This is a genomic window from Nocardioides lentus (assembly GCF_039529515.1).
Classification (GTDB): Bacteria; Actinomycetota; Actinomycetes; order Propionibacteriales; family Nocardioidaceae; genus Nocardioides; species Nocardioides lentus.
Window position 1 is genome coordinate 393,807 of sequence record NZ_BAAAMY010000002.1, and the last position, 41,038, is coordinate 434,844.

A 41,038-nucleotide genomic window follows, 5' to 3' on the forward strand; every position below is an offset into this window, starting at 1 on the left:
CGCCTCCTCGAGCCGCGACTTCGTGGTGTAGGTGATCCACTTCGCCGACCGCGTCGCGGTCGCGTACTCGATCAACCGTGACTTGGTGGCCTCCACTGACTCCCCCGCATCCGCCTGCACGGCGAACGTCGAGACGGAGTAGTCGGGATCGGACTCCCCCTCGGCCACCTGCTCAGCCCTGTCGGCCTTCGCGTCCCTAGCCAGTCGTTCCGCGTCCCAACGCCAGAGTCGCGCAACCAGAAGGTCGCCTGGCGAGAGTTCGAGCATGGTGCGGATGAGGGTAGACGAACGTGCCCCCTACGCTTTGGCGGTGGCCGCCTCGGACTCTCCACAGTTGCTTGCGCCCGCCACTTCCCCCTCATGTCCCGAAGCCGACAGTCTCCCCAGATACGTCTGGCTCGTCGACGAGTCCACCAACAGCCGTAAGCCGCCCCTGATCGCGCTGTTCCTCGAGCTGCGGCGCATCGAGAACGACGGGCCGGCGCACTCCCGCGCAGCCGAGCCCCACTGGCGGGGCCTCGTCGCGGTCGCCTACCCGGGTGGCGGGATGCGCGTCTGGTGGGAGCGAACTGAGGTGCTGGTCCCGTTCGAGGCGTGGCCAGCGCCGGGTGACCGCATCACCACTCGATAGCTGGTGCCTCCGTCGCCCAAACCCTGCGCATCCGATCGATCCCGACCAAGGGTCGGCTCTCCACATACAACAACTTTGAGTGCAGGACGGTTGGCCGATCGCCGGAGGCGAAAAAAAGTCTTACGTCGACGATGAGGCTGTCCGCAGCAAGGAGCAGCGCTCGGTGCGCTTCCAGCGTCTCCTCTGTTGCTGGCGGCGCGCTCGTGGCACCCGACGCCTGCAAACTGAACTCGCCCACGCCGGTGGCAATGACGAAGCCCCCGGACACGTGCACGCCAAATCGAGGAGGCGGTGGTGCTGGTGAGTCACCGCGACGACCTGCGCTGGACATGACGTATGGCTCAAGGTCCCACGTCTCACCGTCGACCGTCCGGACCCGCACACGGATTGATCGGATCGGCGCGCTAACAGCACCGTCACCGACGAAGTTGATGAGAATCTTCAGGCGGGCAGAGATGCTCAGAACGGTACGCGGGGGCACCTCCGAACTCAGATCCCCAGCACCCGGTTCCCCCCCGAGGGCGGAAATAGATGCGCTCACCTCAGCATCCGATATTTCGCACGGAGGTGATGTCAGCGTCGGAGCCAGGATGCGCAACAGATCCTGGCGGTCGGAACTCTTCGTTCCAGTCGCGGTACGCAAAGGCACCTCGCGACGGTCAGGCGCACTCTTTACCGTCATGACGTAGGGGAACTCGTTAGTGTCAAACGCCAGAGCAGTCACACTGTCACCCGGGGTATCAGTTACCGCGACAGTCACGTGAAATAGGAGTCGTGGCGGCGGCGAGTTGAACTCACGACATATTTCGCGATACCACGATTCGGGATCGTGTCCGCTGCCGTCAGTAATAGCACCCGCCTCGTCGCAGCCAATGATGTAGACGAGGGGCTCGCCTCGCAGCGCATTGGCCGCGCCTGCCATCTGCCGAGCCGCCTTTGGCTCCGGCCAGCGCGACTTGACCTCGACGCGGTCGTCCTCCCGCTGGCGGCCAGCACGCATGTCTTCCACCGCGCGCAGCGCAAGAATCTCTAGTTCAATGCGTCGCATTCGCGCACTCTACGAGGCTCCAACTAGCGAGGAGCGCCGCGGCCGTTCCACGATAGGAGTGCCAGTTGAACTGCATCACCTACCGCGAGGCGGCGTGGGTGAGGCCACCATCCGCACTCTGCTGCGCCGCGGCGTCCTCGAGCAGACTCCCCCGCCGGCCGACGGGTCTCGACGAGTGAAGGCCCACGCCTCGATCCACGTCGACTCGCTCCACCAAGCTCGCGCCTGGCTCGTCCAGCGCGAGACCCAGCGCGCCGAGCGGGAACGCCGACGCCAGCAGCACGGCAACCCGCCCGACTACGACCACATCTGGCTGGACACCGCCACGGTTGCCGCGATGGCCGGACTGACCGTGAAGTGGGTGCAATGGATGATCCGCGAGGAGCGGATGCCGGCGACGTTCCACGGGAGTCAGTACTGGGTTAGGCGGGAGCACGCTGAGGTGATCGTGGCGGCGCGGGCGTTCGCGGCGCGGGCCGATGGACCTCAAGCCATCAGTCCCACTGCCAGGTGAAAGTTAGGGTTGACTGCGAGAGTTGAGCGTAGAGGTCTGTGTACCTCTCCATCACCGGCACAATGTCTGCCAGGTTCTTCTCGATCAGTTCAGCCGCGTCTGGTTCCTCGCACCGGAGGAACAAGTGCTTGCCGACGCAGTTCTTCTTGCGCCAGCGGGAGAACTCCTCATCGTGCGTGACTACTACAGCGTCTTGCTCGTGGCCGTAGACAGCGACCACCTCGTCGGGCACGGCACCCAACCCCGCGTTCTGAATGGTCCAGCCATCATGCCCGGCATCGAAAAGCACTCGGACCACTGACGCGTCCACGTCCTCATCGAGGACGAACCTCACGCCGACACCGCTCGAACCGCCTCAATGTCTTCCGTTGTGAGCGACGGGTAAGCCTCAAGGATTCGGTCCGTGCCGATGCCGCGCCGCAGGTAGCGCTCGACGGCTGCGACAGGCACCCGGGTGCCTGAGACAAGTGGGCGTGACCCCCGAGCCCCGCGCAGCTTCTCTACCTGGCCATGCTGATCCGCAGTTCGCTCAACCCCACGAGCAAGCGTCGCCCGCAGCGGGCGCAGATCGAGCGTTTCGCTGATCACGATCTGCATGGGGTCGCGCACGTCCTCCCATTCACCCTCGGGCGTCTGAAAGAACACCCTTGGTCCGACCAGAGCAAACCGCACGGATGGGACGTCGAAGTCGCGCTCGCGCAGGTGTCGCACCACCTGACGAATGTGTTGCAGGCTCACCTTTTCTCGCAGAGCCGCCAGGATCAGCGCCGTCAGCGCACCGTGGAAGTCGTACAGACGGACGTTCCGACCCCGCATCTCCATTGCGGAGGTGGGCCGAAGAAGGCCCTGCGATTCCCAGTACGAGAGGCGCCGCACACTGACGCCGGCAAGCTCAGCCAGCCTCGGATGCGTGTACATCGCCCGGTTCGTGTCCACGCCGGTCAGGGTAAGGGCTTCAACCGACCATGCGGGAGAGGACGGCCCGGCAGGTTCACGCATCGGTCGTCCCGAGCCACGGGTTTGGGTGCGACGAGGGCCGCCCCGCTCGACATGGGGTTCCAGCGGGACGGCCTGTCTCCATGGTAGGCATGCGCTCAGCCGCGGCCGTGGACGGCGTTGAAGTCGTGGTCGGCGAGTCGGTTGTCGTCGACGACCTGCTGCGCAGCGGCCTCGGCGATGCCTTCGATCTCGACGGGTCCGAGGTTGGAGCGCAGGGTCCCCTTCACCCGCAGCGGGCCTTCAAAGCGAACCGTGGTCGGGCCGCTGTAACCGCCCCCTCCGCCGGAGCGCATTGCCGCCTGGATGGCATCCCGTTCGCGGGCCCACAACTCACGCTGACGCGCCATGGGGTCGAGGTCGATCGCGGCCTGAACCCCTCTGCGCTCGGCAGCCTGCATCCCGCCCTGGGCGTACCACTCGACCTTCCGACCACCGAGGATGCGCACCGTCTGTTCAGCGATGCTGCGTGCGCCAGGACGGCGCCAGTCGTTCGCGTGAGGGATGTACGACTCACCCTTCGTCTCGGGCTCACCCCAGACGCGGGTCACCCCGCCGGACGCCATCTGGGGTCGGTGGGCGTTGGCGTAGTCGCCGTTCAGGATCCGGTCGTTGGCGATGGCCTGGGCGGTCCGTGGCATGACCCCAGCGGCCTCGGAGGCGTAGAGCCCACCGGCGGCGTTCGCTCGGACGTTGCGGGTCTGCACGGTGACGGTGACGGTCTTGGACTGGATCGAGGCCATCATGGCCCGGATGCCCGACAGGGGCCCGGATGCGTTGTCGTTGATCCCAACGGCGGGTGAGGGTCGCAGGCTGCCGAAGCGGTTGAGCTCGTCGCGGGCCTGACCGGTCTTGCGCATGGCCTCACCGATGTCGGCGCCGACCCCGGGGTTGGTCTTGGTGCGGTCGAGCTGACGCAGGCGGTTGTCCATGCCCTGCAACGTCGACATGCCGGGCCGTGAGTTCGCGCCCACCACCGGGGTAGGGCGTCGTCCGCCGATCTCCCGCATCCGTGAGTCGAACCGGGACAGCATCTGGTCACCACGGCGGGTCTGCGGCTCTACCCGGGGACGGGCGCGCTGGCGGTTGAGCTGCTCGACACGGCGGGTGGTGTTGTCGAGGCCCTGTCGGGTCTGCCGCTCACCCTCGAGCGCGAGGCGGGAGACGACCTTCTTGGGCATGTCGAGGTAGCGGCGGGCGAGGCGCTTGGCGGCCTGCTCGTTGCCCGTCATCTGCGTGGCGACGCGCACGAAGGCGTCACGAGCGGAGTAGTAGCGGTCGGTGTTCTGCTTGACCGCGTTGCTCATGCCGTTCCACGACGACGCCATGCCCGACAGCAGGGTGCGGTTCTCGCGGCCGGCCTCAGTGTGCGAGCTGATCCCCCGCGCACCCTTCGCCGCCGCCTCCTCAGCATCCGCCAGCGACTGACCCCAGGCCGTCTGAGCGTCGAACGCACCCAGGGCCGCTTCCTTCTGCCTCCACAGCGCCCGGGTCATCTCACCGATGCTCTGCCCCGCACCCGAGGCAGCGTCACCGGCCTCATTGACGGAGTCGGCGTACCTGCCGTTCCCACCGGCGGCGTTGTCCAGAGCGGTCTGATACGCCCCGAAGTTCGCCATGACCTCCTCGCGCGCCCACGGGGCGATGGAGGCGCCCTCGGGGGCTCCGGTGGCGGCCTCCAGGATGCGCTGCATGGCCTTCTCGGCCTTGTCCGCGTTCCCGGACTCGACCATCTGCGCCAGCGCCTGGTCGACGGCATCGATGTTGTCGACGGCGTTGTCCATCGGCGTGTTCCCGAACAGCCCGAACGCACTGAACACCTCGCGGATGGGCTCGGCGGCCTTGTTCTGCCACCCGGCCATGTACTCGAGCGAGTTGCCGGACCTGGTCGAGCAGCTTGGGGTCCGCGCCCTTGGTCAACGCGTCGAGGTCGCGGGTCAGGTTGCCGAGGTCGATCTTCGCGCCGGTCGCCTCGGCCAGCCCGTTGCCGAGGATTGTGGCCGCAGCACCAGCGGCAGCAAGGCTGCCCGCGAGACGCCCGACCCCGCCCGCGGAGCCGGCGATGGTCGAGTTCATCGCGGCGGCGTTGCCGCGGGTCTTCGCGAAGAACCCCGCAGCACCGGCACCGGCGGCGACGGCCTTGTTGAACAGGATCATCCCGGCCGCGGCCTGGATCAGCGGCGTCCCCACCGGGGAGTCGGCGATCGCGGAGACGGCCTTGGCGACCGCCTCGAGCGCGTCCAGCGCCGGACCACCCAGGGGTGCGGCGGCGGTGGCGATGTCGACCAGCGCCCCACCGATTGCGGAGGCGGCCTCAGCCACCTCGGGACCGTTCTGCTGCAAGTAGGCGACGAACTCGCGGAACCCCTCGGTCTTCGACAGCCCGGCGGCCCACTCGTCGAAGTCGCCGGCCTGGACCCGAAGCCACGAGGAGAAGTCCTGGTTCGTGGGATCACCGCGGTGACGCCGGGCCTTCCTCGCCGCACGATGTCGAGGAACCCGAGCTCTCGTGCCAGTTTGATTCGCTCGGTTATCCGCGACGGGTCAACACCGAACTCCTGCGCGAGTCGAGTCCTTGGCACCGACACGACGCCGCGCGCGTTCATGCTGTCGGCCATCCGCAGCAGCAGCACCCGACAGCCGTTGGTCATCCCCTCTCGCTCCGAGTAGACGGCGGCGCGGAACCGCGGCCGGCGATCCGGGGCGCTCATGGGCGCACCTCGTCACGGATCAGCGCCACCTGAGCCCTGGCCTCACACGCCTTCGCGATCTCCGTCAACCGGCACCACCGAGCCCGACGCTGCTCGATGGTGGAGTCGCCGAGGAAGTCGCCGGGCCGTGCGCGGGCGTCACGGAACGTCTGAGCGCGCCGGCGCCAGTAGCTCGCCGTGGCCTCGCGCATCGCGTCCTGGACCACCCGCGCCTGGAAGTGAGCGACGTAGGCGTCGACCTCGGCCGCGTCTGGCCCCTCCGTTACACCCGCGGGTGTAACGGGCGCCTCCTGCACCGCGGTCACCACAGGCCCTCCGACTCGGACGCCGATGGGAGGTCATACGAAGTTGCACCGCCTGATGTGACTTCGGTGGGAGCCGGCATCTGCTCGCGCTTCTGTCGAGTGGCCAGCGGACCCAGGACGACAATGTCGTAGCCGCGCTCCTCGGCGAGCGCCACGACGTCGCGGGCGGTGTGCTCCTGGACCGACCAGCCGTGCGCCAGCGTGCGCCACACGGGCGGTCGGCCCACGACCTCGGCGATCAGCTCGCGCGATCCGTGGCCACGCATCAGCGACCCGACACCGTCGAACTCGACCTCGAGCGTCCGGCGCCTCACGAGGCCACCGCCTCGGTGACGAGGTGCACGCAGACCGGCCCGAGCTCACGCTCGATCGACCGGGCGGCCGTCAACGACGCTCCGCACCTAGAACACCGGACGACGCCGGTCTCAGCGGTTACAGTCGGGATGTCGCCACGCAACGACATTTGGGACGCCTCGGTTCGCCGGCCGGGGCGTTCTGTTTGTTCAGGACGCAACGCGATCACCGCCGCCCTGCTCGAGCTCAACCTCGGCGGCATCAGCCTCGGCCGTCAGCTCACGAGCCCTGCGGCGCGCCTGAGCGGACTTCAGAGCGAGACGAGCGAAGTGCGCCTTACGCAGGTGGGCGGCACGGACAAGATCGCCACCAGCGGCGTCAATGAACTTCTGGTCGAGCGCGGCACGTGCGGGAGCTGTGCGGGCCGCGCGATCAGCCGTCGCGGCCCACGACGAGTGAGCTGCGATCCGTGCAGCAAGTTGCTTCTCAGACGACATGCGGAAGTCACCCCTCCAGGGATGTCACTTCCGGGTGCCAGTCCGGTGGTACGGCCAAGATGGCTCGGGCGATTCAGTTGCGCTGTGCTACTTGACTATCGCACAGTGCTCCATCTCGTGCCTGACACGACACTCCACAGACGGCGCCCCGGGAGCTGGGATCGCGCTCATGTGGACCTCGACACCCATCTGAAACGACCGGCGCCTGCATGAGTAGCGAGGCCAAGCAAAGTTGTCGTCGTCAAGCAGAGAGACCACCGCGTAGCTCGGCTCGGAGTCTTCCCCCAAGAACAACGGGCGCCCCTGAAGCCAGACCACCCATGCGATGACGCGCCCACCGCAGTCCTGGCAGCGAACGAGCAGACTCGCTCTCTTCCGCACCTCACGGGGGGACCGCCCTTCAAGCAAAGCCTCCGCAGCCTCAAACATCGCCAAGTTGGCCGCACTGATGGCGCGACCCTCAGGATCGTTCGCCAGTACCTCGAGAGCTCGACGCGCGGTCTCCCGATAGTTCCCCATGTGGTTCGGGGGTGGGTCCCAAAGGCGAGCCAGGGGGCGAATCCGAAGTCGGCGATCCTGAGTCACAAGTCCCCCAGGTTCAGCTTGCGGGCTTCCTCGGCGGCGCGGGCCGATGCCTGTGCCTTCGTGTAGCGCATGAGCATGTCGGGCCGGGTCCAGCCGGCGACGGCCATCAGCCCGGACTCTGAGCCTCCGGCGGCGAGCCAGCGGTGGGCTGCAGTGTGGCGCAGGCGGTGGGGGTGGAAGCCTTCGACGCCGGCCGCCAGCGCGCGCTGCTCAAGCGACTTGTGAAGGGCGTCGTAGGAGAACCGCTTGCCCCGGTCCCCCAACCAGAGTGCCGGAGACTCGGCGAGACGGTGGACTCTGCGCAGACGCAGATAGCGGTCGAGGGCGAGGGTGGCGTCGGGTCCGAACGGAACCACGCGGCCCTTGCCGCCCTTGCCTCGCCTGACGATCGCCTGGCCGTTGGCAAGGTCGACGTCGGCCACCTCGAGGGCGACGACTTCGCCGGCCCGGGTCCCCGTCTCGAGCATGAATCGGATGATCGCCTCGTCGCGGCGGTGGCGCATCGCGATCTTCGGCTCCGCGCCCTTCGGGACCGCGCAGGACTTGATGAGCGCCCGGAGCTGGTCGTCGGTGAGCGGTTCGATGACGCGTTCGTCGAGCTTGGGTGACTTCACTCCGAGGAACGGGTCGGCGGGGATCTCGCCTTCCTCGGCGAGCCAGGCCGAGAACCGGCGGACGGCGAGCTGGCGGGCGCGGGCCGTCGCGGCTGCGGCGCCGGCGTCGAGCAGATGGGCGGTCCAGCCGTTCAGGCTGCTGCGCACGAGCGGCTCGGCGCCGGTCTCCTCGCACCACGCGAGGTAGAACCGCAGGCCGTCGCCGTAGTTCTTCTGGGTCTGCACTGACTTGCGCTCGGCGCGCAGCGCGAGCTGCCAGGAGACGGCGAGCTGCTCGGCGTCTGCGATCCCCAGAGACGTCACCGGCTCTGACGCTCCCGACGCCACATGTCGACGGCCACGATGGCGACGACGAGGCTCAGAAGGGTGATGGCCGCGCCGATGATCCGCAGCAGTTGGAGGTCACGCACCTCACCCTGGAGGTAGTTCCATACGCCGAGCACGAGCAGCAGCGGCGCGACCAATCGTGGCACCAGAACGCGCCAGCGTGGTGGTGGCTCGGGCTTCGTCACAAGACCCAGTCTAGATGAATATCTGGACTACAAGCGCTGTGCGCGTCTATGGTGTGGATCAGATCCACGGCGATCCCCCGCCTCACCTGCAAAAACGCAGGCAAGGCGGGAGACGCGTCAGTCCAGGTAGTCGCGCAGCACCTGGGAGCGGCTCGGGTGGCGCAGCTTGGACATCGTCTTCGACTCGATCTGACGGATCCGCTCGCGCGTGACGCCGTAGACCTTGCCGATCTCGTCGAGCGTCTTGGGCTGGCCGTCGGTCAGGCCGAAGCGCATCGACACCACGCCCGCCTCGCGCTCGGAGAGCGTGTCCAGGACCGCGTGCAGCTGCTCCTGGAGCAGCGTGAACGACACGGCGTCGGCGGGGACGATGGCCTCGGAGTCCTCGATCAGGTCACCGAACTCGGAGTCGCCGTCCTCGCCCAGCGGGGTGTGCAGCGAGATGGGCTCGCGACCGTACTTCTGGACCTCGACGACCTTCTCGGGCGTCATGTCGAGCTCCTTGGCGAGCTCCTCCGGGGTGGGCTCGCGGCCCAGGTCCTGGAGCATCTGGCGCTGCACGCGGGCCAGCTTGTTGATGACCTCCACCATGTGGACCGGGATCCGGATGGTGCGGGCCTGGTCGGCCATGGCGCGGGTGATGGCCTGACGGATCCACCAGGTCGCGTAGGTCGAGAACTTGTAGCCCTTGGTGTAGTCGAACTTCTCGACCGCGCGGATCAGGCCCAGGTTGCCCTCCTGGATCAGGTCCAGGAAGAGCATGCCGCGACCGGTGTAGCGCTTGGCCAGCGAGACGACGAGACGGAGGTTGGCCTCGAGCAGGTGGTTCTTGGCGCGGCGCCCGTCCTCGCAGATCCACTCGAGCTCCTCGAGGGTCTTCGCGCTGATCTTGCCGCCCTTGGCGAGCTTCTCCTCGCTGAAGAGGCCGGCCTCGATCCGCTTGGCGAGCTCGACCTCCATCTCCGCGTTGAGCAGCGGGACCTTGCCGATCTGCTTGAGGTAGTCCTTGACCGGGTCCGCGGTCGCGCCGGCGACCATGACCTGCTGCTCGGGCTCGTCGGTGTCGTCGGCGGCGGAGACGACGAACGCCTTCTGCTCGTCCTCCTTGATGGTCGGGTCCGCCTTGACGTCGGCCTCGAACTTGGCGTCCGGGATGTCGGGCAGGACCTTCTTGCCGTCGGGGCCGATCTCGGCGACCGGCTCGACGACAGGCGCGGCGGCCTCGTCGACGGTGACCGGGGCTGCGGCGGCCTTCTTGGCCGGGGCCTTCTTGGCGGCGACCTTCTTCGCCGGGGCCTTCTTGGCGGCGGCCTTCTTCGCCGGGGCCTTCGCGGCCTCGCCGGTCGGCGCCTTCGCGGTCGCGGTCGCACCACGGCGGGCCGCCGTGGCGGCGACGGCGCGCAGCGACGACTGGACGCCGATCTCGACGGAGATGCCCGCGCCCGAGAGGTGGGCCAGCAGGGCCTTGAGGTGGCGGGGCTCGACCTCCGCCTGCTCGCTGGCCTCACGGAGGTCCTGCGGACTGATCACGCCGGTATCCGACCCGCTCTCGATGAGCGCGACGAGGGCCGGGTGCTGGAGCACCTGGTCGGGGAGCTGGGTGCGAGCGGTCGAGGACACACATACCTCTCGTGATGGGTTCGGGGCGCGGCGACCCCGGGAGGCGTCAAGAGCCGCAGCGACGATTGTGACACGGAAGCGCTGGAATCCCCCACCTGAGGCAGGGCTGAGACCAACCTGAGACCATCCTGAACGGGTCGATCAAGTCGCCGGGTTCGTCGCGGCCCTCGCGGCCGCCTTCTGCTCCTTCTTGAAGCTGCGCACGCGCTGCAGGCTGTCCCCGTCCACGACGTCCGCGACGGAGCGGTAGCCGTCCAGCGCGTAGTCGCCCGCAGCCCGCTCCCAGCCGTCCGGACGGACGTCGAGCTGCTTCGCGAGCAGCGCCACGAAGATCTTGGCCTTCTGCTGGCCGAAGCCGGGAAGGGCGGTGAGTCGCTTCATCAGGTCCTTCGCGTCGACCGCGCCGGTCCAGATCCGCGAGGCGTCCCCGTCGTAGGTCTCCTCGACGATGCGCGCCAGCTCCTGCAGCCGGGCCGCCATCGACCCCGGGAACCGGTGCACGGCCGGCGGGGTCGCGCAGAGCGCCTTGAACTCCTCGGGGTCCGCGGCGGCCACGGCCCCCGGGTCGATGGTCCCCAGACGCTCGGCGACCTTCGCCGGGCCGGCGAAGGCGGCCTCCATGGGGAACTGCTGGTCGAGCATCATGCCCGCCAGCAACGCGAAGGCGGAGTCCTGCAGCACCTGGTCGGCGGCGTCGTCGCCGGTGATGTGGATGGCCATGGACCCACGATGCCGGGCCCGGGCCGGTCGGGCCTCGGTCAGGGCTTGACGGCGAGGACCGGGCAGTGGGCGTCGAGGAGGACGCGCTGGGCGTTGCTGCCGAGGATCAGCTTGCCGACGGGCGAGCGGCGGCGCAGCCCGATCACGAGCAGCTCGGCCTTGTTGGCCTCGGCGATGCTGATGAGGTCCTCGGCGGGCTCGAAGCCGCGGATCAGCTGCCGCACGTCGTACTCCAGGCCGGAGGCGTCGAGCACCTCGCGTGCCGCGCCGATCGAGGCGTGGGCGGCGTCGGCGGCCTCGCCGTCGAAGTCGCTCCCCCCGCGGTGCGAGTTGACGACCACCAGGCGCGCTCCACGGAGCTGCGCCTCCTCGATCGCCTTGCGCAGTGCAGCCTCACCCTCGGGCTTGGGCACGTACCCGACGACCACGGTGCTCATCGTTCCTCCTCCTCGCAGGTCGGCGGGGCTGAGGAGCACCGCCGGTCATGGGCACCGTAACGGACGAGGCCGACCTTGGGGAGGCTGTGGAGGACCGGCTGCACCCGCGCGTCGCGTCGGCGACCCTCGTGGGGTGCCACCTCCCACCACGACTCCCCCGGTCGGCCCCCCGGTCGAGCAACCGCCCGAGGTCGCCGTCGACGGCCCGGTCGACCCGGTCGTCGCGTCCGCGTGGCGGCAGGCCGTGCTGCACCTGAGGTACGCCGAGCGCCGTCGCGTGTTCACCCCCACGGTCCACCTCGGCGATCCCCGACGCGACTGGGCGTCGTTCGCGGTGCCCTCCGTCGGGCCGCGGGACTCGCCGATGGACCACGCCCTGTGCTGCGACGTCGTCACCGCTCTGCTGGACCACTGGCGCCGGACGGTGCCCGAGCCGGCCGACGCGGAGGAGGGCGCCGGCGAGGCCGGGGCGCCGCCGTTCGTCTGGCTGGCCCGGTCGGGACCGTTCGAGCGCCACGACGAGGACGCGCGCTGGCTCTCCGCCGCCCGTGCGGCGCACGAGGAGGTGGGGCTGAGGCTCCAGCTGGCGGTGGTCACCCACGGGGGCTGGTACGACCCCCGGACCGGCGTGGGGCGCCGCTGGAAGCGGCTCCGCCGACGCTGACCGGTGAGCGGGAGGCTCAGTCCCAGAGGTGGACGGGCTCGTTGGTGTGCATGCGCTCGCGGTAGTCCAGGAGGGTGCGACGCAGGGCGGTCCGTCGGTCCTCGCCGCGGGCCTCGCGGGCGTCGACGCGGGTGACGAACCAGTCCGCGCCGTTGGTCTGGGCCAGGCAGCGCTGCTCCACGACGCCGAGGAGGCGGTCCCGCTCGGCGGGGTCGACGCCCCACTCGTCGAGGCCGCGGGCGGCGAGCGGCAGGAGCCGGCGCAGCACGAGCTCGGTCGCGGACACCTGGCCGACGCCGGGCCAGTACAGGCGCGCCTCGATGCCCTGCTCGGCGGCGACGTGGAAGTTCTCCTCCGCGGCGCTGAAGGACATCTGCGACCACAGCGGCCGCTCGGCCTCGGCCAGGGAGCGCACCAGCCCGAAGTAGAACGCCGCGTTGGCGATCATGTCGACGACGGTCGGACCGGCCGCGAGCAGACGGTTCTCCACGCGGAGGTGGGGCCGACCCTCCGCGACGTCGTAGATCGGGCGGTTCCACCGGTAGACCGTGCCGTTGTGCAGCCGGAGCTCCGCGAGGTCGGGGGTGCCGCCGGACTCGAGCACGTCGAGGGGGTCCTCCTCCTCGGTGATCGGCAGCAGGGCCGGGAAGTAGCGGACGTTCTCCTCGAAGAGGTCGAAGACCGAGGTGATCCACCGCTCGCCGAACCAGACCCGCGGCCGCACGCCCTGCACCTTCAGCTCCTCGCTGCGGGTGTCGGTGGCCTGCTCGAACAGCGGGATGCGGGTCTCGCGCCAGAGCTCCTTGCCGAGCAGGTACGGCGAGTTGGCACTGATCGCGAGCTGCACCCCCGCGATCGCCTGGGAGGCGTTCCAGTAGTCGGCGAACTGGTCGGGCGAGGTCTGCACGTGCAGCTGCATGCTCGTGCACGCCGCCTCGGGCACGATCGAGTCCGCCGTGGCGCTGAGCCGCTCCCGGGGGCCGGCGATGTCGATGAGGATGTCCTCGCCGCGGGCCGCGAGGATCTGCTCCGACAGCAGCCGGTAGCGCGGGTTGGGGCTCAGCGTCGACGGCGTCATGTGACCCTCGCCGAGCGTGGGCAGCACCCCGATCATGACGAGGTGGGCGCCGACCTCGGCGGCCTTGGTCTCCGCGGCGTTGAGGTCCTCGCGCAGGCTCGTCTCGAAGGACCCCAGACCCCCGTCGCGCAGCGCCGTGGGGGCCAGGTTGACCTCGATGTTGTACTGCCCGAGCTCGGTCTGGAAGTCGGGGTCGGCGAGGTTCTCGAGCACCTCCCCGTTCTTCAGCGCGGGGTCGCCGGCGGAGTCGATGAGGTTGAGCTCGACCTCGAGGCCGGTCTGCGGGTCGTCGGTGTCGAACGCCGACTCGCGCAGCATCCGCGCGAACACGTCGAGGCAGCGCCGCACCTTCTCGCGGTGGCGGGTCCGGTCGGCCCGGGAGAACTCCTGCGCCGCGACCTCTTCACCCATGCCGCGGACTATGCCAGCAACGGCCCGTCACCGGGGCCCGCCACCGTGGAGGGTGCCGGGGTGGGAGCCGGGGTGGGAGCGGTGGACGGGGGCACCCGGTGGCCGTCCGGCGGCTCCGCGCGCACCAGCAGCTCGGAGACGAAGCCGACCAGGTCGACGTCCTGGCCGCTCTCCAGGCCCCGCTCGACCGCGCACCACGCGAGCGCCCCGTCGCCCCGCAGCCAGGCGGCGTACGCCAGCACGCCGGCCGGCGGGCCGCAGAGCTCGGTCGGGGCCCGACGCACGACGTCGCGCCACAGCTCGACCTCTCGGGTCGCCGACGCCCGGTCCATCCGCTCCCAGGCGCGGTCGCGGAGGGCCACGACCCCGAGGTCGGCGAGCAGGCGGCCCAGCCGGAGGTCGTCGAGCCGCGTGTCATCCAGGAGGTGACGCCGCAGGGTGCGCCGCAGCCAGGTCGCCTCCCGGGCCAGCGACCCGGCGGCCGCGAGCCGGTGGTCGTGCGCGAGCGCGGCCTCGCGGACGCCGGGCCGGCGCGCGAGCGTCGCCGCGTCGGGGACCAGGGTCGCGGCCAGCTCCTCGCGGGAGGAGTGCACCACCCGGCCGTCGAGGACCGCCTGCGCGGCGAACCGGTGCGAGCCCACCGCGCAGGGGTGGCCGGCGCACGGCGCCCCGGGGCGGGGCGCCTCGTCGCAGTCCAGGCACCACACCGCGCCGAGGTCGGCGCGCAGCACGTCGACGACGCGCACGCCCGCCGAGAGGAGTGCGCGCAGGAGCGGTCGCGCCACCTGCTCGAACCGCGCCGGGCGCGGGGTGTGGACCACCACCGCCGCCGTCCGCACGCGGTGGCGCCGGGCGGGCTCGAGGAACGCCTCGACGAGCAGGAGGTCGTCGGCGGCGTCGTGCGGCAGGTCCACCCGGGCGTGGAAGACCCGGGCGGCGTCGAAAGTCAGGAGGGTCACCGACTCGGAGGGCACGAAGCCCAGCACGACGGGGACCATGGCCACGAGGTCGTCGCGGCTGCGCGCCACCAGGCGGGTGGGGCGGGGATCGGGGGTCGCGGGTGTGGAGGTCATGGCCCCGGTCTCCCCGGCACCGGCGGGCCACTCACCTCGGGACCCGCGCCCTGTGCACGGCGAGGCCACCGCCGGGCCCTGTGGACCGGATCCGGCCCGCGGGTACGTTGCGCCCGTGCGTGCCCACGCCAGCGTGCTCCACCTCGACCTCGACGCGTTCTTCGCGGCCGTCGAGCAGCGCGACAAGCCCTCGCTGCGCGGGCGCCCCGTCGTGGTCGGCGGCACCGGCGGCCGCGGCGTGGTCGCCACCGCCTCCTACGAGGCCCGCGTGTACGGCGTGCGCTCGGCCATGTCGACCCGCGAGGCGCGGTCGCGGTGCCCGCACGCGGCGTACCTGCGGGGCCGCTTCGAGGAGTACCGCCGCACCTCCGCCGTCGTCATGGCGATCCTGCGCGAGGTCTCCCCCCTGGTGGAGCCCCTCTCGCTCGACGAGGCGTTCGTCGACCTCGCCGCCGCCACCGTGCCCCTGCCCGACCTCGGGCCGGCGACCGTGCGCGCCCTCGGCGAGGACCTCCGCGCGCGGGTCCGGGAGGCCACGGGCGGGGTCACCGCGTCCGTGGGGATCGCGAGCAGCAAGTTCCTCGCCAAGGTCGCCAGCGAGCTCGACAAGCCCGACGGGCTGGTCGTGGTGGATCCGGGCACGGAGCGCGACCTGCTCCGGCCGCGCCACGTGTCGGTGATCCCGGGGGTCGGCCCCGCCACCGTGGAGCGGCTGCGCCGGCTCGGGGTCCACACGGTCGCCGACCTCGAGGGCCTCGGCGCCGACGAGCTGGTCCGCGAGCTCGGCCAGGCGCACGGCGCCGGCCTGTTCCGGCTCGCCCGCGCCGACGACGACCGACCGGTGGTCGCGGAGCGGGACGCGAAGTCCGTCAGCGTCGAGGACACCTACGAGACCGACCTGGTCGACCGCCGGCTCATGGAGGGCCTGCTCACGCGCCAGGCCGGGGGCGTCGCGACACGGCTGCGCGACCACGGGCTGTCGGGTCGCACCGTGAGCATCAAGGTCCGCCTCGCCGACTTCACGACGCTCTCCCGCTCCGCGACGCTGCCCTCCCCCACCGACGACCCGGCCACGCTCGCGCGCGTCGCCCGCGGGCTGCTGGCCGACCTCGACACGTCCACCGGCGTCCGGCTGCTCGGGGTGGGCGTCTCGGGTCTCGCGGACTGGGTGCAGGAGGACCTGTTCGCCGCCGCCGGGGCGGACCTGTCGGGCGCCCCGGGAGCCGACGGCACCGCGACGGCCGCCGAGCCCCCGGTCGAGCTCCCCCCGCCCCGCGGTGCCCCGGTCGGCTGGCCGCCGGGGACCGACGTCGTGCACGACGTCCACGGGCGCGGCTGGGTGTGGGGCTCGGGCCGCTCGGTGGTGACCGTCCGCTTCGAGACCGCCGACACCCCGCCCGGTCCGGTGCGCTCCTTCGCCGTCGACGACCCCGCCCTCCACCGAGTCGAGGCGGTGTCGCCGGCGCCCGCTACCGTCGCGGAGCATGACCCCTCCCGTCGCTGAACGACGCCCCGTCGAGACGACCCACCACGGCCGGGTCCGCGTCGACGACTACGACTGGCTGCGCGAGAAGGAGGACCCGGAGGTCGTCGCCCACCTGGAGGCGGAGAACGCCCACACCGAGGCCGCGACCGCCCACCTCGCCGACCTCCGCGCGACCCTCTTCGAAGAGATCCGCACCCGCACCCTGGAGACCGACCTGTCGGTCCCGACGCGCCGCGGCGGCCACTGGTACTACGGGCGCTCCTTCGCGGGCCGCGAGTACGGCGCCAGCTGCCGCGTGCCCGTCGCCGACCCCGACGACTGGACCCCGCCCCGCCCGGCCGGCTCCGACGGCGAGGACACCGACCCCGACCAGCCCGCCCTGCCCGGCGAGGAGGTCGTGCTCGACCTCGACGCGCTCGCCGAGGGCCACGACTTCTTCTCCCTCGGCGGCTCGGCCACCAGCCCCGACGAGCGGCTGCTCGCCTACGCCGTCGACACCGTCGGCGACGAGCGCTACACCGTCCGCTTCCGGGCGCTGGTCCCCCCGGCCGGCACCGACGCCGCCACCGCGCCCGCCGAGGAGCTGACCGGCGTCCTCGGCGGTGTCACCTGGGAGCCCTCGGGCGAGGCGGTCTACTACTCGACCGTCGACGACACCTGGCGCCCCGACAAGGTGTGGCGCCACCGTCTCGGCACCGACCAGTCCGACGACGAGCTCGTCCACCACGAGACCGACGGACGCTTCTGGACCGGGATCGGGCGCACCCGCAGCGACCGCTTCCTCATGATCGCGACCGGCTCGAAGACGACCTCCGAGTGGCGGTTCTGGGACGCCGAGCGGCCCGAGCTGGGCTTCCGCGTCTTCGCCGAGCGCCGCGAGGGCCTGGAGTACTCGCTCGAGCACGCCGTCCTCGACGGCGCCGACGTGCTGCTCGTCCTCCACGACGCCACGGGCCCCGACCACGAGCTCGGGGTGGCGCCGCCGGAGCCGACCGCGCCCGAGCAGTGGCGCGCCCTGCTGCCCCACGACCCCGCCGTGCGACTGGAGGACGTGGACGCCTTCGCCGGCCACCTGGTGGTGCACCAGCGCAGCGGTGGCGACACCCAGCTGCGGGTCCTCGAGCTGGGCGACACGGGCCCCGGCCTGCCCGCCGGGGTCGCCCGCGACCACCTGGTCGACTTCGAGCGCGAGATCCGCACCGTCGGGTCGGGGTCCAACCCCGACTGGCACCAGCCCACGGTCCGCGTCGGGGTGCTGTCCCTCGCCGTGCCGACGTCGGTCTACGACTACGACGTCCGCGCCGACGAGCTGCGCCTGCTCAAGCGGATGCCCGTGCTCGGCGGCCACGACCCCGACGACTACGCCGAGCGGCGGCTGTGGGCCACCGCCCCCGACGGCGAGCGCGTGCCGATCTCGCTGGTCTGCCGGGCCGACCGGCTCGGTGCGGACGGCGAGGTCCCCTCCGAGCCGCTGCCGCTGCTGCTCTACGGCTACGGCGCCTACGAGATCTCGATGGACCCGACCTTCTCCATCTCCCGGCTCTCGCTGCTCGACCGCGGCGGCGCCTTCGCGATCGCCCACGTGCGGGGCGGCGGCGAGATGGGACGGCGCTGGTACGACGACGGCAAGCTCGAGCACAAGCAGCACAGCTTCGACGACTTCGTCGCCTGCGCGCGCCACCTCGCGGAGACCGGGTGGACCACCCCGGCGCTCACCGTCGCCGAGGGCGGCAGCGCCGGCGGCCTGCTGATGGGCGCGGTCGCCAACCAGGCCCCCGAGCAGTTCGGCGGGATCGTCGCGCAGGTCCCGTTCGTCGACCCGCTCACCTCGATGCTCGACGCGACGCTGCCGCTGACCGTCACCGAGTACGACGAGTGGGGCGACCCGGCCGCGACGCCCGAGGTCTACGACCGGATCGCGGCGTACGCGCCCTACGACAACGTCGCGGCCGTCGACTACCCGCCGATCCTGGCCGAGACGTCGCTCAACGACACCCGCGTGCTGTACGTCGAGCCCGCCAAGTGGGTCGCCCGGCTGCGGGCGGTCGCCACCGGCCGTCGTGAGTTCCTCCTGCGCACGGAGATGTCGGCCGGCCACGGCGGCGTCTCGGGCCGCTACCGGGCCTGGCACGACCGGGCGTTCTCGCTGGCGTGGATCCTCGACCGCCTGGGGCTCGCGGGCTGACCCCCGGGCCGGGCCGGGCGACCGCCGCCGAGATGGTTCGTTCCGCACACGCGCCGGGTACCGGGGCTGAGAAGTCGCTGAGATTACGTCGATCGGGCAACTCCGCAGCCCGCCCGGTCGTCGGATGAGGTGACAGGCACGGACACGACATCCGGGAATGCCCCCGGTGACGAACCCGTTGTGACGAACGCCGAGGACGACGCGACCCACGAGCGTACGACCCGGCCACCAGGAGGAGGCGTCGCATGGCAACACGGACCGCAACCCGGCCCAGCGCGAACCGCGAGATCGAGGGACGCGACAGCGTCGGCCTCTACCTCGACGAGATCGCGCGGACGCCGCTGCTCGACGCCGTCACCGAGGTCGAGCTCTCGAAGACCATCGAGGCCGGCCTCATGGCCGAGCACCTCCTCAAGGAGGGCCGTGTGGGCCGCCGCAAGGGCGGCGCCCCGATGCGTGCCTCGCAGGAGGAGCTGGAGTGGATCGCCGCCGAGGGGCAGCGCGCCGTCCAGACCTTCATCAACGCCAACCTGCGCCTGGTCGTGTCGATCGCCCGCAAGTACGGGCGCTCGCAGATGCCGATGCTGGACCTGATCCAGGAGGGCAACACCGGCCTGATCCGCGCGGTCGAGAAGTTCGACTACGCCAAGGGGTACAAGTTCTCGACCTACGCCACTTGGTGGGTGCGTCAGGCCATCACGCGCGGCATCGCCCAGCAGGCCCGCGTCGTCCGGCTGCCGGTCCACGTCGTCGAGGAGCTCAACCAGGTCGGCGGCGCGCGCCGCACCCTCGAGCGCCAGCTCGGCCGTGAGCCGGAGCCGGTCGAGATCGCCGGCGAGCTCGGCATGGACGTCGAGCGGGTGCTCGACCTCCTTTCGTGGGGCCGCGAGCACGTCAGCCTCGACACCCCGGTCGACGAGGACGGCGACACCTCGCTCGGCGACCTGATGGCGCAGGAGACCGCCCCGGGCCCCGACCTCACGGTCCTGGACACCGAGTCGCGCGACCGGCTCAACGACCTGGTGGGCCTGCTCGACGACCGCGCCGCGGACATCATCCGCTCGCGCTACGGCCTGACCGACGGCCGCCAGCACAAGCTGGCCGACATCGGCACCAAGCACGGCATCTCCGCCGAGCGGGTCCGCCAGCTCGAGCGGGAGGCGCTGCAGAAGCTGCGCACCTTCGCCGACCCCGACCTGGCGGCCTGACCGCACCGCCGGACCCGGCGTCGCCGGACCCGGTGACGCTCAGCGCAGGGCGGCCTCGACCAGTGTCGAGGCCGCCCTCGTCGCGCGTGGGGTGGCGTCGGCCGGGACCGGTCGGTCGGCCGACCAGCGCTGCTGCCACAGCTGCAGCGCCACGACCCGGGTCGCGGCCTCCTCGACACGCTCGCGGTCGAGCTCGCCGCTCGCGAGGGCCTCGGTCACCACCCGGTGGGCGAGGCGGGTGTCGACAGGCATCAGCAGGAGGTCCGCGCCGGCGGCGAGCGCCTGGACGGCCGGTCGCTCGCGTCCCGCGACGGCGCCCATGCCGAGCGAGTCGGTGATCGCGACGCCCTCGAAGCCCAGCTCCTCGCGGAGCAGCTCGTACGCCGCGGGCGAGAGGCTGGCGGGCACGCCGGGATCGAGCGCGGGCACGTCGAGGTGGCCCATCATCACCGAGGGCGCCCCCTGGGCGACCGCCCGCGCGAAGGGCGGGAGCTCGCGCTCGGCAAGGGCGTCGAGGTCGGCGTCGAGCGTCGGCAGCACCTCGTGGCTGTCGGCGGTCACGGCCCCGTGGCCCGGGAAGTGCTTGGTCGTCGAGACGACCGCGGCCGCCCGGTAGCCCGTCACGGCGGTGGCCACCGCGACCCCCGCCACCGTCGGGTCCTGTGACGGTGACCGGGTGCCGATGGTCGGGTCGGCGTCGCCGATGGTCACGTCGGCGACCGGCGCGAAGACCCACGTGAAGCCGAGGTCGCGCAGCTCGAGCCCGGTGGCGCGGGCCGCCGACCGGACGGCGCGCCGGCCCCGGGTGCCGTCGTCGCCGTCGGCGGCGACCGCGTCGCCCGCGACCGAGAAGGCGGGGAAGGTCGTGCCGACGTCACCGAGGTGCGAGACCAGCCCGCCCTCCTGGTCGATGCCGACGACGGGCGGGTAGCCCCGGTCCCCCGCCGCCTGCGCGACGGCCTGCGTGGTCGCGCGCACCTGGTCGGCGTCGAGCACGTTGTCGCCGGTGACGCTGACCCCCGCCAGGTGGAGGTCCGCGACCAGGTCCGCGGCGACCGCGGGGTCGGTGCCGGCGTACCGGCCGACGATGACCTGGCCCGCCAGCTCGGCGTCGCCGAGCCCGGCGACCAGCGCCGCGGCGGTGTCGAGCTCGCCGACGGTGGGACCCCACGAGGTCTCCGTGTCCGCCGACGGACCCGGTGGGGCGGTCGCGGTCCCGGCGGGAGCCCCGGCGACGGGGGCGGAGCCCGTGCCGGTGCCGGTGTCGTCGTCCGCACCCCCGTCGCCGGTCGAGCACGCGGCCAGGAGCGTGCAGCCCGCGGTGGCGAGCGCCGCCCGCCGGAGCCGGCGCCTCACGGGCGCACGCCCCCGAGCCGCGCGGTCAGCTCGCGGTGGACGGCCGCGACGGCGTCGCGCAGCTGCTCGCGCGTGCCGTCGTTGTCGATGACGTGGGTGGCGGCGTCCAGGCGCTGCTCACGCGTCGCCTGCGCCTCGACGCGGGCGCGCGCGTCCGCCGGGTCCATCCCCCGGTCCGTCGTCATCCGCGCGAGCTGCACCTCCACGGGTACGTCCACGACGAGCACGGCGTCGAACTCCCGCGCCTGACCGGTCTCCACGAGCAGCGGGATGTCGTGCACGACGAGCACCCCCTCGGGGGCCGCGGACTCGAGCTCGGCCGCGCGCGCCCGCACCCGCGGGTGCACGACCGCCTCCAGGGCGCGACGCCGTTCCGGGTCGCCGAACACCAGGCGGCCGACGGCGGGCCGGTCGAGGTCGCCGTCGTCGGTGAGGACCTCGGCACCGAGGGCGTCCACGACCGCCGCCAACCCCTCCGTGCCGCGGGCGACGACCTCGCGCGCCAGGACGTCGGCGTCCACGACCACGGCCCCGAGGTCGGTCAGGATCGCCGCCACCGTGCTCTTGCCCGAGGCCACGCCGCCCGTCAGTCCCACTCGCACGGGCCCCACCGTACGGGGGTCCCTCAGGCCGCGCCGAAGCGGCGGCGGTAGGCCAGCGGCGCGATCCCGCGGACCCGGACGAAGTGGTGGCGCAGGGTGGCGGCGTTGCCGAAGCCGACCCGGTGGGCGACCTGCTCGACGGTGAGGTCGGTCTGCTCGAGCAGCTCCTCGGCGGCGTGGACGCGCTGGCGGACCACCCAGGCGGCCGGGGTGGTGCCGGTCTCGTCGCGGAAGCGACGGGCGAAGGTGCGGGGCGACATCGCCGCCCGCGACGCCAGCGTGGGCACGTCGAGGTCCTCCTCGAGGTGCTCCACGGCCCACAGCAGCACGGGGGCGAGGGTCTCGGCCTCGCACTCGGGCACCTGACGGGCGATGAACTGGGCCTGTCCTCCGTCGCGCTGCGGCGGCACGACCATCCGTCGTGCGACCCTGGCGGCCACCGCCGACCCGTGCTCGCGCCGCCAGACCTGCAGCCCGGCGTCGATCCCGGCGGCCGTGCCCGCGCTGGTGACGACCGGGCCGTCCTCGACGTAGAGGACGTCCGGTCGCACCTCGACACCCGGGAACCGGCTCGCGAGCTCCGCGCAGTGGCGCCAGTGCGTGGTGGCGGCCCGTCCGTCGAGCAGCCCGGCGTCGGCCAGGGTGAAGGCGCCGGTGCAGACCGACATCACCCGGGCGCCCCGGGCGACGGCGTCGCGCAGGGCCGCGGCGACCGCCGGCGTGGCGGCTCGGCTCGGCGCGCCCGCGGGGACCACGACCAGGTCCGCGCTCGCGGCGCGCCGCAGGTCGTGGCGCACCACGACGTCGAACCCGCCCGGGGTCGGCAGCGGACCGACCTGAGGGGCGCACACGGCGAAGTCGACGGCCGGGACGCCGTCGTCGGTCCGGTCGACCCCGAAGAGCTCGAAGACGACGCCGAGGTCGAACGGCTCGACCTCGTCGTGGACCAGGGCGACGACGTCGGTGAGCACCCGCGGATCCTGCCACGGCGGATGGCCGGATGTCGACGAGGGTTGTCTTTCCTGCCACTGTCGGCACGATGTCGACGGGCGCAGCATTGCTGCCATGATCCTCGTCCTGCTCGGCCTCGTGTCCCTCGTCGTCCTCGCCCGCGTCGTCCACCTCGTGCTCACCGACGACCCGGCCCGACACCGCCCGTCGTACCGGCCGCCGGCCAGCCACCACGACGACGGCTTCGCCCCCGACCGCCACCGCGCGGCCTGAGCGTCGCGGAACGCCGACGGCCCCACCGCTCCGAGGAGCGGTGGGGCCGTCGTGCGTGGTGCGAGAGGGTCAGCGACCCGGGGTGAGCGTCAGTTCCCGCCGCCGGTCAGCTTCTCGCGGAGCGCCTGCAGCGCCTCGTCGGAGGCGAGCGAGCCGCCCGAGGTCTCCTCGGAGGCGCCGGAGCGACCCGCGGGGACGGAGTCGCCGCCCGAGGAGTACGAGGTGGCCTCGCCGGCCTCGGCGTCGGCCGCCTTGGCCTCGGCCTGCTGCTTGACGTGGGCCTCCCAGCGGGCGTGCGCCTTGGCGTACTGCTCCTCCCAGGCGGCGCGCTGCTCGTCGTAGCCCTCGAGCCACTCGCCGGTCTCCGGGTCGAAGCCCTCGGGGTAGATGTAGTTGCCCTGGTCGTCGTACGACGCGGTCATGCCGTACAGCGTCGGGTCGAACTCCTCGGCGTCCGTCGCGGCCGCGGTCTCGTTGGCCTGCTTCAGCGACAGCGAGATCCGACGACGCTCGAGGTCGATGTCGATGATCTTGACCATGACGTCGTCGTTGACGGTGACGATCTGCTCCGGGATCTCCACGTGGCGCTCGGCCAGCTCGGAGATGTGGACCAGGCCCTCGATGCCCTCCTCGACGCGGACGAACGAGCCGAACGGCACCAGCTTGGTGACCTTGCCCGGCACGATCTGGCCGATCTGGTGGGTGCGGGCGAAGTGCTGCCAGGGGTCCTCCTGCGTCGCCTTGAGCGACAGCGAGACGCGCTCGCGGTCCATGTCGACGTCGAGGACCTCGACGGTGACCTCGTCGCCCACGGTGACGACCTCGGAGGGGTGGTCGATGTGCTTCCACGACAGCTCGGAGACGTGCACCAGGCCGTCGACGCCGCCGAGGTCCACGAACGCACCGAAGTTGACGATCGAGGAGACGACGCCCTTGCGGATCTGACCGCGCTGGAGCTGGGTGAGGAAGCTCTGCCGCACCTCGGACTGGGTCTGCTCGAGCCAGGCGCGCCGCGACAGCACGACGTTGTTGCGGTTCTTGTCGAGCTCGATGATCTTCGCCTCGAGCTGCTGGCCCACGTAGGGCTGCAGGTCGCGGACGCGACGCATCTCGACGAGCGAGGCGGGCAGGAACCCGCGCAGGCCGATGTCGAGGATCAGGCCGCCCTTGACGACCTCGATGACGGTGCCCTCGACGACGCCGTCCTCCTCCTTGACCTGCTCGATCGTGCCCCAGGCGCGCTCGTACTGCGCGCGCTTCTTGGACAGGATCAGACGACCCTCCTTGTCCTCCTTCTGGAGGACGAGCGCCTCGACGGCGTCGCCGACGGCGACGACCTCGCTCGGGTCGACGTCGTGCTTGATCGACAGCTCGCGGGAGGGGATGACGCCCTCGGTCTTGTAGCCGATGTCCAGCAGGACCTCGTCGCGGTCGACCTTGACGATGGTGCCCTCGACGATGTCGCCGTCGTTGAAGTACTTGATCGTCAGGTCGATGGCTGCCAGGAAGTCTTCTTCCGAGCCGATGTCGTTGATCGCGACCTGGGGGGCGTCGTCGTGCCCGTAGAGGTCGGGAGAGGTGGAGAGGGTGCTCGTCATGGAGTGGTGGGGTCCTCGAAGGTGGATGGAGTCGTACGGACGCGCGTGAGACAGTCTGGATCCAGAGAGTGGGCCTGGCACCGCATCGGTCCGCGGGCACAGCAGGCTCAGCGCACGTCAAGCCTACGCGCCCCTCAGGGGACCGTCCAACCTGAGGGTACGGCGTGGACGTCGCCGTGGCGGGCGATCGCGGCCAGCAGCTCCCGCGCCCCCGGCGCCCCGGGACCGTCCGCGGCGACGGCTGCTCGCAGCGCCGGCAGGTCGGCGGCCCGGGCCGCCGCGAGGTCGGCGTCCGGGTCGGCGCCCGGGGCGGTGCCCGGGCCGGTGCCGGGGTCCGTCCCGTCACCGGTGGGGGCGTCGGGCCCGCCCCGCACCGCGGCCCAGCCGGCCAGGACCCCCGCGACGTACGGCGATCCCCGGTCGCCCGCGCCCCGCAGCAGGCGTCCGAGGTCGGTGCGGGGGTGGCCGGCGTGGGCGTGCTCCCAGTCCACGACCCCGGTCACGGCGAGGGACCCGGGGTCCACCAGGACGTTGTCGAGGCCGAGGTCTCCGTGGACGAGGACGGCCCGCGGCTCGGCGTCGCGCACCCGCTCGGCGGCGACGGACCACGCGGGCGGCTCGTCGGCGGCCAAGGACGCGGTGCCCGCGTCGTCGACGTCGCTCGTGGACGCTCCCCCGTCGGGCCGCGGGCCGAGCGAGGCGTCACGGAACGCACCGCGGCGGGCGAAGGGGATCCCGGCGAGCGTGCCGGCGATCCGCCCGAGGCCCCGGCCCAGGCGTGCGCGGCCCGGGTCGTCGAGCTCGGCGAGGAGCCCGGCGGCCGGCACGCCGGGCAGGTGCTCGGTCAGCAGCAGGGCGGGCAGGTCGTCGCGCGGACCCCGCAGCTCGAGCACCCCCGGCACCGGGACGAGTCCCGAGACGAGGGCGAGCAGCGCGGCGTGGACCTCGTGGGCGGCCGGTCCGTGGTCGTCGGGCCCGACGTAGAGCCGCGCGACGACGCGGGTGCCGGCGGCCGTGCCGAGGAGGGTCCGCCCCGACCGCCCGCCGGGCAGCGGCTCGAGGGAGGTGAGGAGCTCGACGTCGACCACGGGAGGAGATCCTGGCACTACGCTCCGCGTCATGGCGCTCGCGGAGCTGGTGGCTCTCCCCGTCCGGCTGGGGGTGAGCGTCGTGCGCACGACGTTGACGCTCGGCACCCTCACGCACCCCGACGGCCCGGTACGGCGTCCCGGGGGCTACGCCGACATGCTCGAGGGCCTGATCGGGCACGGCGGCACCTCCGACCGGGTGCGGGAGCTGCTCGCGGAGGACGCAGCGCCGATGCGGATCGTCCACACCCTCGACTCGATCTTCGCCGCCGACCGTCCACTGGGCCGGATGCTGCGCCGCGGCGGCACCCTCGACCGCCTGCTCTCCCCCGAGGGCCCGGTGCTCCGGCTGGCGGAGCCGGGCGGGGTGCTCGACCGGCTCGCCGCCGAGGACGGCCCCCTCGACCGCCTGCTCGCCCCCGGCGGCGCCGTGGACCGCCTGACCTCCCCCGGCGGGACGCTCGAGAGGCTGCTGGAGGAGGGCGGTCCCGTGGACCGGCTGATCGCGGGCGACGGCGTGGTGGAGCGGCTGCTCGCGCCCGGTGGTCCCGTGGACCGGCTGACCCGCGACGACGGGGTCCTCGAGCGGGTGCTGGCGCCCGGTGGCCTTCTCGACCGCGTCCTGGCCGACGAGGGGTACGTCGACACGCTGGTCGCCGAGGGCGGGACCCTCGACCGCCTCGTGGCCCTCGGCCCGGCGCTGGAGGCCGTCGAGCCCCGGCTGCGCGAGCTGGCCGCGGTCATCCCGACGCTGAACCAGACCGCCGACAGCCTGCAGCGCGCCGTCGGGCCGCTGGGCGACCTCGCCGGTCGGCTGCCCACCGTGCGTCGCCGTGCGCTGGGCCCCGGCGGCGCCGAGTCCTGAGCGGCCGCGGGAGGATCGGACGGTGACCGAGCCCTCCCCCTTCCCCGTGCGGGTCGAGCGCCGCGCCGTCGACGAGGCCGAGTCCCGCCGGGCCAACGGTCCCGACTGGGACGCCTACGCCGACGAGTACCAGGCCACCCACGGCGACTACCTCGGCGACGCGGGCTTCCTGTGGGGACCCGAGGGCCTGACCGAGGACGAGGCCGGGCTCCTCGGCGACGTCGCCGGCCGTGACGTGCTCGAGGTCGGCAGCGGTGCCGGCCAGTGCTCGCGCTGGGTCGCGGAGCACGGTGGGCGACCGGTCGGACTCGACCTGTCCGAGCGGCAGCTGCAGCACTCGCGCCGCCTCGACGACGCGACGGGGGTCGCGGTGCCCGCCGTCCTCGGCACCGCCACCGCCCTCCCCTTCGCCGACGCCGCGTTCGACGCGGTGTTCTGCGCGTTCGGCGCGCTGCAGTTCGTCGCCGACCTGGACGCCGCGCTCGGCGAGGCGGCCCGGGTCCTGCGCCCGGAGGGCCGGCTGGTCTTCTCGATCACCCACCCGACGCGGTGGTCCTTCCCCGACGACCCGGGGCCGGACGGGCTGCGCGCCGCCACGTCGTACTGGGACCGGACGCCGTACGTCGAGGTCAACGACGACACGGGCCGGGTGGCGTACGTCGAGCACCACCGCACCCTCGGCGACTGGGTGCGGCTGCTGACCCGGCACGGGTTCGTGCTGGTCGACCTGGTCGAGCCGGAGTGGCCCGAGGGTCACGAGCGCACGTGGGGCGGCTGGTCCCGGCTGCGCGGCCGGCTGATCCCCGGGACCGCGATCTTCGTCGCGCGGGGACCGGGCCGCGGGTCGGCCTAGACCTTCTCGACGGCCGGCGCGTCGCGGTCCGCGGCGGGCCCGGCCGACGCGGTACGGCGACCGCGTCCGCCGCGGGCACCGCGCAGCAGCAGGAACCCGAGGACCAGGAGCACCGCGCCGCCGACCAGACCGACCACCGGGACGGTCCGGGTGATCGTGTCGATGGTCCCGATGCTGTCCTCGGCGCTCGCGACGTTGTCGGCGACCTGCTCGTCGGTGAAGGACAGCTCGAGGTCCAGCAGCGTGTCGCCGTCCTCCGTGGTGCGCTGCTCGCTCTGCTCCTGGTCGATGATCGAGCCGGTGCGGGGATCGACCCAGACCGTCTTCTGCGAGCTGTAGCGGCCCTCGATGTCGCCCACCACGGTCGCGGGCTCGTCGTCGACCTCGGTGGTGAACCGGTAGACCGGCAGGCCCTCGATCTCGTCCTCGCCGTCGTACGTGGCGGTCACCGCCTCGCCGAGCAGCCCGTCCCACAGCTGCTGGTCGGCCTGAGGGGTGTCGAAGGGGAACTTGTTGACCAGGCCCTCGTGCGGCACGGCGTCGGCGGGCAGCAGCTCCGCGCTGGCCTCGGCGGGCAGCGACTCGCCGGTGCGGCGGTCTGTGGCGAAGACGTCCGGCTCGGAGTTGTTGATGACCCGCTCGTCGTCGCCGCGCAGGCAGGCGGGCTCCTGGCCCTCGTCGACGTTGAGGCAGGTGTTGGCCACGAAGGCGACGACGTCGTCGTCGGAGATCTCGCTGTCGACCCGGTTGCGGCTGACGGCCAGCACGTCGGCGCCCTCGACGTCGCCGGTGGCCGGGTTGAGCCGCTGCGCCTGCCCGCTCAGCAGGGTCGTGGAGTCGGTGTCGAGCGGCGTCCGCTTGACCACCCCCGGAGCCCACAGCAGCGCGACCAGCCCTGCGACGAGGAGGAAGCCCCCCAGGCCCAGCGCCACGAACCCCAGCACCTTGCGCACCACGACGAACACCCCTCCCCAGGAGCAGGAAACTGCGCCCCGCACGGCCCTCCCGGCCCACGAAGTCGCCGAACGGTAGCGCAAGTGACTCGTGGGTAACAACGGCGGGTTGTGACGGACCTCACCGTGCAGGGGCGTGCCATGATCCCGGGCGTGTCGACCTCCACGCGCCCCGCGCCCGCACCCGCCGCGTCGCGGGCGCCCGCGCGGTGGCGCGAGGTCGAGCAGCGCCACCTCGTCGTCGGCTCCGCCGTGGTCCTGGTGCTGGTCCAGACCGGCTGGCGGGCGTGGGCGTCCGCGGGTGCCTGGTGGTACGCGGACGACTTCATCCTCCTCGAGGACGCCCGCCGCTCGGGCCTGTCCCTCGCGGCGCTCGTGCAGCCCCACGACAGCCAGCTGATGCCGCTGGGGCGCCTGCTGGCGTGGTCGGCGGGCCGGGCGGGCGACCTCGCGTGGTGGCCGGGGGCGCTCCAGCTCGTCGGCCTCCAGCTGGCCGCGGGGCTGGCGGCGGTCTGGATGCTGGTGCGCCTCGCCGGCCCGCGCCCGGCGATCCTGGCGCCGCTGGCGTTCTACCTCGTCTCCCCGCTGACCCTCACGGCCTACCTCTGGTGGGCCGCGGCGCTCAACCAGCTCCCGCTCCACCTGGCGTTCTTCCTCGCCGTCGGCTGCCACGTCACCTACCTGCGGACCGGCCGCCAGCGGTGGGCCCTGCTGGCCGCCCTCGCCGTCACGCTGGGGATGACGGCGTACGTGAAGGCGGCGCTCGTGCTGCCGGTGCTGCTCGTGCTGTCGCTCGGCCCGTTCGCGTCCGGCGGGATCCCCGCCCGGCTGCGGACCGTCGCCGGTCAGTGGCGCGCGTGGGCCGTCTACGGCGTGCTCGGCGCCTCGTACGCCGCGGCGTACACGCGCTGGGTGCCCTCGCCCGTCGCGGAGGGCGCCCCGACCGACTGGTCGGGGCTGGTGCGCGCCATGGTCGGCGAGTCCCTGGGCTCGGTCTCGCTGGGCGGGCCCTGGCGCTGGTCCACGGAGAACCCGCCGCTGCTGCAGGTCGACGTGCCCGGGCCGGTCGCGGTCCTCAGCTGGGTCGTGATCGTCGCGGCGCTGGGGGCCGCGCTCGTGGTCCTGCGCCGCCGCGGCGTGCGGACCGCCCCGGTGAGCGCAGCCCTGCTGGTGGTCGGGTGGGTCGGTGGCGCGCTCGTCCTGGTCGGCCTGGGACGGGCCCCCCAGCTCGGGGCCTTCGTGGGCTACGAGCTGCGCTACCTCGCCGACTCCGCCATGGTCGTCACCCTCGCCCTCGCCCTGTGGTGCCTCCCGGTCGCCGGGGCGGACGCGGCGACGGCGGCGACGGCGGCGCCGGGCTCGCGCCCCGTCGCCGCCCCGGCGCGTACCCGGGCCGGCCTCCCCGCGGCCCTGCGGCCCGTCGCGGCCGTCGCGGCGCTCGTGCTGCTCGCGGGCGCCGCGTGGTCCTCGAGCACCTACGCCGCCGCGTGGCACCGGCCGTACGCGACGCGCGCCTTTGTCGAGCGCGCGGCCCAGGCGGCCGACGAGCGACCGCGCACGGTGGCGGACGTGCCGGTCCCGGCGTCGGTGATGGCCGGCACCGCCTTCCCCGACAACCTGCCCTCCCGCCTGCTCGGCTCGCTGCCCCGCGTGCGCGCGGTCGCCGCGGGCACGGACCTCGAGACGCTCGACGCGGGCGGGACCCCGGTCCGCGCCGCCGTCGTGGCGGGCGCCGAGAGCCCTGCGGGGCCGCAGGACGGGTGCGGCTACCGGGTCGGCGCCGAGGCCGTGACCGTGCCGGTGGAGGGGGACGCCGAGTTCTTCTGGTGGGCGACCGTGTCGTACCTGGCCTCGGCCGACACCACCCTCACGCTCGGGCTCGGCGAGCGCGAGGAGCGGGTGGAGGTGCTGGCGGGCCTCCACACGCTGTTCCTGCGCGGTGAGGGCGGCTGGGGCCCGGTCCGCCTGCAGGGGTCCGACGAGGCCGTCGTGTGCGTCGACTCCGTGCGGGTCGGCGACCTGGTCCCGGCGGGGGTGCCGCGGTGACGAGTCCCGACCTCCCCCGCCACGACACCTACCCCGGCCTGGACGGGCTCCGCTTCCTCGGGGCGCTGGCCGTCCTGGTCACCCACGTCGCGTTCCAGACCGGCGCGTACGCCGGGACCCTGGCCGGCACCGCGCTGTCACGGCTCGACGTGGGCGTGGCGATCTTCTTCGTGCTGTCGGGCTTCCTGCTGTCCCGACCCTGGCTCCTCGCGGCCGAGCACGCCACGCCGCGGCCGCGCACCGGCCGCTACTGGTGGCACCGGGCGGTGCGCATCCTGCCCGCCTACCTGGTGACCGTCGTCGTGGCCCTGCTCGTGCTCGAGGAGAACGCCGGGGCCTCCCTGCGGACCTGGGTGGCCAACCTCGGGCTCGTCGCCCTCTACACGGAGGACCGGCTGCCCCCGGGGCTGACGCAGATGTGGAGCCTCGCCACCGAGGTCGCGTTCTACGCCGCCCTGCCGCTGGTGATGCTCGCCGCGCTGGGCCGACGCCCGCAGCGGGTCCCCGCGGGCCGCCTGCTCGTGGTGCTCACGGGGCTCTGCGCGCTCAACCTGGCCTGGAACGCCGGCGGGTCGCGCCTGGTCGCGACCTCCACGGCGCTGCTGCAGTGGCTGCCCGGCTACCTGACCTGGTTCAGCGCCGGGATCGCCCTCGCCGCGGTGACCGTGGTGCTGCGACGCGCCGAGCCGCCGGGCTGGGCGCGGACCGTCGCCGACGTCGGCTCGGCCCCCTGGACCTGCTGGGGCCTCGCCGCCGCGGTCTTCGTCGTCGCCTCGACCCCGCTCGCCGGGCCCTACGACTTCACCCAGATCGCCTCCGACGCCTCGGTGGTCACCAAGAACCTGCTCTACGTCGTGGTCGGCGTGCTCGTGGTCCTCCCCGGCGTCTTCGCCCCCGCGGGCTCGACCTTCCTCCGCCTGACCACCCGACCGCTGCTGCGGCACCTGGGCCGCACGTCGTACGCGCTGTTCTGCTGCCACCTGGTCGTGCTCGACCTGGTGCAGCAGTGGCTCGACCTCCCGGTGTTCGGTGGTCGCACCGTGCTGGTGCTCGCCCTCACCCTGGCGGGCAGCCTGCTCGTCAGCGAGGTGCTCTACCGGCTGGTCGAGGTGCCGGCGACGCGGCTGCGCAGCCTGCGCCCGAGCGACCTCGTCCGGTCGCGGCGCGGCGGGTCCAGCACCTCGAGCCCCGCCCAGACCAGCGAGACCACGACGGCGAGCTGAGCGGGCGCCGACTGGCCGGCCCAGCCCTCGATCGAGCCGAGCGGGCGCAGCCAGTACACGGCTCCCGCGAGGACGATCCCCGCCCCGACGGCGACGGCGCGGACGCCGTCGGGCAGCCGCCGCAGCGCCAGGTGCCCGAGGACGGCACCGGCCGCCACGAGCAGGCCCGGCGTCCCGGCGAGCAGGGCCACCGCCGCCGCGAGCCCGACCGCGCCGACCAGCCGGGGGATCCGGCGCTCGCCCAGCGCGGGCAGTCCCGCGCGCGGTCGCCGCCGCGCGGTCCCCACGACCACGACCCCCAGCAGCACGAGCGCGACCGCGCCCGCGGCCAGGCCGGCGGCGTAGACGGGCTGCGGGGAGAAGCGCAGGTCGAGCGTGCCGCCCTCCTCCACCCGCCACGCCTGCTGCCAGCCGTCGACGACGAGCGGCTCCGCCCCGGCGTCCGCGACCCAGCCGGGGTTCGCGTTCTCCCGCACCACCACCGTGGAGTCGGCCGGGACCTCCCCGAGGGTGCGACGCGCGGACCCCTCGGCCCCGAGCCCCACCGGGGTCGGCGAGGTCAGGTCCACACCGGGCCCGACCCGGTCGGTGCGGTCCAGGCGCACCGCCGCGGGGGCGAAGAGCTCCGAGGCGGCCACCGTCAGGGTGGTCCGGTCGGCGGGCACGTCCAGCGACGCCCCGTCGCGGCACGGGCGCGCCGTCGCCTGCTCACCGCGCACCAGCGCGGCCCGGCTGGCCACGACCTCGGTGCGCAGCACCCGCCCGTCGACCGCGACGGTCGGGCCACTGCCGCAGCCCAGCTCCTCGAGCGTGTCGGAGACCGCCTGCGGGAATCGTCGGGACCCGCGCAGCCGGACCTGGCCGACCCCGATCCCGACGTCGGCGGCGGAGCCGTCGAACTGCAGGCTGCGCACCAGGCGCGGCGCGCTGAGCTCGACCTGCACCCGGGAGGCGCGGAACGGCTCGAGCGGCGCGAAGCCGCCCTCGCGGAGGGTCACGGTCTGCCGTCCCCCGGGCCAGCGGACCACGGCCTCGCGGGCGGGGGTCGCGGGCGCGTCCGGCGCGAGCCCGAGTCGCAGCCCGGTGATCCGCTGCCGGCCGAGCCACCGCAGGTCCAGGGTCGGGGCGGGGTCGTCGGGGTCGGCGACCCAGGTCGTGCCCCGGTCGCCGTCGACGGCGGCGATCGCGGATCCGCCCGGCTCGTCGACCGCCGTCGACGACGCGGCGGCGACGAGGGGCAGACCCTCCTGGAGCCGCTCGACCAGCGCCGGGCCCCCGCGGGCGCGCACCCGCAGCGTCGGGGTGTACGACGCGCCCGCGCCGAGGTCCACGGTCCGTCGCAGCCCGGAGGGCTCCTCGGCCTCGCGGGCGCCGCCGTCGGCGCAGCGCAGGTCGTCCGCCACCGCGACGCAGGCGGCACGGTGACCGAGACCCTCCGTGAGCACCACGGCCGCCGGGGCGCCCCAGGCGTCGGGCAGCGACGGGAGGTCGACGACGCGGGTGACGTCGAGACCGGCGACCGCGACCTGTGCGAGGGCCAGCGGCGCGCCGGCCGCGCCCTCCACCCGGACCCGACCGGTCGGCCCGCCGTCCAGCGTCACGGTGGTCGTCTCGCCGGGGTCGAGCGTGCGCGCCTCGGCGGCCCCGGCGTCGGTGACGACGCGGACGACGGTGGGGGCCGGCACGGCGTCGCCGAGGGTCACCGTGACCGCGTCGACCGCCCGCGGCGCGCCGAGCCGGGCCTCGAGCCACGGCGCCGCTCCGGTGTCGCGGCCGGAGACCCACTGGGTGGCGGGGTCGTCGTCGAAGGCGGCGTACGGCGCGCGGCCGGGCAGGACGGGACCCGCGTTGTCGGCGTCCGAGGCCGAGCTCGACGCGGCGAGCGCCTCGACCCCCTCCAGCCGGGCGTCGGCGCGCCAGCGCTCCCACGCGTCACCGTCGTCGCCGAGCCGGTAGTCGGTGACGGGTCTCCCGGTGAGTCGCTCCTCGCCCGGCACGAGGGTCACCGAGGTGTTGTCGTGCACGGAGCCGAAGGACACCTCGCGCCGGCGCAGCCCGTCGGTGAGCACGACCGGACCCTCGGGCGCGGTCTCCTCGCTGCCGTCGGGGAGGTCGGTCGCCAGCACGGTGGGCGCGGAGCCGAGCACGCCGAGGTCGGACAGGTCGAGCAGGGACTCGGGGCCGCCGACCACGACCGGCGGCACCCCGGTCGCGACGGCCCGGGCCGCGCCCGGCACCTCCCAGACGCGGATCGCCGGGCGCCGGTCCTGCCAGCCCTGGTTGACGACCAGCCACGGCCCGTCGTCGACGCCCTCGAGGCGGGCGTCGCCGCCGACCTCCGGGCCGAACTCGGCCACCGGGCGCAGACCCGGCGAGTCGGCGAGCGCCTGCTCCACCAGCACCGGGTCGGGGAGGCTGCCGCCCGGCTGGAGGTCGTGGCGCACGACCAGGTGGGAGACCCCGGCGCGGCGCAGGTGGTCGACCAGGCCGGTCGACCCCTCACCGGCGGCCAGCCGGCGCTCGACCGCGTCCAGCATCCGCACGTTGCCGGGCGGCGCCAGGGGCACGGCGTTGCGCACCGCCCACGGCGAGGACGCCAGCACCTGGAGGGGCTCGTCGCGGGTGAAGCCCCACGCGTAGCTGCCGAAGGACGTGCCCGGCAGGAGCAGCGCGCGGCCGCCGTCGTCGTGCTCGCCGAGCCAGTCCGCGGCCTGGGACCAGTAGGTCGGCACGCCGAGGTAGGCGCCCGACGGCGCGACGCGGCCGAGGAACGCCGGTCCGGCGGCGGCGACGACCGCGACCAGGCACAGCGCCACCGCGGCGACCCGCGTCGAGGTGGGGTGGCGACCGTCCGCGGCCGGGGCCCCGTCCTGACGGTCCCGCCGGGCGACGCGGTCGACGAGGTGCGCGAGGCCGACGACCAGGACCAGGCGCACGACGAGGTCGAACTTGTGCACGTTGCGCAGCGGCGCCAACGGCCCGTCGAGCCAGTCCTGGCGCTCGGCGGCCCCCCATCCCTGGACGGCGCCGGTGTGGCCGAAGGTGACCATCAGCAGGCCGACGAGCAGGCCGAGGAGCAGGAACCGGCGGTGGGGCTGGTCGCGCCGCACGACGCCGGCGAGGCCGAGGACGAGCAGGACGGTGGCGCTGACCACCCAGAACCCCTGCGAGACGAGGTCGTTGCCCGCCCGCCAGGTCGGGTCGACGTACGCGACCCAGTCGGAGGTGCCCCGCAGCGCGTCGAGCAGCGGCGTGGCCAGCGTGGTGACCTCGGCGCTCTCGATGTAGTCGAGGAACGGCGGGCTGTAGGCACCGAGCACGAACAGGGGGACCAGCCACCACAGCGTGCCGAGGACGGTGAGCACCGGCCACCACGTCATGAGCGACCGGCGACGCGGACCGGGGGTGCGCGTCAGCAGCCACAGCGCCCCGAGCGGCAGCACCGCGGCCGTCGCCGCCGCGTTGACCCCGCCCACCATCGCGACCGCCGCCGCCGACGCCGCCGCCGCCGCGACCGGCGAGCCCCGCACCGAGCCGCGGACCAGGAAGGCCAGCACCCACGGCGCCAGCGCACTGGGCCAGACCTCGATCGAGATCTGCCCGAGCAGGCTGATCATGCGCGGCGACAGGGCGTACGCCGCGCCGGCGAGCAGGCAGGCGGCCTGCGACCGCACCCCGAGCAGGCGGCACAGCCAGACCACCCCGACGAACGCGGTCACCGTCACGAGGGCGATCCAGGCGCGCTGCACCGCCCAGCCCGGCACTCCGATGAGGTCGCCGGCCCAGAAGAACGGGCCCATCGGCCACAGGTAGCCGTAGCCCTGGTTCTGCAGCTGGCCGAAGGCGCCCTCCGGGTCCCACAGCGACAGTGCCCGGCCGAGGAACTGACCGGGGTCCAGGGCGAGGTCGAGCTTGGTGTCGGCGATCAGCAGGCCCGGCTGCTGCGCGAAGGCGAGGGCGACCAGGCCGACGGCGACGGCCAGCACCCGCAGCCGCCACCGGGTGCGCTCGGCGCGCCCGGCGTCGGTGGCCGGCTCGGTGGCGGTGGCCGGCTCGGTGGCGGTGGCCGGCTCGGTGGCCGGCTCGGTGGCCGGCTCGGCGGGGGTCAGCGGGGCCGCAGCACCAGCACGAGGTTCCACGTCACCACCTCGCGCAGCACCGGCACCCGGGTCAGCCAGTGCGTGCCGCGGGGGTTGTACCGCGGGTAGGCGGCGACGAGGTCGGCGTCCGGGCGGGACCGGGCCCACCGCAGCGCGTCCCCGACGCGCACGGCGTACAGGGACTCCCCGTAGACGTTCTTCGGCCGGTGGCCGTGGCGGCGGGTGTAGCGGTCGCGGGCCCGGCCGCCACCGAGGTAGTGCCACGGCGCGGTCTCGTGGCCCCCCCAGGGACCCCACCAGCAGGTGAAGGAGACGTACGTCGTGCCGCCGGGACGGGTCACGCGCACCATCTCCTCGGCCATCCGCCAGGGGCGGGGCACGTGCTCGAGCACGTTGGAGGAGTAGCAGACGTCGATGCTGTCGTCACGGAACGGCAGGTCCATGCCGCTGCCCAGGACGGTGCGCGGGCCGACCTCGCCGAGCCCGGAGAGCTCGCCGGCGTCGGCGTCGAGGGCGAGGTAGCAGGCCCCGCGGGCCTCGAAGGCGTCGCGGAAGTAACCCGGTCCCCCGCCGACGTCGAGCAGCAGGGCGCCGTCGAGGTCGGCGTGGGTCGTCAGCTGCGCGGCGGAGTCCGCCGCGAGGGCGCCGTAGAAGCGGGCCGGGTCGTCCTGCTCGTGGGTGAAGTCGGCGAGCAGACGCAGCGAGCGCCGCCACGTCGGCCGGGCCGACGCGCGGCGTGCTGCCGCGCGGGCGCGCTCGTCCGTCACCGGTCACCCTCCTCGTCACGCACCGGCGCGACCCCCTCCCGGGCGCGCACCGGGCGAGGGTAGACCACCGCTCCGGGGCGCACCGGAAGCCGGGAGACCGATGTCACACTTCCGGTTACCTGCTGGTAACGTCCCGGGGGTGCTGGGGCTGGGAGGGAGCCCCGTCACTCTGGCGGACCGACGCGTCGTGCTGTTCAACTGGCGCGACACGGCCAACGCGGAGGGCGGGGGCTCGGAGAGATACGTCGAGAACATCGCGCGCGGCCTCGTGGCCCGTGGCGCGCACGTCACCGTGTTCTGCGCCGAGCACCCGGGGGCACCCCGGGACGAGTGGGTCGAGGGCGTCCGCTTCGTGCGCCGCGGCACCAAGCTGGCGGTCTACGCCCGGGGGCTGCTGCACCTGGCGACCCGTCGCTTCGGTCGGGTCGACCTGGTCGTCGACGTCCAGAACGGCCTCCCCTTCTTCACCCGCCTGGGCACCCGCGCCCCCGTCGTGGTCCTCGTGCACCACGTCCACCGCGAGCAGTGGCCGGTCGTCTACCCGGGCCTCGCCGGACGCTTCGGCTGGTGGGTGGAGAGCCGGGTGGCGCCGCGCCTCTACCGCCGCAGCCAGTACGTCGCCGTCTCCCGCGCCACCCGTGAGGAGCTGGTCGGGCTCGGCGTCGACCGGTCCCGGATCGCCGTGGTGCACAACGGCACCGACGTCGAGACGCCGGAGGACCTGCCGCGCTCCGCGGTGCCGACCGTGTGCGTGGTCGGGCGCCTCGTGCCGCACAAGCGGGTCGAGCACGCCGTCGACGCGGTCGCCGAGCTGTCCGCGGACCTCCCCGACCTGCAGCTCGTGGTCGCGGGTGCGGGCTGGTGGGAGGAGGAGCTCCGCTCCTACGCCCGCAGCCGGGGCGTCGCGGACCGGGTCCACTTCGAGGGCTTCGTGGACGAGCACCGCAAGCACGAGATCTACGCCGCCTCGTGGGTGATGGCCCTGCCCTCGCTGAAGGAGGGGTGGGGTCTCGTGGTCGGCGAGGCCGGGCTGCACCGCACCCCGACGGTCGCGTACGCCGCGGCGGGCGGCACCCGCGAGTCCGTCGCGGACGGCTGCTCGGGCCTGCTGGTGGACGACGACCCCCGTCTCCTCACTGCGGCGCTGCGCCGGGTGCTGACCGACGAGCGGCTGCGCGCCTCGCTCGGGGACGGCGCTCACGACCTGGCGCACCGCTACAGCTGGGAGGCGTCGCGCGAGTCGTTCGCGGAGGTGGTCTCCGGCGCCCTGCAGGGCGTGCGGACCTCGGAGGTCGACCCCGACGACGAGCCGGCGCCGGTGCTGCTGGGCGACGCCGACCCCGGGGACGCCCCGGCGCTCAGCGCCTGAGGGCCCCGCGCCCGGGTGTCCCCGCGCGCGAGGGGCCGGGTCCCTCGACGGACGTCCCTCGACGGACGGACCCCCGACGGCGAGGCCGTCGGGGGTCCGGTACGTCGGGCGGGGCGGGTCAGCTCGAGGAGCCGTACTCCACGACGGGGCGCTCGACGTTGGCCGGCGACTGGTCCGGCGCGTCGGTCTGGGAGTTCACCAGGCCCACGACGGTCACCGCAGCGACCGCACCGCCGACGACGACGCTGGCCAGCAGCGCACCCACGGATCCGAGCAACGTGCCCACAACGCCTCCTCGACGTACCGGTTGACTTCTCGCGCGACCCTACCACCGGGTAACCCCGTCGCGCTCACCCCGACGACGGCGCCGCGCGCGTCGTCGGTCGCCGCCGCCGACGCCGCCGCCGACGCGAGGCCAGCGCGCCCGCGGGCCCGGCGAGCAGGCAGGCCCACCACGCCGCCCACGCGACACCGACGCCGACGGCCCGCGAGGCCGGGACCGAGCGCTCGAGGACTCCCGGGAGGGCGACGACCTCGAGGTCGGAGGAGGCGTGGACGACCTCGCCGGCGACCTCCGGGGCCGGTCCGGCCGCCGTCGGGTCGGTGACGACGAGGCCGATCCCGAGCTCGGCCAGGGCACCCGCCCGGCCCTGCGACCCGGGTGCCGCGAGGGCCGCGGCGACCTCGTCGACGCGGGGGTCCTCCCCCGGCACGACCTCCCCGGAGACCACGAGGTCGTCGGCGGTGACGTGGTCGCGGGGCAGGAACCGTCCGAGCGGGTCGAGGACCGGGCGCCCGTCGTTCCACGACGGGGCCCGGTAGGCGCTCAGCGGGAGCACGAGGACGTCGCCGACCACCGGTGACGCGAGGACCGCCTCCCGGGCCGACTCCCACGTCGGCGGGTAGTCGACAGCCTCCAGCCGGCCGCCGACCCCCCAGGCGGCACCGGGCAGCAGGGCGACCGGCGCCAGGGCGGCGGCCATCGTCCACCCCACCCGCTCGGCGCGGCGGCGTGTGCCGACCAGGACCGCGACCCCGGACGAGGTCACCGCGACCAGCAGCGGGGCGCACAGCGTCAGGCTGCGGGCACCGTCGCGGAGCAGCCCACCGCCGGGGAGCGCGGCGACCGCGGCGAGGACGCCGGGGGCCGCCCAGCCCACCAGGGCCACACCGAGCCCGACCACCCAGCACCCGGCGAGCGCCAGCCCCTCCCGACGGCCCGTCGTCCGCCACCAGGAGCGGGCGCCTGCCGCCGCCAGCACGGCGAGCACCGCCAGGGCGACCAGGACCGCGGAGGTCCCGCGGGGCGCGGCGGCGTCGACGTTCCAGACCCCGCCGAGGCCCAGCAGGACCACCGGCGCCGGCAGCCCGGCCGCGCCGGAGGCCGCGAAGGGGACGGTGCTCGCGGCTCCCCCCGTCGCCGCGGCCGCGGAGAGCAGGCCGGGCACGATCCACGGCAGGTTGGCCGCGCCGACCCCGAGGACGAGCCGGGCGTCGTCACGCCACCGCCCGCGGCGCAGCCGGAGCCCGAGGGCGAGCGCCAGCACACCGGTCACGACGCCGGCGGAGGCGCTCAGGCTGCCCAGGACGAGCAGCGGCCAGAGGCGTGGGGCCGACCCGCCCGCACGGCGTGCGCGGACGGCGAGCAGCACCCAGGGCGCCACGGCGTACCCGACGAGCACCGGCCAGTGACCGATCACGAGGCGCTCGACGACGAAGGGGTTCCAGGCCCACAGCGCCGCGGCCCACAGACGGGCCGCGAGGACGTCGGGGGCGAGGCGCGCCGCGCCGACCGCGCCCGCGACCAGCGACCCCGCGAGCGCGAGCTTCTGCAGCAGCACGCCCGGCACGACGAGGTCGAGGGCGGCCACGACCGCGTCCGAGGGCACGGCGCGCGGCAGCGCGGAGCCGAGGCCCAGGAAGTCGCCCCGCATCGTCAGCTGCGGGACCCAGACCATGTCGTAGGACAGGACGTACCCCGGACCGAGCGCGGGCCCCAGCAGCAGCGCGACCAGCAGCGCCGCGAGGAGGGCCGGGGGCAGGTCCCCCGGCAGGCGCGCGGGGCGGGCGGGACAGGCGGGGGCCACCTCGTGATCCAACCAGCCGGGACCGTGGGCGAGGGAGCTGACGCGAGTTTCCCGATTCCGCTGCAAAAGAAGGTTGCACCATCCATTCTCCTTGGCATGGCGATCTCCCTGCGCACGCGTCGAGCCCTCAGCGCCGCCCTTGGTCTCACCACGGGGGCCGCCCTCGTCCTCGCGGGACCGGCCGCAACGTCGGCGGGCGCCCCGCTGCCCGGCGCCGTGCGCGCTGCCCCGCTTCCGGCCGCCTACTCCGCCTCGGCGGACGCCGACAGCCTCCGGCTCCAGTCGACCGCGCTGGGCGGCGGCCTGACCGACGTGTACGTCGCGCGCTCCGAGGCGGTGACCGACAGCGAGGCGACGCCGCGGGTGCGGGCCACCAGCCGCGCGGCCGCCCTCGGCCTCGCCGGCGGCTCCCTCGACGTCGACTCCGTGACCGCCACCGCTCCACCGCCCAGCGACCCCGACGCCGTCGGGCTCGACGGTGTCGTGCTCGGGGTGGCGACGCTCGGCGCCGTGCAGGGTGACGTGGAGGCCGACTGGGCCGGCGACAGCCAGTGCGTACCGGCCACGGCCGGCGTCCGCCCGCTCGGCGAGTCCACGACCACGCTCGCCCGGACCACGCTCGCCGGCGTGCCCGGGTTGCTCTCGCTCGGGTCGGTGGAGGCCTCGAGCACGACGTCGCGGACCTTCCTCCAGGACGGGGCGGGCGCGGGCTCCTCGGTCGTCTCGGAGACCACCTCGACGCTGGGCGACATCAACCTCCTCGGTGTCGTCACCATCGGAGTGGCCGACCCCGTGGTCCTCCGGGCCACCTCCGACGGCACGACCGGCCGCACGTCGTTCGGCAACCCGACGGTCCGGTTGACGGCCCCCGGGGTCAACGAGGTGCTCACCCCGAACGGCGTGGCCCGCAACCTCACCATCAACCTGGCGGCCGTGCGCGCGACGCTCGCCGTCCGGGCCTTCACGCCGACAAACGCGAACGTCGGCCCCCGGGCCTCCAGCACCCTGCCCGCGGTGGTGTCGGTGGACCTCACGGTCCGCGACCTGTTCGGCAACGTGCTCACCAGCCTGTCGCTGGGCGTGGGTCGCGCCTCGGTGGCGGCGACCGCGCCCGCCGGCGGCGTCGAGTGCCCGGCTCCCCCGCCGGTCGACACCGACGGCGACGGCCTCACCGACGACGAGGAGGCCGGCCTGGGCACCGACCCGCTGGACCCCGACACCGACGACGGCGGCGTGCTCGACGGCGCCGAGGTCGCGGCCGGCACCGACCCCCTCGACGGCACCGACGACTTCCCCGGCCCCGTCGACACCGACGGCG

Annotated in this window: 37 protein-coding genes and 2 pseudogenes; 13 read left to right on the forward strand and 26 right to left on the reverse strand. The window is 73.8% G+C overall.

Translation table 11 applies throughout. The annotated features are described in order from the left end of the window. Both ABD158_RS05465 and ABD158_RS05470 read right to left on the reverse strand, forming a co-directional pair. A partial coding sequence (locus ABD158_RS05465) for a hypothetical protein (RefSeq protein ID WP_344004792.1) occupies positions 1 to 267 on the reverse strand: 267 nt, incomplete at its 3' end. 350 nt (positions 268 to 617) lie between these two features. Then, entirely contained in the window at positions 618 to 1,679 is a 1,062-nt protein-coding gene (locus tag ABD158_RS05470; protein ID WP_344004794.1) for a hypothetical protein, read from the reverse strand. Positions 1,680 to 1,773: 94 nt separating this feature from the next. Here ABD158_RS05470 and ABD158_RS05475 point away from each other — a divergent pair, with 94 nt between their 5' ends. Further along, the gene (locus ABD158_RS05475) at positions 1,774 to 2,193 is read left to right on the forward strand and encodes a hypothetical protein (RefSeq protein ID WP_344004797.1); all 420 of its coding nucleotides are present in this window, start codon (positions 1,774 to 1,776) and stop codon (positions 2,191 to 2,193) included. Here the strand turns inward: ABD158_RS05475 and ABD158_RS05480 are convergent. From ABD158_RS05480 to ABD158_RS05490, 3 genes are all read right to left on the reverse strand, one after another. Next, positions 2,174 to 2,527 carry a DUF5615 family PIN-like protein gene (locus tag ABD158_RS05480; RefSeq protein WP_344004800.1) on the reverse strand — a complete coding sequence of 118 codons (354 nt, stop codon included), beginning with the start codon at positions 2,525 to 2,527 and terminating at the stop codon, positions 2,174 to 2,176. The two genes, ABD158_RS05475 and ABD158_RS05480, sit on opposite strands and share 20 nt — an antisense overlap. Next, positions 2,524 to 3,129 (reverse strand): DUF433 domain-containing protein, encoded by a 606-nt coding sequence (locus tag ABD158_RS05485; RefSeq protein WP_344004803.1) that lies wholly within the window; start codon positions 3,127 to 3,129, stop codon positions 2,524 to 2,526. The genes ABD158_RS05480 and ABD158_RS05485 overlap by 4 nt, the downstream gene beginning before the upstream one ends. 158 nt (positions 3,130 to 3,287) lie before the next feature. Continuing rightward, a complete protein-coding gene (locus tag ABD158_RS05490) occupies positions 3,288 to 5,051 on the reverse strand; it encodes a hypothetical protein (RefSeq protein ID WP_344004806.1) in 1,764 nt (587 codons plus the stop codon). Here ABD158_RS05490 and ABD158_RS05495 point away from each other — a divergent pair. Next, entirely contained in the window at positions 5,050 to 5,859 is an 810-nt protein-coding gene (locus ABD158_RS05495) for a hypothetical protein (RefSeq protein WP_344004808.1), read from the forward strand. The two genes, ABD158_RS05490 and ABD158_RS05495, sit on opposite strands and share 2 nt — an antisense overlap. A gap of 37 nt (positions 5,860 to 5,896) precedes the next feature. Here the strand turns inward: ABD158_RS05495 and ABD158_RS05500 are convergent, their stop codons facing one another. The 9 genes and pseudogenes from ABD158_RS05500 to ABD158_RS05535 form a co-directional block, all read right to left on the reverse strand. After that, on the reverse strand, positions 5,897 to 6,205 hold the full coding sequence (locus ABD158_RS05500; RefSeq protein WP_344004811.1) for a hypothetical protein: 309 nt from the start codon (positions 6,203 to 6,205) through the stop codon (positions 5,897 to 5,899). Further along, a complete protein-coding gene (locus tag ABD158_RS05505; protein WP_344004813.1) occupies positions 6,202 to 6,519 on the reverse strand; it encodes a hypothetical protein in 318 nt (105 codons plus the stop codon). The genes ABD158_RS05500 and ABD158_RS05505 overlap by 4 nt, the downstream gene beginning before the upstream one ends. Further along, positions 6,516 to 6,761: a DUF6011 domain-containing protein gene (locus ABD158_RS19260; RefSeq protein WP_425573147.1), complete on the reverse strand. Its 246-nt coding sequence runs from the start codon at positions 6,759 to 6,761 to the stop codon at positions 6,516 to 6,518. Before ABD158_RS19260 ends, ABD158_RS05505 begins: the two co-directional genes overlap by 4 nt. Further along, positions 6,709 to 6,996 (reverse strand): hypothetical protein, encoded by a 288-nt coding sequence (locus ABD158_RS05510; protein ID WP_344004815.1) that lies wholly within the window; start codon positions 6,994 to 6,996, stop codon positions 6,709 to 6,711. Before ABD158_RS05510 ends, ABD158_RS19260 begins: the two co-directional genes overlap by 53 nt. 581 nt (positions 6,997 to 7,577) lie before the next feature. Next, on the reverse strand, positions 7,578 to 8,498 hold the full coding sequence (locus tag ABD158_RS05515; RefSeq protein ID WP_344004818.1) for a tyrosine-type recombinase/integrase: 921 nt from the start codon (positions 8,496 to 8,498) through the stop codon (positions 7,578 to 7,580). Continuing rightward, positions 8,495 to 8,707 (reverse strand): hypothetical protein, encoded by a 213-nt coding sequence (locus tag ABD158_RS05520; protein WP_344004822.1) that lies wholly within the window; start codon positions 8,705 to 8,707, stop codon positions 8,495 to 8,497. Before ABD158_RS05520 ends, ABD158_RS05515 begins: the two co-directional genes overlap by 4 nt. 117 nt (positions 8,708 to 8,824) lie before the next feature. Next, positions 8,825 to 10,215 (reverse strand): annotated as a pseudogene (locus tag ABD158_RS05525) (RNA polymerase sigma factor). A 253-nt stretch (positions 10,216 to 10,468) separates the two neighbouring features. Beyond that, positions 10,469 to 11,047: an HhH-GPD-type base excision DNA repair protein gene (locus ABD158_RS05530; RefSeq protein WP_344004828.1), complete on the reverse strand. Its 579-nt coding sequence runs from the start codon at positions 11,045 to 11,047 to the stop codon at positions 10,469 to 10,471. Between the two features lie 38 nt (positions 11,048 to 11,085). Continuing rightward, the gene (locus tag ABD158_RS05535) at positions 11,086 to 11,484 is read right to left on the reverse strand and encodes a universal stress protein (protein WP_344004831.1); all 399 of its coding nucleotides are present in this window, start codon (positions 11,482 to 11,484) and stop codon (positions 11,086 to 11,088) included. Between the two features lie 133 nt (positions 11,485 to 11,617). Here ABD158_RS05535 and ABD158_RS05540 point away from each other — a divergent pair, with 133 nt between their 5' ends. Further along, positions 11,618 to 12,148, forward strand: coding sequence for a hypothetical protein (locus ABD158_RS05540; RefSeq protein WP_344004833.1), 531 nt, complete (start codon positions 11,618 to 11,620; stop codon positions 12,146 to 12,148). A gap of 16 nt (positions 12,149 to 12,164) precedes the next feature. Here ABD158_RS05540 and ABD158_RS05545 read toward each other — a convergent pair whose 3' ends face one another. After that, a complete protein-coding gene (locus ABD158_RS05545) occupies positions 12,165 to 13,637 on the reverse strand; it encodes a glutamate-cysteine ligase family protein (RefSeq protein WP_344004836.1) in 1,473 nt (490 codons plus the stop codon). A gap of 8 nt (positions 13,638 to 13,645) precedes the next feature. After that, the gene (locus ABD158_RS05550) at positions 13,646 to 14,710 is read right to left on the reverse strand and encodes a DUF4192 domain-containing protein (RefSeq protein WP_344004839.1); all 1,065 of its coding nucleotides are present in this window, start codon (positions 14,708 to 14,710) and stop codon (positions 13,646 to 13,648) included. A gap of 115 nt (positions 14,711 to 14,825) precedes the next feature. Here ABD158_RS05550 and ABD158_RS05555 point away from each other — a divergent pair, with 115 nt between their 5' ends. The 3 genes from ABD158_RS05555 to ABD158_RS05565 all read left to right on the forward strand — a co-directional run bounded on the left by ABD158_RS05555 (position 14,826) and on the right by ABD158_RS05565 (position 19,589). Further along, positions 14,826 to 16,214, forward strand: coding sequence for a DNA polymerase IV (locus ABD158_RS05555; protein WP_344004842.1), 1,389 nt, complete (start codon positions 14,826 to 14,828; stop codon positions 16,212 to 16,214). Next, positions 16,195 to 18,381 (forward strand): S9 family peptidase, encoded by a 2,187-nt coding sequence (locus ABD158_RS05560; protein WP_344004845.1) that lies wholly within the window; start codon positions 16,195 to 16,197, stop codon positions 18,379 to 18,381. Before ABD158_RS05555 ends, ABD158_RS05560 begins: the two co-directional genes overlap by 20 nt. Positions 18,382 to 18,626: 245 nt before the next feature. Further along, positions 18,627 to 19,589, forward strand: coding sequence for a sigma-70 family RNA polymerase sigma factor (locus ABD158_RS05565; protein ID WP_344004848.1), 963 nt, complete (start codon positions 18,627 to 18,629; stop codon positions 19,587 to 19,589). A 39-nt stretch (positions 19,590 to 19,628) separates the two neighbouring features. On the opposite strand, the gene ABD158_RS05570 is transcribed toward ABD158_RS05565, so the two are convergent. From ABD158_RS05570 to ABD158_RS05580, 3 genes are read right to left on the reverse strand one after another with little or no spacing between them, the layout of a single operon-like run. Beyond that, positions 19,629 to 20,945: a glycoside hydrolase family 3 N-terminal domain-containing protein gene (locus ABD158_RS05570; protein ID WP_344004851.1), complete on the reverse strand. Its 1,317-nt coding sequence runs from the start codon at positions 20,943 to 20,945 to the stop codon at positions 19,629 to 19,631. Continuing rightward, complete coding sequence (coaE, locus tag ABD158_RS05575; protein ID WP_344004854.1) at positions 20,942 to 21,547, reverse strand: dephospho-CoA kinase; 606 nt, start codon at positions 21,545 to 21,547, stop codon at positions 20,942 to 20,944. The genes ABD158_RS05570 and coaE overlap by 4 nt, the downstream gene beginning before the upstream one ends. Positions 21,548 to 21,570: 23 nt before the next feature. After that, positions 21,571 to 22,518: a helix-turn-helix domain-containing protein gene (locus ABD158_RS05580; protein ID WP_344004857.1), complete on the reverse strand. Its 948-nt coding sequence runs from the start codon at positions 22,516 to 22,518 to the stop codon at positions 21,571 to 21,573. Between the two features lie 94 nt (positions 22,519 to 22,612). On the opposite strand from ABD158_RS05580, the gene ABD158_RS05585 reads away from it, so the two are divergent. Further along, the gene (locus ABD158_RS05585) at positions 22,613 to 22,771 is read left to right on the forward strand and encodes a hypothetical protein (RefSeq protein ID WP_344004859.1); all 159 of its coding nucleotides are present in this window, start codon (positions 22,613 to 22,615) and stop codon (positions 22,769 to 22,771) included. 89 nt (positions 22,772 to 22,860) lie between these two features. Here the strand turns inward: ABD158_RS05585 and rpsA are convergent, their stop codons facing one another. Together rpsA and ABD158_RS05595 are read right to left on the reverse strand one after the other, a co-directional pair. Further along, on the reverse strand, positions 22,861 to 24,369 hold the full coding sequence (gene rpsA, locus ABD158_RS05590) for a 30S ribosomal protein S1 (protein WP_344004861.1): 1,509 nt from the start codon (positions 24,367 to 24,369) through the stop codon (positions 22,861 to 22,863). Positions 24,370 to 24,503: 134 nt separating this feature from the next. Further along, positions 24,504 to 25,457 (reverse strand): phosphotransferase family protein, encoded by a 954-nt coding sequence (locus ABD158_RS05595; protein ID WP_344004864.1) that lies wholly within the window; start codon positions 25,455 to 25,457, stop codon positions 24,504 to 24,506. A gap of 31 nt (positions 25,458 to 25,488) precedes the next feature. On the opposite strand from ABD158_RS05595, the gene ABD158_RS05600 reads away from it, so the two are divergent. Both ABD158_RS05600 and ABD158_RS05605 read left to right on the forward strand, forming a co-directional pair. After that, a complete protein-coding gene (locus tag ABD158_RS05600; RefSeq protein ID WP_344004867.1) occupies positions 25,489 to 26,322 on the forward strand; it encodes a hypothetical protein in 834 nt (277 codons plus the stop codon). Between the two features lie 22 nt (positions 26,323 to 26,344). Then, positions 26,345 to 27,175, forward strand: coding sequence for a class I SAM-dependent methyltransferase (locus tag ABD158_RS05605; RefSeq protein WP_344004870.1), 831 nt, complete (start codon positions 26,345 to 26,347; stop codon positions 27,173 to 27,175). Here the strand turns inward: ABD158_RS05605 and pgfA are convergent. Continuing rightward, entirely contained in the window at positions 27,172 to 28,131 is a 960-nt protein-coding gene (pgfA, locus tag ABD158_RS05610; protein ID WP_344004873.1) for a cell envelope lipid trafficking protein PgfA, read from the reverse strand. The two genes, ABD158_RS05605 and pgfA, sit on opposite strands and share 4 nt — an antisense overlap. A gap of 150 nt (positions 28,132 to 28,281) precedes the next feature. Between pgfA and ABD158_RS05615 the strand changes: the two genes are divergently transcribed. Then, positions 28,282 to 30,174: a hypothetical protein gene (locus ABD158_RS05615; protein WP_344004876.1), complete on the forward strand. Its 1,893-nt coding sequence runs from the start codon at positions 28,282 to 28,284 to the stop codon at positions 30,172 to 30,174. Then, entirely contained in the window at positions 30,171 to 31,397 is a 1,227-nt protein-coding gene (locus ABD158_RS05620; RefSeq protein WP_344004879.1) for an acyltransferase family protein, read from the forward strand. Before ABD158_RS05615 ends, ABD158_RS05620 begins: the two co-directional genes overlap by 4 nt. Before the next feature lie 839 nt (positions 31,398 to 32,236). On the opposite strand, the pseudogene ABD158_RS05625 reads toward ABD158_RS05620, so the two are convergent. Next, a pseudogene (locus tag ABD158_RS05625) lies at positions 32,237 to 35,536 on the reverse strand (alpha-(1->3)-arabinofuranosyltransferase domain-containing protein); the annotation flags it as partial. Continuing rightward, positions 35,503 to 36,264 carry a class I SAM-dependent methyltransferase gene (locus ABD158_RS05630; protein ID WP_344004882.1) on the reverse strand — a complete coding sequence of 254 codons (762 nt, stop codon included), beginning with the start codon at positions 36,262 to 36,264 and terminating at the stop codon, positions 35,503 to 35,505. The pseudogene ABD158_RS05625 and the gene ABD158_RS05630, both read right to left, overlap by 34 nt. Before the next feature lie 139 nt (positions 36,265 to 36,403). Here ABD158_RS05630 and ABD158_RS05635 point away from each other — a divergent pair, with 139 nt between their 5' ends. Further along, positions 36,404 to 37,633 (forward strand): glycosyltransferase family 4 protein, encoded by a 1,230-nt coding sequence (locus ABD158_RS05635; RefSeq protein ID WP_344004885.1) that lies wholly within the window; start codon positions 36,404 to 36,406, stop codon positions 37,631 to 37,633. 118 nt (positions 37,634 to 37,751) lie between these two features. On the opposite strand, the gene ABD158_RS05640 is transcribed toward ABD158_RS05635, so the two are convergent. Together ABD158_RS05640 and ABD158_RS05645 are read right to left on the reverse strand one after the other, a co-directional pair. After that, positions 37,752 to 37,919, reverse strand: coding sequence for a DUF2613 family protein (locus ABD158_RS05640; protein WP_344004888.1), 168 nt, complete (start codon positions 37,917 to 37,919; stop codon positions 37,752 to 37,754). Between the two features lie 64 nt (positions 37,920 to 37,983). Further along, positions 37,984 to 39,720: an MmpA family trehalose lipid delivery protein gene (locus ABD158_RS05645; protein WP_344004891.1), complete on the reverse strand. Its 1,737-nt coding sequence runs from the start codon at positions 39,718 to 39,720 to the stop codon at positions 37,984 to 37,986. 96 nt (positions 39,721 to 39,816) lie between these two features. On the opposite strand from ABD158_RS05645, the gene ABD158_RS05650 reads away from it, so the two are divergent. Continuing rightward, on the forward strand, positions 39,817 to 41,038 hold a 1,222-nt coding region (locus ABD158_RS05650; protein WP_344004894.1), incomplete at its 3' end, for a hypothetical protein.

Coding starts and splice junctions, on each gene's coding strand:
- ABD158_RS05510 (WP_344004815.1), bottom strand. CDS start 6,996: ATGTCGTCTGAGAAGCAACTTGCTGCACGGATCGCAGCTCACTCGTCG.
- ABD158_RS05545 (WP_344004836.1), bottom strand. CDS start 13,637: ATGGGTGAAGAGGTCGCGGCGCAGGAGTTCTCCCGGGCCGACCGGACC.
- ABD158_RS05470 (WP_344004794.1), bottom strand. CDS start 1,679: ATGCGACGCATTGAACTAGAGATTCTTGCGCTGCGCGCGGTGGAAGAC.
- ABD158_RS05530 (WP_344004828.1), bottom strand. CDS start 11,047: ATGGCCATCCACATCACCGGCGACGACGCCGCCGACCAGGTGCTGCAG.
- ABD158_RS05565 (WP_344004848.1), top strand. CDS start 18,627: ATGGCAACACGGACCGCAACCCGGCCCAGCGCGAACCGCGAGATCGAG.
- ABD158_RS05600 (WP_344004867.1), top strand. CDS start 25,489: ATGGCGCTCGCGGAGCTGGTGGCTCTCCCCGTCCGGCTGGGGGTGAGC.
- ABD158_RS05560 (WP_344004845.1), top strand. CDS start 16,195: ATGACCCCTCCCGTCGCTGAACGACGCCCCGTCGAGACGACCCACCAC.
- ABD158_RS05490 (WP_344004806.1), bottom strand. CDS start 5,051: ATGGCCGGGTGGCAGAACAAGGCCGCCGAGCCCATCCGCGAGGTGTTC.
- rpsA (WP_344004861.1), bottom strand. CDS start 24,369: ATGACGAGCACCCTCTCCACCTCTCCCGACCTCTACGGGCACGACGAC.
- ABD158_RS19260 (WP_425573147.1), bottom strand. CDS start 6,761: ATGCCGCCGAGGTTGAGCTCGAGCAGGGCGGCGGTGATCGCGTTGCGT.
- ABD158_RS05495 (WP_344004808.1), top strand. CDS start 5,050: ATGTACTCGAGCGAGTTGCCGGACCTGGTCGAGCAGCTTGGGGTCCGC.
- ABD158_RS05585 (WP_344004859.1), top strand. CDS start 22,613: ATGATCCTCGTCCTGCTCGGCCTCGTGTCCCTCGTCGTCCTCGCCCGC.
- ABD158_RS05535 (WP_344004831.1), bottom strand. CDS start 11,484: ATGAGCACCGTGGTCGTCGGGTACGTGCCCAAGCCCGAGGGTGAGGCT.
- ABD158_RS05550 (WP_344004839.1), bottom strand. CDS start 14,710: ATGACCTCCACACCCGCGACCCCCGATCCCCGCCCCACCCGCCTGGTG.